This window comes from Nonomuraea sp. CA-141351 (genome assembly GCF_050944675.1).
Classification (GTDB): Bacteria; Actinomycetota; Actinomycetes; order Streptosporangiales; family Streptosporangiaceae; genus Nonomuraea.
This window is the reverse complement of the sequence record NZ_CP191982.1, coordinates 7,112,019-7,167,505: the sequence shown is the minus strand read 5'-3', so window position 1 is coordinate 7,167,505 and position 55,487 is coordinate 7,112,019. Positions and strand designations below refer to the sequence as shown.

Annotated in this window: 54 protein-coding genes and 1 pseudogene (1 of these 55 only partly in view); 31 read left to right on the top strand and 24 right to left on the bottom strand. The window is 71.4% G+C overall.

The window, feature by feature from the left end; all coding sequences use genetic code 11:
• Positions 1–248: 248 nt before the first annotated feature.
• Positions 249–965, top strand: coding sequence for a GNAT family N-acetyltransferase (locus ACQPWU_RS33890; RefSeq protein ID WP_433429061.1), 717 nt, complete (start codon positions 249–251; stop codon positions 963–965).
• Entirely contained in the window at positions 962–1,999 is a 1,038-nt protein-coding gene (locus tag ACQPWU_RS33885; protein ID WP_433429059.1) for a lysophospholipid acyltransferase family protein, read from the top strand. Before ACQPWU_RS33890 ends, ACQPWU_RS33885 begins: the two co-directional genes overlap by 4 nt.
• 536 nt (positions 2,000–2,535) lie before the next feature.
• Here ACQPWU_RS33885 and ACQPWU_RS33880 read toward each other — a convergent pair.
• A complete protein-coding gene (locus tag ACQPWU_RS33880) occupies positions 2,536–3,354 on the bottom strand; it encodes a transglutaminase-like domain-containing protein (protein WP_433429056.1) in 819 nt (272 codons plus the stop codon).
• A 172-nt stretch (positions 3,355–3,526) separates the two neighbouring features.
• Between ACQPWU_RS33880 and ACQPWU_RS33875 the strand changes: the two genes are divergently transcribed.
• Positions 3,527–5,248 (top strand): FAD/NAD(P)-binding protein, encoded by a 1,722-nt coding sequence (locus tag ACQPWU_RS33875; protein WP_433429053.1) that lies wholly within the window; start codon positions 3,527–3,529, stop codon positions 5,246–5,248.
• A 60-nt stretch (positions 5,249–5,308) separates the two neighbouring features.
• On the opposite strand, the gene ACQPWU_RS33870 is transcribed toward ACQPWU_RS33875, so the two are convergent.
• Positions 5,309–6,274, bottom strand: coding sequence for an NADP-dependent oxidoreductase (locus ACQPWU_RS33870; protein ID WP_433429050.1), 966 nt, complete (start codon positions 6,272–6,274; stop codon positions 5,309–5,311).
• A gap of 95 nt (positions 6,275–6,369) precedes the next feature.
• On the opposite strand from ACQPWU_RS33870, the gene ACQPWU_RS33865 reads away from it, so the two are divergent.
• On the top strand, positions 6,370–6,948 hold the full coding sequence (locus ACQPWU_RS33865; RefSeq protein WP_433429047.1) for a TetR/AcrR family transcriptional regulator: 579 nt from the start codon (positions 6,370–6,372) through the stop codon (positions 6,946–6,948).
• A gap of 4 nt (positions 6,949–6,952) precedes the next feature.
• Here ACQPWU_RS33865 and ssuE read toward each other — a convergent pair whose 3' ends face one another.
• The 4 genes from ssuE to ACQPWU_RS33845 all read right to left on the bottom strand — a co-directional run bounded on the left by ssuE (position 6,953) and on the right by ACQPWU_RS33845 (position 11,068).
• Positions 6,953–7,462, bottom strand: coding sequence for an NADPH-dependent FMN reductase (gene ssuE / locus ACQPWU_RS33860; RefSeq protein ID WP_433429044.1), 510 nt, complete (start codon positions 7,460–7,462; stop codon positions 6,953–6,955).
• Between the two features lie 101 nt (positions 7,463–7,563).
• Positions 7,564–8,721 (bottom strand): acyl-CoA dehydrogenase family protein, encoded by a 1,158-nt coding sequence (locus tag ACQPWU_RS33855; RefSeq protein WP_433429042.1) that lies wholly within the window; start codon positions 8,719–8,721, stop codon positions 7,564–7,566.
• The gene (locus ACQPWU_RS33850; protein WP_433429039.1) at positions 8,718–9,872 is read right to left on the bottom strand and encodes an LLM class flavin-dependent oxidoreductase; all 1,155 of its coding nucleotides are present in this window, start codon (positions 9,870–9,872) and stop codon (positions 8,718–8,720) included. The genes ACQPWU_RS33855 and ACQPWU_RS33850 overlap by 4 nt, the downstream gene beginning before the upstream one ends.
• 14 nt (positions 9,873–9,886) lie before the next feature.
• Positions 9,887–11,068, bottom strand: coding sequence for an SfnB family sulfur acquisition oxidoreductase (locus tag ACQPWU_RS33845; RefSeq protein WP_433429036.1), 1,182 nt, complete (start codon positions 11,066–11,068; stop codon positions 9,887–9,889).
• A gap of 87 nt (positions 11,069–11,155) precedes the next feature.
• Here ACQPWU_RS33845 and ACQPWU_RS33840 point away from each other — a divergent pair, with 87 nt between their 5' ends.
• The 7 genes from ACQPWU_RS33840 to ACQPWU_RS33810 are packed head-to-tail and all read left to right on the top strand — an operon-like array spanning position 11,156 to position 20,248.
• Complete coding sequence (locus ACQPWU_RS33840) at positions 11,156–12,793, top strand: ABC transporter substrate-binding protein (protein ID WP_433429034.1); 1,638 nt, start codon at positions 11,156–11,158, stop codon at positions 12,791–12,793.
• Positions 12,790–14,409, top strand: a complete 1,620-nt coding sequence (locus ACQPWU_RS33835; protein WP_433429032.1) for an ABC transporter substrate-binding protein — start codon at positions 12,790–12,792, stop codon at positions 14,407–14,409. Before ACQPWU_RS33840 ends, ACQPWU_RS33835 begins: the two co-directional genes overlap by 4 nt.
• Complete coding sequence (locus tag ACQPWU_RS33830; protein WP_433429029.1) at positions 14,406–15,335, top strand: ABC transporter permease; 930 nt, start codon at positions 14,406–14,408, stop codon at positions 15,333–15,335. The genes ACQPWU_RS33835 and ACQPWU_RS33830 overlap by 4 nt, the downstream gene beginning before the upstream one ends.
• On the top strand, positions 15,332–16,144 hold the full coding sequence (locus ACQPWU_RS33825) for an ABC transporter permease (RefSeq protein ID WP_433429027.1): 813 nt from the start codon (positions 15,332–15,334) through the stop codon (positions 16,142–16,144). The genes ACQPWU_RS33830 and ACQPWU_RS33825 overlap by 4 nt, the downstream gene beginning before the upstream one ends.
• On the top strand, positions 16,138–17,721 hold the full coding sequence (locus tag ACQPWU_RS33820) for a dipeptide ABC transporter ATP-binding protein (protein WP_433429024.1): 1,584 nt from the start codon (positions 16,138–16,140) through the stop codon (positions 17,719–17,721). The genes ACQPWU_RS33825 and ACQPWU_RS33820 overlap by 7 nt, the downstream gene beginning before the upstream one ends.
• On the top strand, positions 17,709–18,884 hold the full coding sequence (locus ACQPWU_RS33815; RefSeq protein WP_433429022.1) for an SfnB family sulfur acquisition oxidoreductase: 1,176 nt from the start codon (positions 17,709–17,711) through the stop codon (positions 18,882–18,884). Before ACQPWU_RS33820 ends, ACQPWU_RS33815 begins: the two co-directional genes overlap by 13 nt.
• A complete protein-coding gene (locus tag ACQPWU_RS33810; protein WP_433429020.1) occupies positions 18,881–20,248 on the top strand; it encodes an LLM class flavin-dependent oxidoreductase in 1,368 nt (455 codons plus the stop codon). Before ACQPWU_RS33815 ends, ACQPWU_RS33810 begins: the two co-directional genes overlap by 4 nt.
• On the opposite strand, the gene ACQPWU_RS33805 is transcribed toward ACQPWU_RS33810, so the two are convergent.
• Both ACQPWU_RS33805 and ACQPWU_RS33800 read right to left on the bottom strand, forming a co-directional pair.
• Positions 20,238–21,527: an FAD-binding oxidoreductase gene (locus ACQPWU_RS33805; protein ID WP_433429018.1), complete on the bottom strand. Its 1,290-nt coding sequence runs from the start codon at positions 21,525–21,527 to the stop codon at positions 20,238–20,240. The two genes, ACQPWU_RS33810 and ACQPWU_RS33805, sit on opposite strands and share 11 nt — an antisense overlap.
• Positions 21,528–21,865: 338 nt before the next feature.
• Positions 21,866–22,498 carry a TetR/AcrR family transcriptional regulator gene (locus tag ACQPWU_RS33800; protein WP_433429015.1) on the bottom strand — a complete coding sequence of 211 codons (633 nt, stop codon included), beginning with the start codon at positions 22,496–22,498 and terminating at the stop codon, positions 21,866–21,868.
• A gap of 49 nt (positions 22,499–22,547) precedes the next feature.
• Here ACQPWU_RS33800 and ACQPWU_RS33795 point away from each other — a divergent pair, with 49 nt between their 5' ends.
• A complete protein-coding gene (locus ACQPWU_RS33795; RefSeq protein WP_433429012.1) occupies positions 22,548–22,901 on the top strand; it encodes a hypothetical protein in 354 nt (117 codons plus the stop codon).
• Positions 22,898–23,908 (top strand): zinc-binding dehydrogenase, encoded by a 1,011-nt coding sequence (locus ACQPWU_RS33790; RefSeq protein WP_433429009.1) that lies wholly within the window; start codon positions 22,898–22,900, stop codon positions 23,906–23,908. Before ACQPWU_RS33795 ends, ACQPWU_RS33790 begins: the two co-directional genes overlap by 4 nt.
• Positions 23,909–23,995: 87 nt before the next feature.
• Here ACQPWU_RS33790 and ACQPWU_RS33785 read toward each other — a convergent pair whose 3' ends face one another.
• Positions 23,996–24,328, bottom strand: coding sequence for a TetR-like C-terminal domain-containing protein (locus tag ACQPWU_RS33785; RefSeq protein ID WP_433429006.1), 333 nt, complete (start codon positions 24,326–24,328; stop codon positions 23,996–23,998).
• Positions 24,329–25,109: 781 nt separating this feature from the next.
• On the opposite strand from ACQPWU_RS33785, the gene ACQPWU_RS33780 reads away from it, so the two are divergent.
• Positions 25,110–26,624, top strand: coding sequence for a DUF7405 family protein (locus tag ACQPWU_RS33780; protein ID WP_433429003.1), 1,515 nt, complete (start codon positions 25,110–25,112; stop codon positions 26,622–26,624).
• 65 nt (positions 26,625–26,689) lie between these two features.
• On the opposite strand, the gene ACQPWU_RS33775 is transcribed toward ACQPWU_RS33780, so the two are convergent.
• The 3 genes and pseudogenes from ACQPWU_RS33775 to ACQPWU_RS33765 all read right to left on the bottom strand — a co-directional run.
• A complete protein-coding gene (locus ACQPWU_RS33775; protein WP_433429001.1) occupies positions 26,690–27,850 on the bottom strand; it encodes a molybdopterin-dependent oxidoreductase in 1,161 nt (386 codons plus the stop codon).
• Between the two features lie 390 nt (positions 27,851–28,240).
• A complete protein-coding gene (locus tag ACQPWU_RS33770; protein WP_433428998.1) occupies positions 28,241–31,489 on the bottom strand; it encodes a BTAD domain-containing putative transcriptional regulator in 3,249 nt (1,082 codons plus the stop codon).
• A 136-nt stretch (positions 31,490–31,625) separates the two neighbouring features.
• Positions 31,626–31,994: pseudogene (locus ACQPWU_RS33765) on the bottom strand (NADPH-dependent FMN reductase); the annotation flags it as partial.
• 177 nt (positions 31,995–32,171) lie between these two features.
• Here ACQPWU_RS33765 and ACQPWU_RS33760 point away from each other — a divergent pair.
• The 3 genes from ACQPWU_RS33760 to ACQPWU_RS33750 all read left to right on the top strand — a co-directional run bounded on the left by ACQPWU_RS33760 (position 32,172) and on the right by ACQPWU_RS33750 (position 34,239).
• Entirely contained in the window at positions 32,172–32,522 is a 351-nt protein-coding gene (locus ACQPWU_RS33760) for a DUF1801 domain-containing protein (RefSeq protein WP_433428996.1), read from the top strand.
• Between the two features lie 225 nt (positions 32,523–32,747).
• A complete protein-coding gene (locus ACQPWU_RS33755) occupies positions 32,748–33,326 on the top strand; it encodes an Lsr2 family DNA-binding protein (RefSeq protein ID WP_433428994.1) in 579 nt (192 codons plus the stop codon).
• A 325-nt stretch (positions 33,327–33,651) separates the two neighbouring features.
• Entirely contained in the window at positions 33,652–34,239 is a 588-nt protein-coding gene (locus ACQPWU_RS33750; RefSeq protein WP_433428991.1) for a hypothetical protein, read from the top strand.
• A 29-nt stretch (positions 34,240–34,268) separates the two neighbouring features.
• On the opposite strand, the gene ACQPWU_RS33745 is transcribed toward ACQPWU_RS33750, so the two are convergent.
• Positions 34,269–35,090, bottom strand: coding sequence for a nucleotidyltransferase domain-containing protein (locus tag ACQPWU_RS33745; protein ID WP_433428989.1), 822 nt, complete (start codon positions 35,088–35,090; stop codon positions 34,269–34,271).
• Positions 35,091–35,453: 363 nt separating this feature from the next.
• Here ACQPWU_RS33745 and ACQPWU_RS33740 point away from each other — a divergent pair, with 363 nt between their 5' ends.
• From ACQPWU_RS33740 to ACQPWU_RS33720, 5 genes are all read left to right on the top strand, one after another.
• A complete protein-coding gene (locus tag ACQPWU_RS33740) occupies positions 35,454–35,798 on the top strand; it encodes a YciI family protein (protein ID WP_433445350.1) in 345 nt (114 codons plus the stop codon).
• Positions 35,799–35,820: 22 nt separating this feature from the next.
• Positions 35,821–37,101: an RNA polymerase sigma factor gene (locus ACQPWU_RS33735; protein ID WP_433428986.1), complete on the top strand. Its 1,281-nt coding sequence runs from the start codon at positions 35,821–35,823 to the stop codon at positions 37,099–37,101.
• Between the two features lie 31 nt (positions 37,102–37,132).
• Positions 37,133–37,720 carry an ArsR/SmtB family transcription factor gene (locus ACQPWU_RS33730; protein WP_433428983.1) on the top strand — a complete coding sequence of 196 codons (588 nt, stop codon included), beginning with the start codon at positions 37,133–37,135 and terminating at the stop codon, positions 37,718–37,720.
• 3 nt (positions 37,721–37,723) lie between these two features.
• Entirely contained in the window at positions 37,724–38,443 is a 720-nt protein-coding gene (locus ACQPWU_RS33725) for an SRPBCC family protein (protein WP_433428980.1), read from the top strand.
• Positions 38,444–38,515: 72 nt separating this feature from the next.
• Positions 38,516–39,001 (top strand): metallophosphoesterase family protein, encoded by a 486-nt coding sequence (locus ACQPWU_RS33720; RefSeq protein ID WP_433428977.1) that lies wholly within the window; start codon positions 38,516–38,518, stop codon positions 38,999–39,001.
• A gap of 8 nt (positions 39,002–39,009) precedes the next feature.
• Here ACQPWU_RS33720 and ACQPWU_RS33715 read toward each other — a convergent pair whose 3' ends face one another.
• From ACQPWU_RS33715 to ACQPWU_RS33695, 5 genes are all read right to left on the bottom strand, one after another.
• Positions 39,010–39,366 (bottom strand): DUF4180 domain-containing protein, encoded by a 357-nt coding sequence (locus ACQPWU_RS33715; protein WP_433428974.1) that lies wholly within the window; start codon positions 39,364–39,366, stop codon positions 39,010–39,012.
• A 28-nt stretch (positions 39,367–39,394) separates the two neighbouring features.
• Positions 39,395–39,796, bottom strand: coding sequence for a helix-turn-helix domain-containing protein (locus ACQPWU_RS33710; protein WP_433428972.1), 402 nt, complete (start codon positions 39,794–39,796; stop codon positions 39,395–39,397).
• 41 nt (positions 39,797–39,837) lie between these two features.
• On the bottom strand, positions 39,838–40,974 hold the full coding sequence (locus tag ACQPWU_RS33705; protein ID WP_433428969.1) for a winged helix DNA-binding domain-containing protein: 1,137 nt from the start codon (positions 40,972–40,974) through the stop codon (positions 39,838–39,840).
• 236 nt (positions 40,975–41,210) lie between these two features.
• Positions 41,211–41,966, bottom strand: coding sequence for an alpha/beta fold hydrolase (locus ACQPWU_RS33700; RefSeq protein ID WP_433428967.1), 756 nt, complete (start codon positions 41,964–41,966; stop codon positions 41,211–41,213).
• A gap of 62 nt (positions 41,967–42,028) precedes the next feature.
• A complete protein-coding gene (locus tag ACQPWU_RS33695) occupies positions 42,029–42,409 on the bottom strand; it encodes a MerR family transcriptional regulator (protein WP_433428964.1) in 381 nt (126 codons plus the stop codon).
• A 54-nt stretch (positions 42,410–42,463) separates the two neighbouring features.
• Between ACQPWU_RS33695 and ACQPWU_RS33690 the strand changes: the two genes are divergently transcribed.
• Together ACQPWU_RS33690 and ACQPWU_RS33685 are read left to right on the top strand one after the other, a co-directional pair.
• Positions 42,464–43,651 carry an MFS transporter gene (locus ACQPWU_RS33690; protein ID WP_433428962.1) on the top strand — a complete coding sequence of 396 codons (1,188 nt, stop codon included), beginning with the start codon at positions 42,464–42,466 and terminating at the stop codon, positions 43,649–43,651.
• 37 nt (positions 43,652–43,688) lie between these two features.
• Positions 43,689–44,186 (top strand): MarR family winged helix-turn-helix transcriptional regulator, encoded by a 498-nt coding sequence (locus ACQPWU_RS33685; protein WP_433428960.1) that lies wholly within the window; start codon positions 43,689–43,691, stop codon positions 44,184–44,186.
• A 28-nt stretch (positions 44,187–44,214) separates the two neighbouring features.
• On the opposite strand, the gene ACQPWU_RS33680 is transcribed toward ACQPWU_RS33685, so the two are convergent.
• Positions 44,215–45,078 carry an alpha/beta fold hydrolase gene (locus tag ACQPWU_RS33680; protein WP_433428957.1) on the bottom strand — a complete coding sequence of 288 codons (864 nt, stop codon included), beginning with the start codon at positions 45,076–45,078 and terminating at the stop codon, positions 44,215–44,217.
• A 272-nt stretch (positions 45,079–45,350) separates the two neighbouring features.
• On the opposite strand from ACQPWU_RS33680, the gene ACQPWU_RS33675 reads away from it, so the two are divergent.
• The 5 genes from ACQPWU_RS33675 (at position 45,351) to ACQPWU_RS33655 (ending at position 49,797) form a co-directional block, all read left to right on the top strand.
• The gene (locus tag ACQPWU_RS33675; protein WP_433428954.1) at positions 45,351–46,322 is read left to right on the top strand and encodes a small ribosomal subunit Rsm22 family protein; all 972 of its coding nucleotides are present in this window, start codon (positions 45,351–45,353) and stop codon (positions 46,320–46,322) included.
• 96 nt (positions 46,323–46,418) lie between these two features.
• Complete coding sequence (gene sigJ / locus ACQPWU_RS33670) at positions 46,419–47,363, top strand: RNA polymerase sigma factor SigJ (protein WP_433428951.1); 945 nt, start codon at positions 46,419–46,421, stop codon at positions 47,361–47,363.
• Positions 47,350–48,126 (top strand): polyprenyl diphosphate synthase, encoded by a 777-nt coding sequence (gene uppS / locus ACQPWU_RS33665; RefSeq protein ID WP_433428948.1) that lies wholly within the window; start codon positions 47,350–47,352, stop codon positions 48,124–48,126. Before sigJ ends, uppS begins: the two co-directional genes overlap by 14 nt.
• A 1-nt stretch (position 48,127) precedes the next feature.
• On the top strand, positions 48,128–48,880 hold the full coding sequence (locus tag ACQPWU_RS33660; protein ID WP_433428945.1) for a GNAT family N-acetyltransferase: 753 nt from the start codon (positions 48,128–48,130) through the stop codon (positions 48,878–48,880).
• Positions 48,881–48,912: 32 nt separating this feature from the next.
• Entirely contained in the window at positions 48,913–49,797 is an 885-nt protein-coding gene (locus ACQPWU_RS33655) for a pentapeptide repeat-containing protein (protein ID WP_433428942.1), read from the top strand.
• Between the two features lie 165 nt (positions 49,798–49,962).
• On the opposite strand, the gene ACQPWU_RS33650 is transcribed toward ACQPWU_RS33655, so the two are convergent.
• Positions 49,963–50,466, bottom strand: coding sequence for a MarR family winged helix-turn-helix transcriptional regulator (locus ACQPWU_RS33650; RefSeq protein WP_433428939.1), 504 nt, complete (start codon positions 50,464–50,466; stop codon positions 49,963–49,965).
• 108 nt (positions 50,467–50,574) lie between these two features.
• Between ACQPWU_RS33650 and ACQPWU_RS33645 the strand changes: the two genes are divergently transcribed.
• Together ACQPWU_RS33645 and ACQPWU_RS33640 are read left to right on the top strand one after the other, a co-directional pair.
• Complete coding sequence (locus tag ACQPWU_RS33645) at positions 50,575–51,444, top strand: EamA family transporter (protein WP_433428937.1); 870 nt, start codon at positions 50,575–50,577, stop codon at positions 51,442–51,444.
• 1 nt (position 51,445) lies between these two features.
• A complete protein-coding gene (locus ACQPWU_RS33640; protein ID WP_433428935.1) occupies positions 51,446–52,084 on the top strand; it encodes an NAD(P)-dependent oxidoreductase in 639 nt (212 codons plus the stop codon).
• A gap of 5 nt (positions 52,085–52,089) precedes the next feature.
• Here the strand turns inward: ACQPWU_RS33640 and clpX are convergent, their stop codons facing one another.
• From clpX to ACQPWU_RS33620, 4 genes are all read right to left on the bottom strand, one after another.
• Positions 52,090–53,328: an ATP-dependent Clp protease ATP-binding subunit ClpX gene (gene clpX / locus ACQPWU_RS33635; RefSeq protein ID WP_433428933.1), complete on the bottom strand. Its 1,239-nt coding sequence runs from the start codon at positions 53,326–53,328 to the stop codon at positions 52,090–52,092.
• 1 nt (position 53,329) lies between these two features.
• A complete protein-coding gene (locus ACQPWU_RS33630; protein WP_433428931.1) occupies positions 53,330–54,493 on the bottom strand; it encodes a cytochrome P450 family protein in 1,164 nt (387 codons plus the stop codon).
• Positions 54,494–54,742: 249 nt separating this feature from the next.
• Positions 54,743–55,249, bottom strand: coding sequence for an FBP domain-containing protein (locus ACQPWU_RS33625; protein ID WP_433428929.1), 507 nt, complete (start codon positions 55,247–55,249; stop codon positions 54,743–54,745).
• Positions 55,233–55,487 carry the end of a TetR-like C-terminal domain-containing protein gene (locus tag ACQPWU_RS33620; protein ID WP_433428927.1) on the bottom strand. 351 nt of this gene lie beyond the right edge of the window, so the window shows 255 of its 606 coding nt (coding positions 352–606); its start codon lies beyond the right edge, outside the window; its stop codon occupies positions 55,233–55,235. Before ACQPWU_RS33620 ends, ACQPWU_RS33625 begins: the two co-directional genes overlap by 17 nt.

Here is a 55,487-nt window from a genome sequence, read left to right as displayed (position 1 = left end):
CACCAGGATCACCTCGTAGCGCGACGGGGGGACGACGGAAGCGGTGCTGTTGCGCACGGCCGTTCTCCTCTCCCTCGTCGATGATCAGTAGCGAGTGTAGGGAAGGGGACGCGGGCGAAGAAAGCGATTTATTTCGGCTGTATGCGAGGTTCACCACGAGGTCGCCTGGCTGCCCCCGATGAGAGACTCAGCCGTCATTTCGGCATGTCGACATAGGCGCGAGAGCCTTTCAGGAAGGACGCGCGCCCATGACGATCACACTGGACACCGGGCGGTACTCGGTCGGCATGGCCACCAGCGCCGCCGACGTGCAAGCCGCGCAGCGACTCCGGCACGAGGTCTTCGCCGAGGAGATGGGAGCGCGGCTCGACAGCCCGGTCTCCGGCCTCGACGTGGACCGGTTCGACGCCTACTGCGACCACCTCCTCGTACGCGACGGCCGCGAAGTCGTCGGCACCTACCGGCTGCTGCCCCCGGGTCGTGCCGACCGGCTCTACTCCGACGCCGAGTTCGACCTGGCCAACCTCGCCCCGCTCAGGAAAGGCCTGGTGGAGGCGGGCCGCACCTGCGTGCACCCCGATCACCGGGGCGGCGCGGTGGTCGCGCTGATGTGGGCGGGCATCGCCCGGTACATGGTCTCCGGCGGCCACCAGTGGCTGGCGGGCTGCTGCTCGGTGCCGCTCGACGACGGGGGCGCGATGGCCGCCGCCGTGATGGAGCGGGTGCCGCTGGGGCCGGAGGAGTACCGGGTCACCCCCAGCACGCCGTGGCGTCCCCAGGACGCGGCCCATTCCGACCGGTTCGTGCCGCCTGCCCTTCTGCGCGGTTACCTGCGGCTGGGGGCATGGGTGTGCGGGGCCCCCGCGCACGACCAGGACTTCGGCACCGCGGACTTCTTCGTCCTGCTGTCGATGGCCAACGTGAACACCCGCTACCTGCGGTACTTCCTCGGAGAGTCGCTGTGAGCGCTGTCGCGCCCGAAGCGCCGATCTCACCCGACGCGCCGGCCTCATCCAAGGCGCCGACCTCATCCGAGGCGCCGACCTCGCCTCAGGCGGCCGACCCGGCCGAGGCGTCGGACCCGTGGCGCCCGTTCGGCCCTTGCACCACAGCCGCGTGCGTGGAGGCAGCGGCCGCCGTCGCCGGGCCCGTCCAGCTCGCGGTCCGGCTGGTCGCGGCGTTCCTGGTGCTGCTCGCCGGGGTGCCACTGTCCCTGGTGGGGCGGATGCGGGCGGCGTGGCGGACGGAGCTCACGATGGCCTGGGCGCGACTGCTCCTGCGCTCACTCGGCGTCCGGCTCGAGATCACGGCGCCGGAAAGCAGCGCGGCCCCGGAAACCCGCGCGGCCCCGGAAGCCGGTGGGGCACCGCAGACGGGTCCGGCGCCGGGCTTCGGGACGGGGCCGGGCATCGGGACGGGGCCGGAGAGGGGCGCCCTGGTCGTGGCGAATCACGTGTCCTGGCTCGACCCGCTCGTCCTGGCGGCCACGCTGCCGTCGCGGCTGCTCGCCAAGCGGGAGATCGGCGAGTGGCCTGTCATCCGCACGCTGGCCGCCGGCTCGGGCGTGCTGTTCATCGACAGGGAGCGGCTGTCCGCGCTGCCGTCGGCCGTCGCCGCGGTCGCCGACGCCCTCCGGGCGGGCGACACCGTGGTCGCCTTCCCCGAGGGCACCACCTGGTGCGGACGCGGGATGGGCCGGTTCCGCCCGGCCGTGTTCCAGGCGGCCGTGGACGCGGGCGCCACCGTCCGACCGGCCACGCTGCGCTACCGCGAGGGCGCGGTCACCTCGACCCGCGCCTGCTACGTCGGGGAAGACTCGCTGCTCGCCTCCATCGTCCGAGTGGCCGCGACCCGAGACCTGGCCGTGGAGGTCACGCTCTTTGCTCCCGTACGGCCCGCCGCTCCCACGAGCACACGGCCGGAGGCCCGAGCGGCACTGGCGAGGATCGCCGAGAGCCGGGTACGCGCCAACATGCTCGAACCGCACGATCACAGGTAGGCGGCAGAACGCGGCACCCGCCCGAGGTCCCGGCACGGAGGTGAGCAGACGATGTGGAGTTCGCCCTGCCAGACGAATCCTGCCGCGGAGACCTGAAGGGGCCCGCTCGTGGCGTCCACGGCGGGCCCCAGTTGATCATGCCATCAGCAGCTCCCGACCCCTCGGCGGCGAGCGCGGTCAGCGAACAGACCTGGATGAGCGGGCAGTAGCCGCCCATGACGGCCGTCGCCGCTGAGGCGGGGTCTCCGTCCTGCGGCACGTTCTGGACGGCCTCGGCGAAGCCGTCGTCCGCGACCATGTCGCGCAGGATGAGTGGGAGCAGAATATGCCGGGTCTGTCTACGATTCCTCGCACGGATCCTGCCTGGCGGACGGGGAAACCGATGTCCTCGACGACCTCCCCGGAGGAGACCTCGCGGCGCTGGCCGGCGAAGCCCGGCTCGGAGTAGGAGCACCAGGGGGCGGGGGTCTGGTTCTGCGTCGCCCGGTCCGTCTCGCTCAACACGTCCACCGGTCCCCTTGCAGCCACGGTGATGTTCAGCGGATCTCGTCCGGAACCCGCAGCTCCGCGCTCTGATAGAGCCGGTCGACGGCGTCAGGGTCGGCCGCCGCGCAGGCTGCCGCGACCTCGTCGATCAGCAGGTCGTAGTCGGGGCCGGTCTCGCCCTGGTAGGAGGCGGCCATCCGGCCCCACTCGTCCCAGGGCAGCATCTCCATCTTGCACAGGGCGGCCAGGTCGCGGATCGCGTTGCCCCGGATCTCGGCCACGCCCCACGCATGCGTCGTCCCCCGGACCCCGAACGTGTCCGGATCCACCGCGCCCTTCCGGTGGAGCGTCCATGACTCGCCGCCGGTCAGGAACTCTCCCGGCGCCAGATCCTCTGGGTGGGCCACCTGGTCCCCGTTGAGGATCTCGCTGTCGACGCGCACCCATCGCCGATCGTCGGCGCGCCAGTATTCGGTGATCCAGTGGTCGAGGTGCTTGCCCGGGACGAAGTAGGTGGCGAACCCGCATCGCGTCCGGGCGGGGATGCCGCGCAGGCGGAGCAGGGCGCAGCTCAGCGTGGAGAAGTGGCGGCAGGTGCCCACCACCCGCAGATGCGCGGGGCGCGGCGTGGTGAGCGGCGCCGGGTCGAGCCGGGTCAGCGCCTCGACGATGGCGCTCACGGGACGCAGATTCTTCTCCGCCATGCGCTCCTCGGGGACGGGCAGCGCGGCGGCGTCGTGCGGCTGGATGACGAGCCCGCTCGCGACCCGGCAGATCTCCACCGGGTCAGACGGCAGGGCGGCGGCCAGGGGTAACTGGCCGGCGGTCAGTGTGGTGAAGAGTCCTGGGCGTGCGTAGTCGATGGCCATGCCAGGGACCTTAGCCAGCGCCACCGACAAGAGGGGGTACGCCGCTCATTCGAGTTGACGATCATTCCCCTAATACCTACTGTTTATATAGGTATTAGCGAGCGCCATCGAGAGGACGATGCTGCGCGTCGTGTGATCAAGGACAGCAGGGTGGCTGGGGGAGGTGGTCGGGGTGGGTGCTGTCGCGGTGATCGGGGCTGGTCCCACGGGGACGTCGCTCGTGGAGCGGATCTGCGCCAACGCCTCCGAGTTGCTCGGGGACCAGGTGCTGGACGTGCACGTGGTGGACCCGTACCCGCACGGCGCGGGCCGCGTCTGGCGGGCCGGCCAGCCCGAGCTGCTGTGGGCCAACTCCATGGCCGGCGACATCACGATCTTCACCGACCGCTCGGTGCGCTGCGAGGGACCGGTCCGGCCGGGGCCGTCGCTGGCCGAGTGGCTCGGCTGCGAGCCCGGGTTCTTCGCGCCCCGCCCGGTCCTGAGCCGCTACCTCTCCTTCGCCTTCGAGCGCGCCCTGCGCACCGCGCCACGCGACGTGCGGGTGCATCTGCACCGGGACACGGCGGTCGGCCTGGCCGACCGGCCCGGGGGCCAGCGGGTGGAGTTGTCCCGCGGGGACATGCTGGAGGTGGACGCGGTGGTGCTCGCGCAGGGCCACCAGGGCGTGCTGCCATCGCCGCAGGAGACCGGGGAGATGGCGTTCGCCGCCCGGCACGGCCTGGCGTACGTGCCCACCGGGTACGCCGCCGACCTCGACCCCGATGTGATCCCGGCGGGGGAGCCGGTGCTCGCGCGGGGCGCCGGGCTGGCGTTCGTCGACCTGATGGTGCTGCTCACGTCGGGCCGCGGCGGCCGGTTCACCCGGCACGAAGGGGAGCTGCACTACGTGCCCAGCGGGGCGGAGCCGCGGCTGTACGTGGGGTCGCGCAGAGGTGTGCCGTACCACGCCAAGGCCGCCTACCGGCTGGCCGCACCGCCGCCCGGCCTGCCCAGGTTCATCACCCCGGGCGCGCCTCCCGGGGATCTGCGGCGGGCGGTGGCCAAGGAGCTGGCGTACGCGTACTACTTCGAGCTGTTCAACACGCACCCGTCGCGTACCCGGATCGGGTGGGAGGAGTTCGAGCCCGCCTTCGCGCGGGCCGAGTGGGGCGGGAAGGAGATGCGCGCCCTGGTCACCAAGGCCGTCCCCAGGTTCGCGGACCGCCTGCACCTCGAGCGGCTGGAGCGGCCCCTGCACGGGATGCGGTTCGGCGACCTGGCGGGGCTGGGGCGGTGGATGTCCGGATACCTGGCGGCCGACCTGGAACGGCGGGCCGACCCGGCGCACAGCGCGGACCTGGCGATGATCCACGGACTGATCGCCCTGCGCGGCGTGCTGCCCGAGGACCCCTGGTTCCAGGGGCTGTACAACTACTTCGCCAGCGGCCCGCCCGCGCCCCGGCTGGCGGAGCTGCGGGCGCTGGCGCGGGCGGGTGTGGTCACGTTCCTGGGCGCGGCGACGCGGGTCGGGCAGGACGATCGGGCGGGGATGTGGCGGGCGGTCAGCGCTACCGTCCCAGGTGCGGTCGAGGCGCGGGCCCTGGTGGAGGCCCGGCTGCCGGATCCGGCCGTGGCCCGCAGCGCCGACCCGCTCCTCGCCGCCCTTTATGTCCGGGGCGAGTGCCGCGAGTCGGGGGGCCTCCTGGACGTACGCCTCCCGGACCGCCGCCTGGTGAACCGGGCCGGAGCCGCCCACCCCCGCCGCTTCGCCCTCGGCCCGTGGACGGTGGGCGGCCGCGGAACGGCGGGTTTCGCGCGGCCCGGCGCCGACGCCCCGCTCTTCCGCCACACGGACGCCCTGGCCAGGACCCTCCTGGGCCAGACGGCCGGCGCCCGCCTCCGCTCCGCGGCCTGACGCCTCCGCCTCCCGGCTGACCGCGCCGCCTGGCTGCCTGACGCCCCCGAACCCCGGCTGCTAGGCCACGACCTGGAGGACGATCTTGCCCTGGATGTGCCCCCGCTCGGCCTGTTCGTGGGCCTTGGCGGCCTCTCGCAGCGGGAAGACGGAGTCGATCCCCACCCGGAGCCGGCCATCCTCCATCAGCCCGGCCAGCTCCGCCAGGTGCGCCCCATCGGAGCGCACCTGGCCCCCGCGCTTGACGATGCCCCGCTCTGCCAACTCCTCGTCACCGAAGTTCACAAGGAAGCAGGGGCTGTACACGCCGCCGTTCCTGATCGTGGGCAGCAACCGGTACGCCTGCTGCCGGCCGACCGTGTCGAGCAGGTAGTCCACGTCCCGCACCACCTCCTCGGGGGCCACCCGCGTGTAGTCGATGAACTCGTCCACCCCCAGCTCCTTCAGGAACCCCTCATGGCGCCCGGAAGCGACGCCGATGACGTGGCAGCCGACGCCCTTGGCGAGCTGCACGGCGAAATGGCCGATGCCGCCGGCCGCGCCGTTCACGAGCACCCGGCTGCCCGGCTCGAGCCCGATGTAGTCGAAGAGGAACTGGTACGCGGTAAGCCCCGCCATCGGCACCCCCGCCGCGTGCACGTGATCGACGGACTCGGGCTTCCTGGCGAGATCGCCGACCGGCGAGGTGGTGTACTCGGCGTACGCCCTCGCTCCCATGCTGGGGAAGCGGAGCAGGCCGAAGACCTCGTCCCCTACCTGCCACTCGGTGACGCCGGGCCCGAGCGCGGCCACGACGCCCGACACGTCGGTGCCCGGCGTGTACGGCAGGGGCACCCGCGGACGCAGGTCCTCGGGAATGTCGGCGAAGCCCCCGCGGGCGTACCAGTCGGGCGGGTTCATCCCGGCGGCGTGGACCCGGATCAGGACCTCGCCGGGTCCCGGCTCGGGACGGGACACCTCCTCGTACGTGAGGACTTCCGGACCGCCGCGCGCGTGGATGCGGACGGCATGCATGACAGCGGGCATGGTTCCCCCAACGGAATCAGCCCCGATATGATTCGGAGCACTGTTCCGCATCGTAACCGGAGCACTGCTCCGATTGTCAAGCGAAAGGATCGCGCATGGCGGGGGAATCGCCGAAAGAGCCGCGGGCGGACGCGCGGCGCAACCGGGAGCGCATACTCGCCGTGGCGCGGACCGTCGTCCAGGAGCAGGGGACCGAGGCCTCGCTGCGAGACATCGCCCGCCGTGCCGAGGTCGGGCTCGGGACGCTCTACCGGCACTTCCCGACGCGGGAGGCGCTGCTGGAGGCGCTGCTGCGGCACGGGTTCGACCGGCTGGCCGGACGGGCGGAGGCGCTGGCGGAGAGCGGCTCGCCGTACGAGGCGCTGGTGGAGTTCCTGCGCGAGCTCATCGGAGGCGCGGGCGCCTTCCGGGGGCTGGCGGGTTCGATGATGGCCTCGATCAGCGACGAGCAGTCCCCGCTCCACGCGTCCTGCATGGCGATGCGCTCGGCGGCCGGGCGCCTGCTGGAACGCGCGCAGGCGGAGGGGAACATCCGCGGGGACATCGACGGGACGGACCTGTTCGCGCTGGCCAACGCCCTGAGCTGGATCACCGACCAGGCCCCGTCCCTCGACTCCCGGCGCGACCACCTCTTCGGTCTCGTCATGGACGGCCTGACCCGCCAACCGGAATGAGGGTTCAGGCGGCCGCCCTCAGGGGGGCGGCGTTCACCTCCTCGGCCAGGGCGCGGAGCCGGGGCCGCAGCTCCTCCGCCAGCGGCGCGATCTCGGTGTCGAGGACGAACAGTCCCCGCGTCACGTGCCGCGCGCCCAGCACGCTGAGCACCGGCCGCAGCGCGTAGTCCACCGCCAGCAGGTGCGCCCGCGTGCCCCCGGTGGCGATGGGCACCACCGTCTTGCCCTCGAACGCCTTCTGCGGCAGCCCGTCGAGGAACGCCTTGACGAGCCCCGTGTAGGCGGCCTTGTAGATGGGCGTGGCCAGGACGATCACGTCGGCGGCGGCCACGGACTTCGCCGCCGCGGCCAGGTCGGGATGGTGCGAGTGGCCGAGGAGCAGCGGCTCGGCCGGCAGGTCGCGCAGGCGGAGGAGGGAGACCTCGCTTGTGACGAGGTCGGCCACGTGGTCGAGGAGCTGGGCGGTGCGGGAGTGCTCGGACGGGCTGCCGGACACCAGGAGCACGCGGCTCATGCGATCAGATCCTTTCAAATGGAGCGCGCCAAGCGGCGATTCCCTGAAAAGGGAGGTGCCTCAACAACGGCCGGTTCCGGGCGGCGCGGACGAGCGGGCGACTAGAACAGGCCGTTCAGCGGTGGTTCGGTGCCGTTCAGGACGTGGGCTCCGACCACGGCGGCCTTCCACGCTCTCGGGTTGTGGTTGGCGACGGTTCTGGCGTTGCGCCAGTGCCGGTCCAAGTTGTGGTGGCGCGCCACCGCCGTTCCGCCGCCCACGTCGAACAGCAGCTCGCCCGCCTTCAACGCCGACTCGGCGGCGAAGAACTGCGCCTGCGCCACCTCCACGGACGCCGCCGTGAGCAGCTCGGGGGCGAGGTCGCCGGCCCACGCCCGGTCGATGGCGGCGGCCGCGCGCAGGACGGCCGCCTCGGCCGCGTACGCGCGCGCCGAGATCTCCCCGACGGCATACCGCACGTACGGGTCGTCGACCGAACGACGGGCGCCGCTGTGCTCGATGGGCCTGGCGTGCTCGCGGGCGAAGACCACCGCGTCGCCGAGCGCGTCGCGGGCGATCCCGGCTTCGACGGCGGCCAGGTAGAGCTGCAGGAACGGTGTGGTGGGGGAGCGCCCGGTCTCGTGCGAGCGCTTGCCGACCTCCGACGGGTGCACGGTGACGCCGTTGAACCGGGTGGTGCCGCTGGCGGTCAGGCGCTGGCCGATGCCGTCGAAATCGTCCAGCAGCTCCAGACCTTCCCGGTCGCGCGGCAGCGTGAAGAACACCCGCTCCCCGTCGTCGTCCACCGCCACCGAGCCGATCCAGTCGGCGAAGAGGGCGCCGGTGCTGTAGTACTTGGTGCCGGTGACCTGGCTCTCGGGGCTGATCCGCGTGCGTACGGCCCCGCTGGGCCCGCCGGTCTCCCAGCCCGCGTTGCCGAACACGTCCCCGGCCAGGTACCGGGGGAACCACCGCTCTCGCTCCTCCTCGGAGGCCGACAGCAGGTGCTCGACCCGGCCGAAGCTGGGGCGTACCGCCTGGGCGATGTTCGAGTCGGCGGCGGCCAGGTCGATCAGGAACGCGAAGACCTCCTGCACCGTGGATCCCGCCCCGCCGTACTCGGCGGAGATCCTGAACGTGAACAGCCCGGCGGTGGCCAGCGCCCGGATCTGGGCGTGCGGCAGCTCGCGCAGCCGCTCCCGCTCGGCCGCTCCCGCCGCCAGCTCCGGCAGCAGCTCGGCGGCCCGCGCTTTCAACTCCGCGACGCTCAGGCCGGTCATCGGGCTCCTGCCGAGGCGAACGGGATCGAGGTGGGTTCCGCGATGGCGGGCTCCGCGGGGTGCCGCCACAGCCCGCGCTCGTGCAGGATCGGCAGCACGCCCTCCCCGAACCAGTACGCCTCCTCGACATGCGGATGCCCCGACAGGATGAACTCGGTGATGCCCAGCCGGTGGTACTCCTCGATGCGGTCGGCCACCTCGGCGTGGCTCCCGACCAGGGCGGTCCCCGCCCCGCCGCGCACCAGCCCGACGCCGGCCCACAGGTTCGGGTAGATCTCCAGGTCGTCGCGGCGCCCGCCGTGCAGGGCGAGCATGCGCTTCTGTCCCTCGGACTCGCTGCGCGCCAGCCCCGCCTGTACCTGCTCCACCGTCTGCTGATCGATCCCGTCCAGCAGCCTGCGGGCCTGCGCCCACGCCTGCTCGGCGGTGTCCCTGGAGATGACGTGCAGCCGGATGCCCTGCCTGAGCGTCCGGCCCTCGGCGGCGGCCAGGTCGTTCACCCACGCGATCTTCTCGGCGACCGCTGCGGGCGGCTCTCCCCAGGTGAGGTACGCGTCCACGTGCCGCGCGGCGACCCGTCCCGCGGCGGGCGACGAGCCGCCGAAGTAGATGTCCGGCACGGGATCCGGCACCCGGTTCAGCAGCGCGCCCTCCACCCGCAGGTGCTCCCCGGTGAAGTCCACGCTGTCCCCGCGCCACAGGGCCCTGATGATGTGCAGGAACTCGTCCGTCCGCGCGTAACGCGCCTCCTTGTCTAGGAAGTCCCCGTACGCGCGCTGCTCGTGGCTCTCGCCGCCGGTCACCACGTTCAGCAGCAGCCGCCCGCGCGAATGCCGCTGGAACGTGGCCGCCATCTGCGCCGCCAGCGTGGGCGAGACCAGCCCGGGACGGAACGCCACCAGGAACTTCAGCCGCTCCGTCGTGTCCGCCAGCATCGCTGTCGTCAGCCACGCGTCCTCGCACCACGCCCCGGTGGGGGTGAGCGCGCCGACGAAGCCGAGGTGCTCGGCGGCGTGCACGATCTGCCGCAGATACGCCAGCGTGGCCGGGCGTGCGCCTCCCGCCGAGCCCGCGGGCAGCCCGTGGCCGCCCCCCACGACGTCACGGCTGTCGCCGTACGTCGGAAGGAACCAGTGAAACGTCAAGGACATCGGAAGGTCTCCCCCTAGAGCAGGCCGTGGCGCGGAGGCAACTGGCCGTTGAGTACGTAGCGGCCGATGTGCTGGATCTTCCAGCGGGCCGGGTCGTGCAGGGTGTGGGTGCGGGCGTTGCGCCAGTGCCGGTTGAGGTTGAGCTCCTCCAGGCTGGAACGGGTGCCGCCCAGCTCGAAGATCGCGCTGCCCAGCTCCACGGCCACCGGGTCCGCGAACGCCTTCGCGGTGGCCACGGCTATCGAGGCGGCGCCGGCCGAGTCGTCGGTCAGGTCCGCGCGGGCGGCGTCCACGGCCGCGCCGGCCGCGTCCAGCAGCGCCTCGGCAGCCCGCACCTTGATCGCCAGCTCGCCCACCCGCTGGATCACCAGCGGGTCGTCGGCTGCCCGGTCCTGGCCGCTCTCGAACCACGGCCTGGCCTTCGTCCTGACGAACTCGACGGCCTCGTCCAGCGCGCCCGCCGCGATGCCGACATCGATGGCCGCGTGCAGGAGCTGTGCGAACGCGCCGTGCAGCTGCGGCCCCGTGAACGTCAGGTGGTGCGGCACCACCCGGTACTCGGGGACGAGTACGTTCTCCAGCAGTACCGTGCCGCTGGCCGTGGTGCGCTGCCCCATACCCGCCCAGTCGTCCACGACGGTCAGCCCGGGGGCGTCGCGCGGCAGGTACGCCACGTGCAGCGTCCCGTCCTCGCGCCGGGCCAGCACCGGGATCCAGTCGGCGAACAGCGCGCCAGTGCTGTAGTGCTTGGTGCCGTTCAGTGTGAATCCCCCCTCGGGGGCGGCCGTCAGCGTGGTCCGGTAGTCCTGCACGTGTTTCGTGCCCGCCTCGGACTGCGCATTGCCGAAGCGCCGCCCTTCCAGGACCTCGCCGAAGAAGAACTTGCGCTGGTCGGCCGAGCCCTGCCGGCGCAGCACGTTCACGTACACGAAGTGGCTCTGCGGGATCTGCGCGAGGTTCGGGTCGGCGGCGGCCAGCACCTTGAAGACCTGGGCGACCGTGCGGGCGCTGACGTCCGCGCCGCCGTGCTCACGGGGCACGGAGATCGCGAGGAGCCCGCTGGCCGAGAGGCGGTCGAGCTCCGGTCCCGGCAGGCGGCGCTCGGTGTCGCGGGCGGCCGCCTCCACCGCGAACTCGCCGGCCAGGTCACGGGCCACCGCCAGTGCCTCGGCGTCGTCCGCGATCACATGTGTCATGTGTTTCGTCCGTTCTGCGTGTTACGTTATGGTTCACCGTAATCCCTTCAATGTAGGTAGGCAATACCTGTTTCCGTGAGGAACCTCATGCTCTCCAGATGGAAACCGCTGCTGGCCACGGCTCTGCTCGCGTCGCTGCTGACCGCGTGCGGCTCGGGCGCCTCCGGCGGCGGCAGCGCCCCCGCGACGGACTCCGCTCCCAAGGCGGGTGGCCGGCTCGTGCTCGGCGAGAACGGTGACGAGCCGGCCTGCCTCGACCCGCACCAGCTCTCCACCACCAACACCACGGTGGTCGACCGGCCGATCTTCGACTCGCTGCTGTGGCAGGACAAGGACGGCACGCTCAAGCCCTGGCTGGCGTCGGCGTGGAAGGTCTCGGACGACGGCCTGACCTACACCTTCACGCTGCGCGACGGCGTGAAGTTCCATGACGGCGCGCCGTGGAACGCCGAGGCGCTCAAGCTCAACCTGGAGCACATGCGGGACCCGGCGACCAAGTCGCCGCTGGCCGCCGGATACATAGCGCCCTACAAGGAGAGCGAGGTGAAGGACGAGCACACGCTTGAGGTACGTCTGTCCTCGCCGTACTCGGCCTTCCTCAACGTGCTGGCCCAGTCGTACCTGGCGATGATCTCGCCGAAGCAGCTCAAGGAGGACCCGGGGAGCACGTGCGAGCACCCCGTCGGCTCGGGGCCGTTCGTGTTCGAGAAGTGGACGAAGGGTCAGAGCATCACGTACCGGAAGAATCCGGATTACGCCTGGGGGCCGCCTGGACAGCACATGGGGGCCGCGTACCTGGACGGGCTGGAGATCCGGTTCCTGGCCGAGGACGCCACCCGCTACAACGCCCTGCTCTCCGGCGAGGTGGACGTCATCGACAACACCCCGCCCTCCAACGTCCAGGACGTCAAGGCGAACCAGGACCTGAACTTCACCACGATCGACCGCCCCGGGCACCCGTTCTCCGTCTGGCTGAACACCGGCCGCGCCCCCTTCGGCGACCAGCGGGTACGCCAGGCGCTCACACTGGCCGTGGACCGCAAGGCGATCATCGACAGTGTCTCGTTCGGCCAGTGGAAGCTCGCGACCGGCTTCGTCACCCCCTCGACCCCCGACCACGCCGAAAGCGGCCAGATCGGCTACGACCCGGCCAAGGCCGCCGAGCTGCTCGATGAGGCGGGCTGGACCGGCAAGGACAAGGACGGCATCCGCACCAAGGACGGCAAGCGGCTGACCGCGGTCGCCCTGGACAGCGGCGTCAACCCGCAGAACACCCAGATCCTCGTCCAGACCCAGGCCGCCGCCGCCAAGGCCGGCATCGAGATCAAGATCGAGAACGTCACCGCGCCGATCGCCTCCGACCGCGCCGCCCGCGGCGACTTCGACGTGTCGGTCGGCATCTGGACCACGAACACGGCCGACGTGCTGTGGATCCAGTACTCCTCCAAGAACATCACCACAGACAAGCGGCGCGGCCAGAACACCACCAGGCTCGCCGACCCCCAGATCGACAAGCTCCTCGATCAGGCCCGCGCGGCCACCGACGGCGCCAGGCGCGCCGAGCTCTACGGTCAGGCGCAGGCCCGGCTGATCGACCTGGCGCCCGCCGTCCCGCTCTACAACCGGCCCAGCCTGGTCTCCTCGCAGAAGAGGGTGCACGGCCTGGCCTGGGACAACGCGTACGGCGCCATCACCTTCCACGACACCTGGGTGAGCGCACCATGAAGAAGACCCTGCCCCTCCTCCTGGCAGTCCTGTTCTCCGGCCTGCTCTCCGGGTGCGGCACGGGCGCCGCCTCCGGAGCCGAGGGCGACGGCGGGCCCAGGCGCGGCGGCACGCTGGTGCTCGGCGAGAACGGGCAGGAGCCGCCCTGCCTCGACCCGCACGGCAACTCCAGCTCCGACGGCCCCGTCTCGACGGTGCCGGTGGCCGACTCGCTGGTGTGGTTCGACGCCGGCGGGAAGATCCAGCCGTGGCTGGCCGACAGCTGGGAGATCTCGCCTGACGGCCTGACGTACACCTTCAAGCTCCGCCATGGGGTGAAATTTCATGATGGAGCCGTCTGGAACGCCGAGGCGCTCAAGGCCAACTTCGAGCACATGAAGGACCCGGCGACCAAGTCGCCGCTGGCCGCCTCGTACATCGCGCCCTACAAGGACGCCGAAGTCGTCGACGACTACACGCTCGAGGTCCACCTGTCGTCGCCGTACAAGCCGTTCCTGGACATCCTCGCCCAGGGTTACCTCGGCATGATCTCCCCGAAGCAGATCAAGGAGTCCCCGCAGAGCATCTGCGAGCACCCGATCGGGTCGGGCCCGTTCATCTTCGAGAAGTGGACCAAGGGCCAGAGCATCACCTACCGCCGCAACCCGGACTACAACTGGGGCCCGAAGAGCGCCAAGCACTCCGGCCCCGCGTATCTGGACCGGCTGGAGATCCGCTTCCTCACCGAGGACGCCACCCGCTACAACGCGCTGGCCTCCGGCGAGGTGGATGCCATCGACTTCACCCCGCCGCAGAACGTGGACGAGGTCAAGGCCAACCCCGACCTGGGCTTCCTGAGCGCCGTCCGGCCCGGGCACCCGATGGCGTTCTGGCTGAACACCTCGCGCCCGCCGTTCGACGACGTCAAGGTGCGCCAGGCACTGCTGGCCGCCGTGGACCGCCAGTCGATCATCAAGGGCATCTCGTTCGGCCAGTACCAGGTCGCCAAGGGCTTCCTCACCTCCTCCACACCGGGGTACGCGGCCGGGGTCCCGATCGCCTACGACCCGGCGAAGGCCGCCAAGCTGCTGGACGAGGCGGGCTGGACCGGCAAGGACAAGGACGGCATCCGCACCAAGGACGGCAAGCGGCTGACCGCGTACTTCCCGATCGCCGCGAACTTCCCGGCCCAGCGCATGCAGATCGCCGTCCAGACCCAGGCCGCGGCCAAGAAGGCCGGCATCGACATCCAGATGCAGACGCCGCCCGAGCAGGAGATCACCGACCGCCTGCTGAAGGGCGACTACGACCTGACCTCGGGCCTGTGGGCGACCAACACGGCCGACGTGCTGTGGATCCAGTACTCCTCCAAGAACATCACCACCGACAAGCGGCGCGGACAGAACGTCGCCCGCCTGCGCGACGACAAGATCGACGAACTGCTGGAGAAGGCCCGATCGGATCGGAACCCGGCCACGCTGTACGACCAGGCGCAGGCCAGGCTGGTCGAGCTCGCCCCGGCGATCCCGTACTACGACGACCCGCGGCCGGTGTCGTACCAGAAGAAGGTGCACGACCTGACCTTCACCCCGGCCTACCCGTCGCCGTACTTCTACGACACCTGGCTGGACCGATGATCAGGTTCATCGCGTGGCGGCTCCTGGCCGGGGCCGGCGTGCTGTGGGGCGCGGCGACGCTGAGCTTCCTAGTGGTGCACTTCACCCCCGGCGACCCCGCGGAGTCCATCGTCGGCGGTGAGGGCGCCGCCCCGACGCCCGAGGTGCTCGCCCAGGTCACCGCCGAGTACGGGCTCGACCGCCCCTGGTATGAGCAGTACGCCGCCCACCTGTGGCGCATCGTGCGCGGCGACTTCGGCACCTCCTACCGCCTGCACACGCCGGTCACCCAGGCCATCGGCGAACAGGCCTGGGCCACCGTCGAGCTGGCGCTGGCCGCCGCCGTCACCGGACTCGTGCTGGCCGTCGTGGTCGCGCTGGCCACCGCCAGGCGGCGGCGCTGGATCCGGGGCCTCGCCTCGGTGTCGGAGCTGCTCGTGGCCTCGACGCCGGTGTTCTGGCTGGGGATCGTGCTGCTGACCGTGTTCTCGTTCGGGCTGCGGCTGTTTCCCGCGACCGGCAGCCACGGGTTCGCCTCGCTCGTGCTGCCGGCGCTCGCGCTGGCGCTGCCGATCGCGGGCGTGCTCGGCCACGTTCTGCGCGAGGCACTCGAAGAGGTGCTGGACGAGCCATTCATCGTCTCGGCCCGCAGCCGCGGCCTGGCCGACACGGCCGTACGGGTGCGGCACGCGCTCAGGCACGCCCTGCTGCCGCTCGTCACGATGACCGGCTACACGGTGGGCGCGCTGCTCGGCGGCGCGGTCATCACCGAGACGCTGTTCACCCGGCAGGGCATCGGCCGCCTGCTGATCTCCGCGGTCAACGCCAAGGACCTGCCGGTCGTGCTCGGCGTCGTGCTGCTGTCAGCCCTGGTGTACGTGCTGGTCAACCTCGTGGTCGACCTGCTCTACGCGGTCGTCGACCCCCGGCTGAAGGGAAACCGGTGAAGCGCTTCCGACCCGGCGTCTGGCTCGCCGCCGCCGTGCTCGTGCTGCTGGTGCTGGCCGCCGTCGCGCCCAGCCTGTTCTCCGGCCAGGACCCCCTGTCCGTGGACAGCGCGCAGACGTTGCGCCCGCCCAGCGCGGCCCACCTGCTCGGCACCGATGAGAACGGCCGGGACGTGCTGGCCCGTATCGTGCACGGCACCCGCACGTCGCTACTGCTCGGCTTCGGCGCCATCGCCATCGCGCTCGTCTTCGGAGGCCTGCTCGGCCTGGCCGCCGGGCTGGGCAACCGGATCATCGAGAACGTCATCATGCGCCTGTCCGACATCGGCCTGGCCTTCCCCGAACTGCTGCTGGCCCTGGTCGTCATCACCGTGGCCGGTGGCGGGACGGCCAACGCGATGCTCGCCATCGGCGTGGCCAACATCCCGTCCTACGCCCGGCTCGTCCGCGCCCAGACACTGGCCATCCGCTCGTCGAGCTACGTGGAGGCGGCGCACGCCCTCGGCCTGTCCGGGCTGCGCGTGGTGCTCCGGCACGTCCTGCCGAACGCCGTCAAACCCGTGCTCATCCTGGCCACCATCGGCGTCGGCACCGCGCTCGTGGCCGGCTCCGCGCTGAGCTTCCTCGGGCTCGGCACCCCGCCGCCCGAGCCCGAGTGGGGCTCGATGTTGTCCACCGCTCGCAACTTCATCTCGCGCGCCTGGTGGTACGGCGTGTTCCCGGGCGCGGCGATCACGCTCACGGTCATCAGCGTGACGGTCGTCGGCCGCGCGCTCAGATTGCGATCGGAGGGGAGGACCTCGTGGTGAAGGTGGAGAACCTGCGGGTGGCGTTCGGCCAGGCCGAGGTCGTGCGCGGGGTCTCGTTCGAGATCGGGCGCGGTGAATGCCTGGCCCTGGTCGGCGAGTCCGGCTCGGGCAAGAGTGTCACAGCCCGCACGCTCGTCGGGCTCACCGGAGACGGCGCCCGCGTCAGCGCCGGAGAGCTGGCCTTCGACGGGCAGGACCTTACCAAGCTGCGCGAGCGCGGCTGGCGGCGCGTGCGCGGAGGCAGGATCGGCTTCGTGCTCCAGGACGCCCTGGTATCCCTCGACCCGCTGCGGCCGGTCGGCAAGGAGATAGCGGAGGTCCTGGCCGCGCACACCGACCTGGCCGGTGCCGCCCGCCGCGCCCGCGTGACCGAGCTGCTCGCCTCGGTCGGCGTGCCCGAGCCGGAGCTGCGCGCGGCTCAGCTCCCGCACGAGCTGTCCGGTGGGCTCAGGCAGCGCGCCCTGATCGCCACCGCCATCGCGGCCGAGCCCGAGTTGGTCATCGCCGACGAGCCCACCACCGCGCTGGATGTCACGATCCAGGCGCAGGTGCTCGACCTGCTGGCGGGGCTCAAGAGCCAGGACAGGTCGCTGCTGGTGATCAGTCACGACCTGGCGGTGGTGGCCCGGCTGGCCGATCGGGTGGCGGTGATGAAGGACGGGGTCATCGTCGAGCAGGGGCCCACGCGGCGGGTGCTCGGCGCGCCGGAGCACGAGTACACGAAGCGGCTGCTGCGCGCCATCCCCGCCGAGCACACCAAGGGCACCCGCCTGTCCGGCACGTCGCCCGCTCCGCCCCGCCGTTCTCCCGGCGAGGTCGTGGTACGCGCCGACGGCGTCGGCAAGTCGTTCGGCGGGCGGGCCGCCGTGCGGGAGGTGTCGTTCACGCTGCGGGCGGCCGAGACGGTCGGGGTCGTGGGGGAGTCCGGGTCGGGTAAGACCACCACGGCAAGGATCGCGCTCGGGCTGACCGAGCCGGACACCGGCACCGTCGAGGTGCACGGCCAGAAGTGGGCCGGCCTCGATCGGGCCGCCCGGCGCCGCCTGCGCCGGGATATCCAGACGGTCTACCAGGACACCCTGGCCGCCTTCGACCCCCGCTACACGGTCGCCAAGGTGCTGGCCGAGGCGCTGGCCGTGGCGGGCGTGCCGCGCGAGCGCCGCCGCGACCGCTCCGTCGAGCTGCTCGAGCTCGTCGGCCTCGGCCCTGAGCACCTCGCCCGCCGCCCGCTCCAGCTCTCCGGTGGCCAGCGGCAGCGCGTGGCCATCGCACGAGCGCTGGCCCCTGAGCCCGCCGTGATCGTGTGCGACGAGCCCGTGTCCGCGCTCGACGTGTCCGTCCAGGCGCAGGTGCTGGACCTGCTGGAGGACGTGCAGCGGGAGACCGGGGTGGCGTACCTGTTCATTTCGCACGACCTGGGCGTGGTCCACCACCTGTGCGACCGGGTCCTGGTGATGAAGGACGGCCAGGTGGTCGAGGAGGGGCCCGTCGAGGACGTCTTCCACACGCCCGAGCACCCGTACACCAAGGAACTGGTGGCGGCCATTCCAAGGATTTCAGTGACATGGCACGTGTGATCAAGACCGACGAGGAGGCGATCGAGATCGCCCGCGAGCTCGCCGGCGACTTCGCGAAGGGCGCCGCGCGGCGGGACTCCGAGCGCATCCTGCCGGTGGCCGAGATCGAGGCGCTGTCGCAGAGCGGTCTGCTCGCCATCACCGTGCCCGACGAGCACGGCGGCGCGGGCGTGCGCACCAGGACGCTCGGCGCCGTCGTCAGGGAACTGTCCGCCGCGGACGGCAGCATCGGGCAGATCCCGCAGAACCACTTCTGGTACGTCGACTCCATCAGGGAGCACGGCACCCCGGAGCAGCAGGCGTTCTTCTACCGCGAGGTGCTGCGGGGCCGCCGCCTGGGCAACGCCGCCGTGGACGCCCGCGGCAGCGACGGAACCCGCGAGCGCGCCAGGCTGCGACCGGCCGACGGCGGCTACCTGATCTCCGGCCGCAAGATCTACTCCACCGGTGCGCTGTTCGCCCACTGGATCCCCGTGATCGCGCTGGACGACGACGACCTGCACCACACCGCGTTCGTCACGCGCGACACCCCGGGCGTGGCGATCGTGGACGACTGGGACGGCATCGGACAGCGCACCACCGCCAGCGGCACGGTCCTGCTGGAGGACGTGTACGTGCCCGCCGACCGGGTGATGCCCGGCCGCAGGGACGGCGTCAGCACGTTCCGCAGCTTCGGCCTGCTCATCCACGCCGCCATCGACACCGGCATCGCCGAGGGCGCGCTCGCCGACGCCGCCGCCTTTCTGCGCGGCTACACCAAGGGCGGCTGGCCGGGCAACGAGACTGCCAAGGTGGTCGAGGACCCGGTGGTCGTCCAGCGTTTCGGCGAACTCGCCGTCCTGACCCGCGCCGCGCGGGCGCTGCTGGAGAGCGCGGGCGACGCCATCGACCGGGCCCGCGCGAACCCGCACGAGACCGCCCTGGCGGACGAGGCCGCCGTAGCGATGGCCGCGGCCCGCGCTCAGGCCGACCGGGCCGCGCTGCGGGTGACCAGCGAGTGGTTCGAGCTGGCCGGAGCCGGCGCCGCCCTGCGCCGGCTCAATCTCGACCGGCACTGGCGCAACGCCCGCACGCACACCGTCCACGACCCGCGCCGGCTGAAGGTGCACGACGTCGGCGACTTCCACCTCAACGGCATCGCCCCGAGGAGCTTCCCCCGATGAGCCGGATCATCCATTTCAACCTGTTCGAGATGAACTGCGTCGGCCACATCCAGCACGGCCTCTGGACGCACCCCGCCAACAACCGCCATCGCTACACCGACCTGGACTACTGGACGGACCTTGCGAAGCTCCTCGAACGCGGCCTGTTCGACGCGGTCTTCCTCGCGGACGTGGTCGGCGCGTACGACCGCTACCAGGGCGGCCCCGAGACCGCCATCCGCGAGGCCGTGCAGATCCCGGCCAACGACCCGCTGCTCGTCGTGCCCGCGATGGCGGCGGTGACGAAGCACCTGGGGTTCGCGGTGACGTTCTCCACCACCTACGAGCCGCCGTTCGCGCACGCCCGCCGCATGTCCACCCTCGACCACCTCACCAAGGGACGGGTGGCGTGGAACGTCGTCACCTCCTACCTCCGCAGCGCCGCCCGCAACTTCGGGCTCGACGACGAGATCGAGCACGACCTTCGGTACGAGATCGCCGAGGAGTACCTGGAGGTGCTCTACAAGCTGTGGGAGGGCAGCTGGGAGGACGGAGCCGTGGTGCGCGACCGGGAGCGCCACGTCTACACCGACCCGGCCAAGGTGCACGCCATCGACCACGTGGGCAAGCACTTCAGGGTCGCGGGCCCGCACCTGTCGGAGCCATCGCCGCAGCGTACGCCGGTCATCTACCAGGCGGGCAACTCCGAGCGCGGCAAGGACTTCGCGGCCCGGCACGCCGAAGCCGTCTTCACCGGCGCGCTCTCCCTGGAGGCGCTGCGCGAGGAGATCGCCGACCTGCGGCGCCGGGCCGTCGCGCACGGGCGCGACCCCGACCTCGTGAAGGTCTTCCCGGGAGCGTCGGTCATCGTGGGCAGGACCCAGGAGGAGGCGGATGCCAAGGTCGCGGATCTGCAGGGGCACATCAGGGCGGAGGGTTTCCTGGCCCAGCGGGGGAGCGGCATCGACCTGGCGGCGTACGACCCGGAGGAGCTGATCGACGACATCGTGGCCCGCCCCGGCGATTTCACCGAGCGCGCCATCCGGCCCCTGGTGGGGCGAGGGCTTCGGGTGCGCGATGTGCTGGAGTCGGTCGGCCGGATCGGGCAGGGGCCGTTCTTCGTGGCGGGCCCGCCGGAGCGGGTGGCCGACGAGATCGAGCGCTGGGCGGACGAGACGGGCGCTGCGGGCTTCAACCTGATGCAGTACCTGTCGCCGGGGACGGCGGAGGACTTCATCGAGCTGGTGGTCCCCGAGCTGCAGCGCAGGGGCCGCTACCGCATGGAGTACACCGACTCGACCCTCCGCGAGCGGCTGCTCGGCCCCGGCATCCACCGCCTCCCGCCCACCCATCCGGGAGCGGCGTACCGCTCGCTCAGCGGGTGACGTGACCGACACGGAAGAAGCCGTCGGGGTCGAAGGCCCGCTTGGCGTCGCGCAGCCGCCGATAGTCGGGCGCCGTGTACGCGGCCGCCGTCCTCGACGTGTCGGCCAGGAAGTTCAGGAACGTGCCCCCATTGGCGTACGGGCGCAGCGCCTCGGGCAGCCCCGGCACCGGCGTGTCCACGATGACCGACAGCTTGGTGGCGCGGTGGCTGACGGGCCCGGCGTCCGGACCCGGGCGGCCCATCGCGCCGCCCCAGTGGCGGATCTCCACGGTCTGCGCGTGGTCCGCGGCCCGCACCAGAGTGCCGATCACCTCGTCGGGCACACTCTCGAACATGTCCATGTGCCGGTTGGGTGTGCCGCCCATGGACGTGGCCGCGTACGTGCTGGGGCGCGTCTCGTCCAGCAGCGCCGGGCCCGCCGCCTTCCACAGCGGCGTCAGCAGTTGCCTGGCCTCCGCCGCGTCGCCCGCGTGCACCACCTTGACCATGACGACGTGCCTGCCCCGAACCGGCTCGGGCGCGTCGCCGGGCATCCGCTTGAGCACGACCGCCGTGCTGATCTCGTCGGGAGCGTGCTCGATCCAGCTCCGGTACGCGTTCAGCGTCTCGCCGGCCGCCTCGATGGGGAAGTACGCGAACCCCGAGTACACCTTCTCCACGGGGTAGAGGCGGAACTCCAGCGAGGTGACGACGCCGAACCCGCCGCCGCCCCCGCGCAACGCCCAGAACAGCTCAGGGTGGCTGCCGGCGCTCGCCACGACGTGCCGGCCGTCCGCCAGGAGCACCTCGGCCCGCACCACGCTGTCGGACGCGAACCCGTGCTTGCGCGCCAGCCACCCGAGCCCGCCGCCGAGCGTGTATCCGGTGACGCCGACGGACGGCGACGACCCGGACAGCGGCGCCAGCCCGAACGGCGCGGCGGCGGCGATCACCTCGCCCCACAGCGCGCCGGGCCCGACGCGGGCGATCCGCCGGTCCGGGTCCACTAACACCGACGCCATGGCGGACGTCCTGACGAGGACGCCGCCGTCGCACGCGGCGTGCGTGCCGTGCCCGGTCGCCTGCACCGCGAACGGCACCCCGTGCCGCCTGGCCGCCAGCAGGGCGGTCCGCAGATCCCGCACGCTGTGCGCCTCGGCCACCACGGCCGGGCGCGAGTCCACTCGCGGGTTGAGCGAGCGGCGAAGCTCGTCGTATCGGGCCTCGCCCGGCAGGTGCACGGCCCCGGCGAACCCGGGAAGCGTGATCTCGTCCTGGACGATGTACGGCTGGCTCATCTTCTCGGCCCTTCTCTCCGGTGATCTGCGACCACTGTGCTGGAGGGCGCTTACGGCTTCGTTCCCGTCGCCTTACCGCCGCCCTTAAGTCCTCAGGATCCTGGCAGCGGGGTCTGACAAAATCCGCCCGCCGTCGCCTTCTCCGCTACGCCACCGGTCGTACGAACTCATGGGGAGTAGTCGCCACGTCGTACGTGCCGCGCGTCGTCACCTCCGCACCGCGCCGGTGCGGTGAGACGTCGCACGACGGGACGTGGCGCGACGTCGCCCGGAACTCCCGAAGCCACGGTGTAGAGATCGTCGCGGTCAGCTACCGGGGGAGACCGTGCTGGAGCGGGTCATGAGTGTGCCGCGAAGCCATCCAGCAGCAGGTCGGCTACCTGGGGCCCGATGGTGGCGGGGTCGGTGCGCAGGGTACGGGCGAATCTGGTGACGACGTGCAGGGTGCCGGTGATGGCTTGCGGGAGCAGCTCGGGTGGGAGGTCGTGGCGGAGCAGCCCTTCCTGCTGGCCGCGCTTGACCAGGGCGAAGACGGCTTGGTGCATGCGCCGGGAGGCCGGGGGCGGTGACGGGCGGTGGGAGTCGGTGGGCAAGGGCTGCCATTCGGAGCTGACGGCGAGCACCGGGTAGCGCTGGATGATCGCGGCCATCTCGATGATGAGCGCGCGCAGGGCGGCAACCGGGTCGAGGTCGCTTTCCAGGGCGTTGGTGATGACCTGCTGGGCTTCAGCGGCGGCGGTCTCGAAGATGGCCAGGCGCAGGGACTGACGGTTGCGGAAGCGGCGGTAGACGGTCATGCGCACCAGCCCCGCCTCGTCGGCGATGCGCTGCATGGTGGCGTTCGGATCCTCGGCCAGCACCCGGGCGGCGGTGGACAGGATCAGTGCGTCGTTGGCGCGGGCGTCGCTGCGCGTTCCCCGGCGCCGTGGTGGGGACGGAGTCGGGGCCGGTGGGCGAGTCGCGGAGCTCACCCGTTAAGTGTTACACATCTGCCTCAGGTAGTGGCCTAGCTTCTGCGGCATGTCCAATCGACCGACAACGCGGCAGGGGCGCATCGACCCGGACCTGTTCAAGCTGGGCCTGGTTCTCGTGCTGGGTGTGGGCCTGTTCACGGCCGGATCGGGCCTGTGCGCAGCGGCCTGGGACGCGGGCAGTCTGATCACCTTCCGGGTGGTGCAGGGCGCGGCCGGGGCGCTGCTGATGCCGGTCGCGCAGACCATCCTGGCCAGGGCCGCCGGATCCGAGCGCATGGGACGGGTGATGACCCTGGCCGGCTTGCCTGCCCTGCTCATCACGGACGCGGGCACCCTGGGCGCTCTCCTGCCACCCCGTGGCGGCACCGTCCCGGCTCGTACCCAACCGAAGGAGCAATGATGATCAGCAGAGAGATCCACCTTGTCCGCCACCCCGAAGGCAAGCCCCGCCTTTCGGACTTCCGCCTGGTGGAGACCTCTCTCTCAGCCCTGGGCGACGATCAGGTGCTGGTACGTAACCGGTACTTCGCGCTCGCCGCCGTCATGCGCACGCTGATGTCCGGCGCCGACATCGGCATGCCGCTGGGCACCTACCGACCTGGCCACGCCCTGTTCGGCTCCGCGCTCGGGGAGGTGGTCGACGCCGGGCGGGCCGCCAAGTGCAACCTTCGCGCCGGCGATCTGGTCCTGCACCACTACGGCTGGCGCGACTACGTCGTCGAGTCCGCTGCGCGCTTTCGCCGGGTGCCTCCCGACGCGCTGCCCGATCCGATCCTCCATCTCAACCAGGGGCTGACCGCGTACGCCGGGCTGATCCGGGTGGCCAGGATGCGCCCAGGTGACATCGTGTTCGTCTCCGGCGCCGCCGGCGCGGTGGGCACCATGGCCGGCCAGATCGCGCGGCTGAAGGAAGCAGGCCGGGTCATCGGCAGCGCCGGCTCCCCGGCCAAGCTCGAACTGCTGACGGGCAGGCTCGGCTACGACGCCGCGTTCGACCACCACGATTCCCCCGTCGTCGACAGGTTGCGCGAGGCCGCCCCCGACGGCATCGACGTGTACTTCGACAACGTCGGCGGCGAGCAACTCGCCGCGGCGCTCGAGCTAGCTCGGCCCGGAGCCCGATTCGCCTTGTGCGGGGCGCTGAAGGATCAGCTCGGCGACACGAGCGCCGCAGTTCCGGTGGACCCCGCCGAGATGATCGGCAAGAGGCTCACGATGGCCGGCTTCCATGTGGCCGATCATCGCGACCTGCACGCAGCATGGTCGGAGGACTTCGGCGGCTGGCTGCGCGCCGGGCGCATCGAGGTGCCGCAGGTGGTCGTGCCCGGACTGGAGGCCGCGCCGGGCGCGCTGCTGTCCCTGCTGCGCGGCGAGTACGCCGGGATGGTCGTGGTGTCCGTCGTCTGAGCAGTACCAGGTAACCAGCCGAGCAGATGCACACAGGCCGATGGCAGGACCACCCACCAGGCCCAGTCGTCTTCACGGTCACACTGCTCAAGCTGTACCTGGCCCGCGCCGGCTTGCGTTCGTGTCCATCGGGCCGAAGACAAGCTGGATGAGCGAGCGGGCAATCGCTTCCGGATCGCCCTGGGCATTTTCGGGCAGAGAGCCGCTGAGCCACAAGCCGGCGAAACGGTGGGCGAGCGACCATGCGGCGATCGTGGTCAGCCGGTCCTGCGCCGGACTCGGCGACAGTCTGCGGGCGCTGGTGACTAGCACATGGGCGACACGTTCACGTGCGGATCGCATGCCGCGATCATCCGCGCGATACAGCACCGGACGGAACATCACTTCAAAGTAGGGCCTGTGGTCGATGGCGAAGCGCACGTACGCCACCCCACCGCCACGTCCCCGGCCGCGCGTTCCACACTGCCGGCGAACAGCTCGAACCCCTCGGCGGCCACGGCCGTCAACAGCCCCGCCTTGTCGCCGAAGTGGTGGGCGGGCGCGGCGTGCGAGACGCCCGCATGCCGCGTTTGTCAGCGCGTACGAGGCTGCCGACATCGACAGGCTGGCGGCCCTGCTGACCGACGACGTCTTCATGTCCATGCCGCCGCTGCCCCTCGAACACCAACGCCGAGACGTTGTGGCTCGTTTCTGCGCCGACCTGTTCGGCTTCGGGCCGCAGGTTCGACCTCGTGCCGACGCGAGCCAACGGTCAGCCGGCGTTCGGCGCCTACCTGCGTGCCCCTCCCGGCGTCCGGCACGGGAGCGGCCTGTACGTCCTCGCCACCCGAGGCGCCCGGATCCGCGCCATGACACGCTTCGAAAACAGTGTGTTCCGTCGTTCGGGCTACCGCGATCACCGCCCCTTGCCTCCGGAAGCCGGGACAACTCTGCACGAATCTCCGACGTGATCCAGGGCCGCCTTAGTTTGTGCAGGGAATCACCATTGTCAGTGGAGGCTGATCCGCGGCCGGCCATTAGGCGCACGCCTGCAAACAAATGCATCGGATCTCATTACGCTTAATCTTCGCGAATACTGATATTTCGGGCGTTCGCCTCAAGCTGCGACGGAACGAAAACGTTTGATTGGCCGATGAGGTGGTACAACGCCGACATGGCAGGAAGTGACGGAAGTGACTCGTCTGGGGCGCAGAATTATGGGATGCCGAGCAGACGGCACTTGCTTGCCGGGGGAACACTCGCCGCGGCCCTGGCTTCTGCGGGAATCTACGAGCTCGTCGACGCGCTGATCAGGGCGCCCGAACGGCCGGCGGCGCCGACCCGCCTGCCCTTGCCGCCGGAACAATATGCCATCCCGCAGCCGCGCGTCATCATGGACGACGGCTCCGGAATCGCCAGCAGTAAGGGCACGATGCAAGTCGCGATCCCGCCCTTCCACGCTCATGTCATCACGGCGAAGCTCAACGTGCCGGGAAAGGCGAAGCCTTTGCAGGAGGCGCAGCGGCACCTGGAAGGAGTGCTGCAACGCCTGGAACAGCAGTTCCCGCCCGCCCCGGGCGGAGTGACCATCACGGTGGCCTGGGGACTTCCTTATTTCGAGCATTACATCCCCAGGCTCGAGAAGGGGTCGGGCTATTTCGACGCCGGCACGTCGTACCCGGCATATTTGCCGGTGGACTTGATCACCTCGAAGGAGCGCGGTCGGACCGTCTATGCGCTGCAGGAGTCCAGGACATTTCCGAGTGATGAGCCGCCTCCCGGCTTCGGGCCGGTTCGCCTGGAGCAGAATGACGTGGCGGTACTCCTGCGCAGCGACTCACTCGCCCATATCATGGCCGCCACGAACGCCCTGTTCGGAACGGGAGGCAATCAAGCGGGCAACCTGTTCAGGGTGACCAGCATTCGCCGAGGCTTCACCGGCGGCGCGCACACCGGGCGGCAAGGACTGGCGAGCAAGCTGGCGATCAAGGGCGGCATTCCCGGCGCGAAGTTGATTCCTCGGCAGGCGCCGATCTTCCTCGGATTCACCACCACACTCAGGGACGCGGAGAGCTCCATCCCGGTTTCCAACCTCGAGACGTTTCCTGGCTGGACCGACCAATGGCCCGATGGATACTTCAAGCACGGGACCATCATGCCCCTGTCGCACCTGTTCGAAGACCTCGTCGCCTGGTACTCAAAAACGTTTCCGAAATTCGATGACCGGACCCACGCGATGTTCCGCCCAGGAGTTTCGTTCCCGCCGGGGACGGTCACGGCGGATCCACCCGAGCAAAATGAGGCCGACGTCCTTCGCGACGTGCAGAAATATCACTCCTACGGGCACAACGGAAGTATGCAGCCCGTGAATCGTCTGCAGAGGGAAATGACCAGCAACTACGGTCATGTCTATCCCGTGAACACGGCCATCACCAACCGCGGGGACTTCTCCACGGTCGACAATCCGTTCCACTACACTTCGGATCCCGTCGGAGACCACTACAGCAGACAGGAGGCTGCCGGACTGCATTTCTTGCTCTTCGCTCCGACCACCGAGACCTTCAATCGCGTGCGCCTCGCCATGGACGGCGAGTTTCCCGGCGGCAAGCGTGCCCCTTTCTCTCCGCGCTCCCCGGGAGCCGGCTTGAACTCTGTCGTGCACACGACGCATCGGCAGAACTTCCTGATCCCGCCCCGCTCCCACCGGTCCTTTCCACTTGCCGAGTTCCTGGCCTGACCAGACCTAGGGGATGGAAAACTGCGATTCGCGGACTGATCTGGGCGTATGCGAGCTTGGGCCAGTCATGGCATGTCACTGTCCGGAACGACGATCACATCCAGCGGGTAGTGGCCGTTGTAGCCGAGCCCGTGCTGGTTCCACACGACATCCTCCGGGCGGGGCTGGACACGACCGGCCTTGTCCTTCGCGCGCGACATCACGCGGTACTGCCCCGGTTTGACCCCGGGCCAGGGCGCCTCGAACCGCACCCACATGTAGGGCTCGGCCGCGCTCAGCAGCTTCGCCTGACGCCAGGGCATCTCGGTGGCCCAGCGCCCGGGAGCGACCAGCTTCTCCACGGAGACATCGACGCGCTCGATGGCGCCTGCCCCCGACCACGCCCGCCCGCGCAGGGTGATGTTGCCGGGATGGAGTGTGATCTCCGGGTCGTGCTCGATGGCGCTGCGGACCGGGCCGACGCTCAAGGGGACCGGCTGGGGATAGGCAGGGCCGACGAGCACATGCCTGGTCTGCAGCCCGGTCGGCGTAATGCGGTGCTTCGACACCTCGATCTCACCCAGCCATTTGATGTAGGTGACGGCGGCCCATCCAGAAAGGATTAGGCGCAGGGGGTAGCCGTGGTCGACCGGCAGCTCGGACCCGTTCATGCGGTATGCCAGCAGAGTGTCGTCCTTGAGCACCTTGTCGGCGGCGGCGACCTGGGAGTAACGGGTCGTGCCGCCGGGGAAGCTGTGATTGACGATGACGTCCAGTCCGGTGAACTTCACGTCCATCGGCGATTCTGCTCCGGCGGCGGCCAGCACGTCCTTGGCCCGCACTCCCGTCCATTCGGCCGCGCCCACCGCGCCGAAGTGCCACTGGGTGTAGCCGACGGGAAGCCAGCGGTTGTCGGTGCCGCCGGGCGGCAGTTTGGGGAAGAAGGCGGCGCAGTTGGCGCCGCAGTCGATCGTGCGCTTCAGGGTCACGGCCGGCATCGCCAGCAGCTCGTCGTAGGTGAACGAGCGGGGGCGCCTGAGCGCGTCGCCGGTGAGCCTGAGCCGCCATGTCCGGCGGTCGAGCTGCGGCGGGCGGGCCCTGTTGTGGATGTACATCCGATCGTTGGGAACGAATTCCCCGAACTCGACGGGTTCGCCCGACAGGGGAGCCTGCCCGGCCGGGCCCCATTTCATCTCCTCCGAGCCGTTCTCGCGGTGGACGAAGTTCCACGACGGCGTCGCCTGCACGACGAAATTCGTCCTCGCGGGCGCCTCCACAGCCGCGTGGGCTGTTGCGGGCTCCGCGAGGAACGGCACTGCGGCGCCCGCTGCCGAGTATGCCAGGAAGCTCCGTCGTGAGCACTCCTCTGACGGCGTCCCCTCAGAGCGGTGAGCATCGGCTTCGTCATGGTCTTCTCGGCGCGCCCTCATGAGTCCCCTTCCACACTCGAATGCAGCATTCGGAAATTTAGGGTCCTCTCGCCACATTTCCCCGCAATATTCCCCGCTCCAGGACGCCCCGACATCGATTTTTCTTGACGTGCCGGCACCGCTGACCACGGTCAGCAGGGCCACCCCTTCGCCGGCTCGTCCTGGCCATCGCAGATGACCTTCAGCCGACGCCGGGACTGGCGAGCCCTATCGAGCCGTCACGAATCGTCCGGGTCGATCGAGGAGGGCGCGGGCCTCGTCGGGACCGAGCATGCTGCCGTGGGCGAACGCCGCGGCATACGCCTCCTCCCCGAGCGTGGAACGGGTCGAGAGGGCGATCCTGTCCAGGTCGCCCTGTTCGGCAGGCGTGACCGCCTTCGGGATCGACTCGCGGGCCGCCGCGGCTGCCCCGAGCAGTTGGGCGGCCTCATGGGAGTGGCCGTCGAGCGCGCAGGCGCCGGCGAGACCGGACAGGGCCTGCGCGAGGTCCGCACCCGCGCTCAGGTCCCGCGCGATGGCGAAGGCCTCCATGTGCCGGGCCATGGCTCCCGCGGGGTTGCCGCGCAGTTCCTCGACATAGCCGAGTTCGACAAGGACGCTCGGTGCGTACAGAGGGCGTCCCGGTCCGGTGTGGTGCCGGGCGGCGTCCATGAGGTTCAGCAGGTGGGCCTCGGCCGCGGCCAGGTCGCCCTCCCGGCGAGCCGCGAAGGCGAGCCCCATCTCCGCGAACACGGCGCCGAGGGGAGAGCCCTGCTCTGTGGCGAGCCGAAGCCCCCGCTCGCAGTGCTCACGCGCCGACGGGTAGTCGCCGCATTCCATGGCGATCCAGCCCAGCCAGGACAGGCGCCCGGAGAACTCGGGCCAGAGCCCGAGCTCTCCGGCCATGCGCAGCCCGTCGCGGTGCAGGTGGGTCGCCTGCTCGTAGTCGCCGATCAGAACGGCGTGGGCGCCGAGCCACTCGGTGGCCTGCAGCAGGCCCCACCTGTCACCGAGCCGGCGGAACAGCGCCGCGCTCTGCGCGCCGTCACGCTCGAGCGCGCCTGAGTCGCTCTGGACGTGTGCGTGTTTGGCCCGCAGGCTGAGCGCGGCCGCCACCCCCCACTGATCGTCCACTGCGCGGAACGTGGTCAGAGCCCGGTCGATCAACTCCCCGGTGGCGGCCACATCGCCGAGGTCGATCTCGGCGAACGCGAGGAACCACTCGGCCCTGGCCCGCCCCACCTCGTCCGCCACCCCTTGGTACGCGTTCAGTACCGCCTCGTGACGGGCCGGCCAGCCGGCGGTGTCGCCCAGCAGGAACGAGATGCCGGTGTGCCAGGCCATGGCCCTGGCACGGGCGGCCGGGGGCGCCTCACCCCGGGCGTCCAGCGCCGTCCGGAGCGAGCGGCGCGCGTCGGTCAGCCGGCCGCGCAGGAACCAGTGCCAGGTGAGCGCGTTGGCCAGGCGCAGCGCGAGATCGGCCTCGCCCTGCCGGGCCGCGTCGTCGAGCGCGTCGTGCAGGTTTGCCGCCTCGGCGTCCAGCCGCTGCAGCCAGCACCGCTGATCGGGGCCGTAGAGGTGAGGTTCGGCCCGCTCTGCCAGCTGGGTGTAGTGGGTGCGGTGGCGCCGCCTGATCTGCTGGAGCTCCCCGGCCTCGTGCATGCGTTCGGTGCAGTAGACGGCCACCGACTCCAGCAGCCGGTAGCGGGGATCGTCGTCGCGGCGGTCGGACATGACCACGAGCGACCGGTCCACGAGGCGCGCCAGGATGTCGAGCACCTCGTCGGGCCCGACGCTGCCGGCGGCGCAGACCGCCTGGGCGGCCTCCAGGGTGCACCCGTCGGCGTGGACGGCCAGGCGGCGCAGCACTGCGCGCTCGGGTGCGGTGAGCAGCTGCCAGCTCCAGTCGATCATCGCCATGAGCGTCTGCTGTCGTGGCGGAGCACCTCGGTGTCCTGTCGTCAGCAGCCGGAACCGGTCGTCGAGCCTGGCGAGCAGGCCGTGCATCCCCAGCGTGCGCACGCGGGTGGCGGCCAGCTCCAATGCCAGGGGGATGCCATCCAGCCTGCGGCACAGCACCGCGACGGCCTCCGCGTTGTCGGGCGTGAGGGCGAACCCGTGCGCTGCGGCGGCCGTACGCGTCACGAAGAGCCGTACCGCGCTGAACCGCGCCAACGTCGCCGGATCGGTGCCGTCGCCGGGGCCGGGCACCTCCAGCGCCGGCACGGGCCACACCACCTCACCTGCCAGGCCGAGCGGCTCCCGGCTGGTCGCCAGGACACGCAGTCCGGGCACGGCGCGCAGCAGGAGGCCGGTGAGCTCCGCGACCGGCTCGATCACGTGCTCGCAGTTGTCCAGCACCAGCAGCAGCCGCCTGGCGCGCAGGGCCCGGGCGAGCCGGTCGGCGGGAGCCTCCTGCGGTCCGGCGCCGCCGTCGTGGATGTCGAGGGCCGCCATCACCAGGTCGGTGAGTGATCCCATCGCATCGGGCAGACCGGGCCGCAACGCGCCCAGCTCGACGAGCCATGCGCCGTCGGCCAACGTCTCGGCCATCGGAACGGCGACGTCGATCGAGAGCCGGGTCTTGCCCACCCCGCCCGAGCCGGTGAGCGTCACCAGCCGGTGTTGTCGCAGGAGCGCGCGCACCTCGGCGAGCGCGTCGTCGCGGCCGATCAGGCCGGTGATGGCGTTGGGCAGGTTGGTCGCCGGCGCGGGACCGAGCGGCGCGTGAAGCCCTGGGTCATGAGCCAGGATCGACCGGTGCAGCCCGGCCAGGGCGGGACCTGGGTCCACGCCGAGCTCCTCGGCCAGGTGGGCGCGGGACTCCTCGTAGCTGCTCAATGCCTCGCCCTGTCGCCCGGCCCGGTAGAGGGCGAGCATGTGCAGGGCGCGTGGCCGCTCCCTCAGCGGGTGGCGGGCCAGCAACTCGCCGAGCTCACCGGCGACCGCGGCGTGCATGCCGAGCGCGAGCCGGGCCTCGGCCAGGTCCTCCATGGCGGTGAGGCGCTGCTCCTCCAGGCGCGCGATCGTGGTGCGGGCGAACGCCTCGTCGGCGAAGTCGATGTAGGCCGGGCCCCGCCAAAGGGCCAGCGCCCCGGACAGCAGCTCGGCCTTGGCCCGTGGGTCGTCCGTCTCACGCGCCTTGGCGGTGAGGCTCTCGAACCGGTGGGCGTCCACCGTGCCGGCGTCGACGCGGAGCAGGTAGCCCGGCGGCGGGGACACGACGAGCGCCCGCCCGCCCGGTTCGGCGTCCTCCAGCGCCCGGCGTAGGTAGGAGGCCTTCGCCGACAACGCGCCCGGCGCGTTGCCCGGCGGATCGTCGCCCCACAAGTGATCGATGAGCAGGTCGGCGGGCACCGGCCGCCCGTGGTGCACCAGCAGGGCCGCCAGCAGGGCCCGGACCTTCAGCCCGGGCACCGCGACGGTGCCGCCGTCGTCCCGCCACACCGCGAGCGGCCCCAGGACCCCGAAGCGCATGACCGCCACCATAACGGGAGCCGGCGACAATTTCGCCGGCTCGCGGACCCTGCGGCCCTGAGCGAGGGCTGTGGGCCCGCACGCCGGTCAGCGCGGGCCGAGGGCCTTGGCGACGAGCGCGCCGATGTGGTGGAACGCGCAGGCCGCCCGATTCCCTCCCGTAGGAGACGAAGGCGACGGGCTTGGCCTGCCACTCCTCGTAGAACCAGTCGATGGCGGTCTTGAGCGGAGCGGGAAAGCTCCGGTTGTACTCCGGTGTGACCACCACGAACGCGTCGGCGGCGGCCAGCCTCGGAGCCAGCGCCCGTACCGGCTCAGGGACGGGCTCGTCCTGGTCGGTGAGGACGTCGGGCAGACGGGCGGTGGCCAGGTCGACGAGATCGATGTCCAGCTCCCGGCGCTTGCGGGCCTGGGCGATGAACCAGGATGCCGCGGTGGGGCCGAACCGCCTGCGGCGGGTGCTGCCGATGATGGTCACCAGCCGCAGCGGTGTGCTGTCCGGCATCTCGGGCCTCCCTCGGGTTCGTGTCGTGCTCAACCCTGCGCGAAGGCGCCTTCGGTTTGTTTACGCCTTCTCGCCCGCCAGTGGACTGGGATGCCGGGGTGGGCGTAAGCGAACCGTAAAGACCACCTCGCATCATGGGCGGCGTCTTGAAGCGCCCGTAGCCGAGGAGGTCGTCCCATGTCCAGCGCCCACGTAGATGAGTTCGTCCGGACCAAGCTGCCGCCACAGCACCAGGACATCGTCCGTATCCTGCGAGAGCTCATGGCCGAGGGCGCGTCCGACGCATCCGAGGTGATCAGCCGCGGATCCCCGGCGTGGAAGGGTCGCGCCATCCTTGCGATCATCAGTCACAGCAAGACGCACATCACGTTCGCGTTCGCTCGAGGCGCGGAGTTCGACGACGACCACGGCCTGCTGGAAGGCGTGGGGAAGACCACCAGGCACGTCAAGCTCAAGAGCCCGGACGCCCTCGACCATGACGCATTGCGTGACTACATCCGGCAGGCTGTCGCGCTCGATCAGGAGTAGCTCTTCGCTCAGGTGGAGGCTGTCCGGAGGATCGGCCGCTGCAGCGGAGAAGGTGCCGGCCGGAACCTTCGGGCCGTACGTCGCCAACAGCCTGTTCGGCGGCGGCAGTACGGCCTCTACATCGCCGGCCCGATCATCGGCACGGTGCCCGGGCGAGGTGCCGTGTGATGCTCACGGCCTGGATCCGCAGACGGGACGTCGGACCTGTCGGTAGCTTTTCTGGTTATGTCCGACGGCGACTTCACCCCCCTCCGTGTCACCTACCTGGCGCACGGGATTGACGCCTTCCCCATCCGGGAGTGGGCGAAGGCGAACGGCTGCCCGGTCAGTGACCGTGGCCGGGTTGCCAGGGAAATCATCGAGGCCTTCTTCGTCGCCCATCCCGAGGCCTACGAGCAGGCGGAGAAGGTCGAGCTGGTCCACGCCACCGCGAGGACCCCCGGCGCGTCGCCGGAGGATTACGAGTGGGAGAAGAGCAGCGGACTCGGCGAGATCTACACGGTCGTTTTCGTCCGCGATCTCGACGAGCACGAGGTGCTCCGCCGGCTCGGCGCCACGGACGAGGACATCCGGCCGATCAGAGATGAGGACTACTCCGAGCCGGGAGGACCTCAGATCATCACCGTGAGGCGAATCGGGGACTGGACCGTCGCGATCGAGGACCGCGGCTGGCGCGGCGCGCACCGCGAGACTCTGTGCGCCCTGTCCCGCGACGGCGGAGAGGCCGTGGCAGTGGAGCGGCATGACTACGCCGCCCAGCATCACCTCACCTATGCCGTCGACAGCCAGACGTTCGCTGAATAGCGACCCTTCATCACGGGGGATGGCGATCGCCGATGCTGCCTGTGTCGCATCACGACGGCGGTTCGTCACCGGACCCCGTTTCGATGGCGCCGGCCCTCCACGCCGGCGCGACCGCTGGTCGTACTACCTGGCCGTCGCTCGTCTGCCGGCGGGCGGGGCGCCCCACTCGCAGCCAGGCAGAGGCCGGGGCCATTGCGCTCCGGCGAGCCCGGAAGGGGAGCTACGGGTAATCCTACGCACCCGATTAGCCATATACCCACGAGGGGTATGTGAGTTACCGTCGTCTCGACGCCGGCACGAGGGTGCCGGCGACGGGGAAGCGGGGATGACGATGACGACACAGACCGCCTCGGCGCTCGGTCCGGTGCTGCGCCACTGGCCGATTCTGGTCGGGCTCGGTGCCGCCGCGCTCGTGGCCCTGGACATGGCCGCCGGCGTCGAACTGGCGAAGGTGCTGGCCGCCTCGGCGGTGGTGTACCTGGGGGCGGCCGCGTTCGGGAAACCCGCCGCGACCTGGCCCGTATTCTTCCTGACCTGCGCCGTCATCGTCGCCGCGAACGTCATCGACGACGACTTCGAGGCAACCTGGGCGGTGCTGGGCTTGGGCGTCCTGCTGGGCGGCTACGGCCTCCTGCGCGGCTACGGCCCCCTGCGGGGGGAACGGCCTGAGGCCGCCGGGCTGCCGTTACAGACGGTCGCCCTGCTCGGTTTCGGTGCCGCGGCCACGGTCGCGCTGTTCATCGCCCCGGCGGCCGGCAGCTACCTGGTGGCGCTGGGCCTGCTCGGCCACGCCGCATGGGACGTCTACCACTACAGGGCGAAGAAAGTTGTGAGCAGTTCACTCGCCGAGTTCTGTCTTGTACTCGACACCGCGCTCGCCGTGGCGATCATCGTCCTGACGGCGACGACCTGACGCTCACCCGACTGGTCTGTTCGCGGCTCTCAGGCGCCGCAGGCGGCACGTACGTCCGCCACCAGGCGCGCGGCCTCGTCGAGGGTGCGCCCGATCTCCTCCGGGGTGCGCCCGACCGCGGCGAGCAGCGCCTGGGCGCGTTCGGCGAAGCCGGCGGGCGCGGACGGAAGCCTGGCGGCCGAGGCGACCATGCCCTTCTCGTTGATCAGCCAGGCGCCGTCGGCGGCGTGCAGGGCGTGGCAGGCGACGCCGATCGCGCGGAACAGCGCCCCGGCCGCGTACACCGGGTCCTGGCCGGTGGCGCCGTAGCGGGCGACGTTCAGGGCGAAGCCGGCCTCCCACAACCTCTGGACGAGGGCCTCCCGCAGCGGCTGCGGGTACTCCTTCGCCAGCTCGTCCCGCAGGGCGGCCAGCTCGCCGGTGGGGTCGGTGAGGATCTTGCACAGGGCGACCTCGCCGGCGTAGGCATGGGAGTAGAAGCCGAGCGGGTGGCCGACCTGGAAGCCGATCTCGTAGCGGCCCTCCCGGCAGTCGCGCCAGATCCGGCGGACACGGTCGAGGTCACGGTAGATCCAGTCCACCCGCCATTCCCGAACAGTGAGCCAACCGCCGCCGTCCACCCACGGGCCCCAGCCGCCCGGCTCGGTCACCTCGGTCGGCTCGCCCGTCACCTCGCCCGCCAGCGCCCGCAACTCGGCCACGGCCAGCGGGCCTCGGTAGTAGAGGCCGAGGTCGATGTCGGAGTCCGGACGGTGCGTGCCGCGCGCCCGGCTGCCGCCCAGGACGACGGCCACCACGCCGGGCACCTCAGCCAGGCGGGCGGCTATGGCGTGAATATCCGGATCCTCCATGCGGCGAGCCTAGAGCGTTCCCGTCCGGTGGCCCACCGGTTTAACCGCGCCCGCCTGCCGTGGCGCCCCCTCGCCGCCGCCTCTCCGCCGAGCGCGCGCCCGGGACGGCGGGCATCACCACGCGAGCGGGCTCACGACCCGAGCGGGCGCACCACGCGAGCGAACCGGAAATGGGCGGGAAGCGGGCGGGGCGCGGGAGCGGGCCGGAACCCGAAGCGAGCCGGAAGCGGGCCGGGCGCGGGAGGAGGCCGGCCGCGCCGCTGAGGCTCGCAGGCAGGCAACCCGAGCCGATCGCCCGTGAGCTGGGATTTCGCCCCAAGATCGGATGCCTTGCCGAGGTCTAGGATGTGGCCCGTGAAATACATGCTGATGATCTACACCAACCCCGCGTCCCAGGAGACGATCGCGGGCAGCGCCGACGAGGTGATGGCGGAGGTCGACGCGCTGATGAAGGAGCTGAGCGAGAGCGGTGAGCTGGCCGGCGGCCAGGCGCTGGACGGCCCCGCCGCCGCCAGGACGGTGAAGGTGCGCGACGGCGTGCCCGCGGTCACCGACGGCCCCTTCATCGAGGCCAAGGAGTACCTGGCCGGATATCTGATCGTCGATTGCGCGACCCCCGAGCGGGCCGTCGAGATCGCCGCGCGCTGGCCGGACGCCCGGCTGTGCGCGATGGAGGTACGGCCGATCGTCGACGAGGTCGAGGGTTGAGCGGGGTCCGGGGCCGGCGAGGATGAGCGGCGTGCGACGCGAGCCGGGCGGCGACGGCGCGCGCCCGGAGGCGCGGGCGTTCGAGGAGCTGCTGCGGGAGCTGGCGCCGCAGGTGCTGGGCGCGATCGTACGGCGTTATGAGCAGTTCGACCTGGCCGAGGACGCCGTGCAGGAGGCGCTGCTCGACGCGGCCGTGCAGTGGCCCGAGCAGGGGCTGCCGGACAACCCGCGGGCCTGGCTGATCACGGTCGCCTCGCGCCGGATCATCGACCAGGTGCGCAGCGAGCACGCGCGGCGGCGCAGGGAGGAGAGCGTCGCGGTCAGTGCACCGGCCGACGAGTTCACGGCCCCAGCACCCGGCGACGAGCGGCCCGGCGGGCAGGACGACACGCTGACGCTGCTCTTCCTCTGCTGCCACCCGTCGTTGTCGCAGGCCTCGCAGCTCGCGCTCACGCTGCGGGCCGTGGGCGGGCTGACGACGGCGCAGATCGCCGGCGCGTTCCTGGTGCCGGAGGCGACGATGGCGCAGCGCATCAGCCGGGCCAAGCAGCGCATCAAGTCCACCGGCGTGCCCTTCCGGCTGCCGCCGGAAGGCGAGCGGGAGGAACGCCTGCGCGTCGTGCTGCACGTGCTCTATCTGATCTTCAACGAGGGCTACACCGCCACCTCGGGCCCGGAGCTGCACAGAGCCGAGCTGACAGGCGAGGCGATCAGGCTCACCAGGGCCGTACGCCGGCTGCTGCCCGGCGACGGCGAGGTCGCCGGGCTGCTGGCGCTCATGCTGCTCACCGAGGCGCGCAGGCCCGCGCGCACCGGCGCGGACGGCGAGCTGATACCGCTCGCCGAGCAGGACAGGAACCTGTGGGACCACAGGCTCATCGAGGAGGGCGTGAAGCTGGTCAGCACCGCCCTGTCCACCACCGCCGTCGGCCCCTACCAGCTCCAGGCGGCCATCGCGGCCGTGCACGACGAGGCGTCCACCGCCGAGGAGACCGACTGGCCGCAGGTCCTCGCGCTGTACGGCGTGCTGTCCCGCATCGAGGACAACCCGGTGGTCGAGCTCAACCACGCGGTCGCCGTCGCCATGGTCCGCGGCCCGCGGGCCGGGCTCGACCTGCTCGAACGCCTGGCCGCCGACGAGCGCATGTCGGGTCACCACCGCCTGGCCGCGGTACGCGCGCACCTGCTGGAGATGGAGGGCGACGTGCCGGGCGCGGTGGCCGGATATCGTGAGGCGGCCCGGCGTACCACCAGCCTTCCCGAACAGCGATATCTCGAGAGCCGAGCAGCCCGCTTGTCTTGACAATGATTTTTGTCGGTGACATCGTTTCACCATGCACGAAGTCGCGGTGATCGAAGATGCGGCGGCGGCCGAGGCATCGCTCGACCCCATGCGGTCGAAGCTGCTGGCCGCACTGGTCGAGCCGGGCTCAGCCACGTCGCTGGCGGCCAAGGTCGGGCTGGCCAGGCAGAAGGTCAACTACCACCTGCGGACGCTGGAGCGGCACGGGCTGGTCGAGCTGGTCGAGGAGCGCAGGAAGGGCAACGTCACCGAGCGGGTGATGCAGGCCACCGCCGCGTCCTTCGTCATCTCGCCGACCGCGCTGGCCGCCGTCCAGCCCGACCCCGGCAGATCCCCCGACCGGCTGTCGGCGCGCTGGCTGCTGGCGCTGGCCGCGCAGCTCGTACGCGATGTCGGCACGCTGATCACCGGGGCCGCCAAGGCGCAGAAGCGGGTGGCGACGTTCGCCATCGACGGCGAGGTGCGCTTCGCGTCGGCGGCCGACCGGGCGGCCTTCGCGGAGGAGCTGGCGCAGTGCGTGACAGAGCTGGTCAGTAAATATCACGATGAATCCGCCCAGGGCGGGCGCGATCACCGGCTGATCGTCGCCGTGCATCCCGCCGTGAAGAAGGAGCGCTGAGCGTTGGGGCACTCGTTCGAACTCCCCCATGACGCCGTGGTCGAGGCGACGCCCGAGGAGGTATGGGAGGCCATCTCGACGGGCCCGGGCATCGACTCGTGGTTCATGGGCCGCAACGACGTGGCGAACGGCGTCGTGCGCACCGCTTTCGGCGGCGGGGAGATGCCCCCGTCCGCGGTGACCGCCGCCGAGCCGCTCCAGCGCTTCGCCCACAGCAGCGACAAGGCCGACGACGGGCGGTTCGTCGCCTACGAGTTCCTCGTCGAGGGCCGGGACCGGGGCACCACGCTCGTGCGCATGGTGACCAGCGGGTTCCTGCCGGGGGACGACTGGCAGGACGAGTTCGAGGCCATGTCGCTCGGGCTGGAGATGTTCTTCGCGACGCTGGCCGAATACCTCTCCCACTTCGCCGGACGGGCGGCGAGGCCGGTCACGGCGTTCGGACCGATGGTCCACGACTGGCCCAGCGCCTGGGAGACCCTGTACGCGGCGCTGGGCGGGCCGCCGTCCCCAGGTGACCGGGTGCGTCTCGGCCCGGCAGAGGGGGTCGTGTACTTCCGCAACTCCCAGACGCTCGGCATCCGCGCCGAGAACGCCGTCTACCGCTTCCTCCAGGGATTCAACGGGCCCATGATCGCCGCCCACGTGCTGTTCGACGGGGAGGACGAAGGGCCGCTGTGGCAGGCCTGGCTGGAGGACCTGTACGCCGGCAAGGGTGCCTGACCTCTGGGCCGAGGCACGCCACCCGGGCGGAAGGCGCGTTGGGTGCCGGTGAGGATTGGGCAGGGGGACGGTGTGAGGATCGTCGCGTTGTCGGACACGCATGCGCCCAGGCGGTGGCGTTCGTGTCCGCCCCGGGTCGCCGAGCACCTACGGGGCGCGGACGTCATCCTGCACGCGGGCGACGTCTGCGTCGCGTCCGTGCTCGACGAGCTGGCCGCGTACGCGCCCGTTCACGTCGTGAAGGGGAACAACGACGGGCCGGACGTGGTGGCGCCGGAGACCCTGGAGCTGACCCTGGAGGGTCTGCGGATCGCCATGATCCACGACAGCGGCCCGGCAAAGGGGCGCCTGGCCCGCATGCGGCGCCGTTTCCCGCAGGCCGGCCTGGTCGTCTTCGGCCACTCGCACATCCCGCTCGACGAGTCGGCCGACGACGGCCTGCGCATCTTCAACCCAGGCTCACCCACCGACCGCCGCCGTCAGCCGCACGGCACGCTGGGCCTGCTCACCGTCGAAGACGGCGTCCTGACCCGCGCCGAGATCGTGCCCGTCACTTGACGAGGTCGTCACGGATGTTCGCGAGCTGACCGCCGCGCCGCCAGCTCCGCCAGGTCGCCGACGAACCAGATGTGGTCGCCCCGGTTCGACTCGAGCACCCAGTCGCGCAGCGCGGAGCTGGCCGCGGTGAAGCGGGAGATGTCACCCACGATGGCCAGGCCGATGCGGTAGTTGACGAACTTCTGCGCGATCTCGCCCGCAACGCCGGTGCGCAGCGTGAAGAAGTCGTCGTGGAGCCGCTCGGCCGGGACGGCCACCCAGCTCGCGCCCCTGCCGAAGGCCTCGCCGAGGAGGTCGAGCGCGTCGCGGGCCTCGCGCAGTGGCTCGCCATGCGCCTCGCAGACGAACACACGGTCGTCAAGCATCCAGGAACTCCATGATCTCTCAGAGTCTTCAGTCACGTACCAACGCGTCCACGATCCGCAGGACCTGGGCGCTCTCCTCCAGCCCGCCCAGCACGATGACCTTCAGGTGGGCACGCTGCTCGTCGTAGACGAACTCCACGCGCAGTCCGTGCGGACGGCCGGCCAGGGATGCCATGACCATCGTGCTGACCCGGTCCATCTCGCCCCTGGTGATGCCGTCGATCTGGACGATGCTGGACACTTCGGCGTGGCGCCGCGCGGCGGGGGCGTCGATCGGCAGCCCGGCGAAGGCCGCGAGGTCCTCCTTGGCGATCCGGTACTGCTTGCCGACGCGCACGGCGGCCAGCCGCCCGTCCCGTACGTAGTTGCGGACGGTCTTGACGTGCAGCCCCAGCAGGGACGCCGCCTGATCGACGGTGTATTGCTCCATATCGCTCCCTATAATCGCACACATTAGGGAGTGATAGGGAGTCAGGCGTGAGGGCCGACCGTGACCGGGCCGATGGTCAGGCGCGGGCGGCCCTCCATCACCTCGCCCATACGCTCCACCTGCTCGTCGAGCTCGCGCAGCTGGGCGGCGGTGAGGTCGCGGAGCGGCTCCACCGTGACGTCGATCTTGTTTCCGGAGCGCCGCTGGTGCCAGACCCCGCCCACGTCCCCGTCCACGAGCAGCACGGGGAAGTTCCCCGCCTGTCCGCCGGTCAGCGCCCGCGACGCCGCCGCGCCCGGGTAGAGGAACTCGCGCGGCCGCCCCGCCACCACGTAGGCGTCGAAGTACGGCAGCAGCCGCACGCCCCGCGGCGGATCGTCCGGCACCGCGGTGTCGCCCGCGAGCACCCAGGCCCGCTCGCCCTCGAACAGCACCTCCTCCAGCTCCACGCCGTCGAACGCCTCGCCCGCCCACCGCACGGGCCCTCCGGCCCACCGCGCGAACTGCTCGGGCGTGGCAGGCCCGTACGCCGTCAGATAAGCCCTGACCAGCCCGGCGAGCCCGTCGGCCACGGGAGGCGCGGGAGGCGCGGGAGGCGCGGTGGTGTAGGTGACCTTGCGCCCTCTGGCCGGCCCGAACACGAACGCGCCCCGGTGCGCGGCCAGGGCCATCGCCTGCCGCCACCGCGGCCACATGGTCTGGAACGCGGGCATGACCAGGTCGCCCGCCCACGGCCCGGTGGCGGTGACCACTGCCTCGCTCAGCTCGTCGATGGTCATCTCGGTCCCGGCGAGCACCTCGCGGATGGCCGCCACCACCTGATCGGTCTGCTCGGCGGTCATCCTCATGTACGCCGGCGCCGCGTTGTGCGCGGGCGGCAGCGAAGACATCGCGCTCACCCACATGGGCAGGTCGCGGGCGGGCAGCAGGTGCACGGTGCCGCGCGGGCCATGCGTCTTGACGAGGCTGCGCTCCTCCCACAGGGCCGCGCGGACGTGGGCCCGGTTGACACCGGCCAGCCGCAGTCCGATCGACGCCTCGGCGGCCGACATGACCTGGGCATGCGCCCCGCACATGGCCGCCACGACCGCGTCGGGGCTCGTCCGCTCCATGCCCGCGGCCAGCCCGGCACGCTGCAGCCGCCTGGCGCTGACCTGCGGCCACGACAATTCGATCACTACGTCCTCCTCTGCTCACGGCTCACGGTAGAGGGGAATGCGGAAAGATTCGTTCCGCATTAACAACCCGCTGGAGACGTTCCTCGAGGTGAACGCCGAAGGCGAGCTGCTGTGCACCATCAACACCAAGAGCTGGGCGTGGCCGATCCGCGCACACTGCTCCACGTGGCCAGGGCCGGCCGACCGAAGTCCGCCGCCGCGCCGTCGTCCAGGACGCGGACCTGACCCGCGCCTTCTCAGAGGAAGAACTCGGTCAGGACGGGAGCCAGCACCTTCGGTTCGACGTCGTGGAAACCGCCGGGCAGGCTGCGGTGCCGGGCCCCCGGCACCGCCCGCGCGATCTCCTCGGTCGAGGTGCGCAGAGTCTCCGGGCTGTTCTCGCTGCCGACGAGGAGCGTGGGCACGGCTACGGAGGCGTACCGGCCGGGCCGGGCCGAGCTCGTGAGCGTGGTGTCGTACACGAGGGTGGGCGCGATGGCCTCGAGCATGGCGCGGAACGGCGAGTCGCGCATCCCGGAGACCATCTCCGGCGGCAGGCCGATCCCGAGCTGGAACGCCTCGACTGCCTCGCCCCGCTTGCCGGCCCGTACCAGCTCGTCGAGCCGCTCGGCCATGGAGGCGTCGTCCCCGGCCGGGGGCGGCTCGAACAGCGCCAGCCTGGCGATCCCGATCCCGCGCAGGCTCGCCTCCAGGGCGAGCACCGCGCCCGAGGAGTGCCCGAACACGTACGCGCCGCCGCCCGCGTGCTCGATGAGCGCGGCGAGATCGTCGATCTCGCGCTCGACCGCGAACGTGTCGCTGTCGCCGCTCTCGCCCCGGCCGCGCCTGTCGTAGGTGTAGACGGTGAAGTCGCCGGCCAGCTCCGCCGCGAGCGCGGTGCATGGTCCCGCGCCCCGGTAGCACATGGCGCCGTCCACCAGGACGACCGCCGGGCCCTCGCCCGCGCGGTCGAAGGCGATGCGGGTGCCGTCGCGGGATGTCACGGTGTTCATCGTTTTCCCTTTCGTACGGTGATGACGCCCAACCGACGAACGGAACCGCTCCAGACAGACACCTAGTTTCGGTAAAGGCCGGCGGCTCGTACCGCCGCCAGGTACGCGTGGATGGCGTCGCGGTTGCGGGAAAGGCAGTCGATGCGTTGCTGGATGCGGCTCGCCTCCGCCTCCAGGAGGCCGGCCAGCTCCGGCGTGAGGCACTGCGGGTGCAGGTGGATCTCGTCGGGCCTGTTCAGGAACGGGAGGATCCGGCGGATGATCTCCGTGGTGAGGCCGGAGTCGAGCAGGCCGCGGATCTGCTGGACCCGGTACACGGCCGACTCGGGATACTGGCGGTAGCCGTTGCCGGCGCGGTCCGGGTGCAGGAGGTCCTGCTCCTCGTAGTAGCGGAGCATGCGGGTGGGCACGCCCGTGAGCCGCGACAGTTCCCCGATCTTCATGGCGTGCCCCCCGGCTTGCCCTCACATTGATGTGAAGGTTTCAGCATATTCGGCATGTCTGGTGCGACGATCACCGACGCGGTCCGCGTCGGGCGGATGCCGTGGTCGGGGCTGCTGGCGCTGTTCTCGGCGGCGTTCGCGGCGGTGATGACGGAACTGCTTCCCGCGGGGTTGCTGCCGCGGATGGCGCAGGCCCTGGAGGTGACCGAGGGGCGGGCCGGGTTCCTGGTGACAGCGTACGCGGTGGCGTCGACCCTGTCGGCCATCCCGGTGACGGCGCTGTTGCGCGGGCTTCCGCGGCGGCCCGTGCTGGTTTCGGCGTTGACGGGGTTCGCCCTGTTCAACGCGGTGACCGGGGTCTCGCCGTCTTATGCGGTGACGTTCGGGGCGCGGGTGCTGGCCGGGGTCATGGGCGGGATCCTGTGGGCGATGCTGGTCGGCTACGCGGCGCGGATGGTGCCGGTCGAGCGGCGGGGGCGGGCGATCGCGATCGTCTCGGCGGGGATCACGGTGGCGCTGTGCGCGGGGATTCCGGCCGGCGCGGCGCTGGCGTCGGCCTTCGGGTGGCGTGCCGCCTTCCTGGGCCTGGCCGTTGTGGCGGTCGCGCTGGTGGGGTGGGTGCTGTGGAAGGTGCCGGGTTTCCCCGGTGAGGCGGCCGCCACACGGGTGCCGTTGCGGCGGGTGGCGGTGCTTCCCGGTGTCCGCACGATCCTGGGGGTGACGGTGCTGGTGCTGGTGGGGCACCAGGCGATGTACACGTACCTGGCGCCGTTCGTGGCCTTCGCCGGCTTCGGGGGGACGAGTCTCGTGCTGCTCGTGTTCGGGGCCGGGACGGTGGCGGGAATCTGGATCACCGGGGCCGTGATCGACCGGCACTCGAGGGTGACGCTCGTGGCCGCACTGGGTGTGGTGGCGGGGGCCATGGCGGCGCTGGCCCTGTTCGGAGGGCTGGGCTGGGCGTTGCTCGGGGCGGTCGCGTTGTGGGGGGCGGCGTTCGGGGGCGTGCCCACGCTGCTGCAGACGGCTCTGGTGAACGCTTCGGGTGCGGGGAACGCGGATGTGGCCACGTCCATGCAGACCACGGTGTACAACGCCGGCATCGCGGCCGGGTCGCTGGCCGGCGGGCTGGTGCTGGAGGGCGCGGGGGCGGGTGCGCTGCCGTGGACCTCGCTTCCGCTGGTGGCGGCGGCCCTGGCGATCGTGGTCGCGGCGCGCCGCCACGCGTTCCCCGCCCCGGATTAGTTCGTACTGTGAACCATTGCCGGGTAAACTCTGTGCCGTGGTCACGACGAAGGAGCCGGTCCTGCGGTTCACCGAAGCGCTCGTCCGTCTGGCGCACCTGGTGCAGCAGGTGTTCGGGGAGGTCAGCAAGGAGCACGACCTGACGCCGCAGCAGGCGCAGCTGCTGTGCCTGCTCATCGACGGGCCCGTGGGGATGAGCGAGCTGACGCGCGCGCTGCACCTGGAGAAGTCGAGCCTGACCGGGCTCGTCGACCGGGCCGAGAAGCGAGGACTGGTGGTCCGCACGCGCGACCCCCGGGACCGGCGGGCCTGCCACATCGAGCTGACCGCCGACGGGTCGCGGATCGCGGTAGTGACACACGAAGGGGTCACGCATCGGCTGGACGTGTTGGCGGGGGAGCTGCCGGAGGGGCACAGAGAGCTGCTGACGTCGGCCATCGGCGGCATCCTGACCGAGCACACGTCCCGGACGGGCCGCGTCTGGTCGGCCGCCGACCGAGGGGCGGGTAATCGCCGGTCCGGCCCGGCGGAGTAGGGGGAGAGGGCGGTGACGGGCGTGCTCGTCAGGGTTTGAAGACGTTCGACAGGAACGTCGTCAGGGCTGCCGTCACCTCCTCCGGGCGTTCGAGCGGCGGCAGATGCCCCGTTTCGGGAAGGTCGAGGCGCTCGGCGGCCGGGATGCCCTTCGCCAGCAGGGCGGACATCTCCTGAATGCCGGGCACGTCCGACAGACCGTTGATCACCAGGGTGGGGGCGGTGATCTCGTGCAGGCGGGTGGCGGCGGGCGGAGCGAGGTGGCGCTCCGTGGATCGGGGGCCGGTCCAGGACCGTTCGAACACCAGGCGGCACATCTCCACCGCGGCCTCCCACACCTCCTCGGACAGGTCGTCGCGGCCACGGTCGGGCCCCGCCGTCTGCCACAACGTGTGGGCCTCCGCCATCGCGCGCACATCGGCGGGATCCACGTGGCCGGCCGTCCCGGCGCGGTAGCGGGCCAGGCGGTCGGCGGGAACCGAGGTGTGGACGCGCTCCCGGGCCTGGTCCAGCATCTCCTGCGGCCACTGGTGCCCGGCCAGGCCGGAGCTGATGAGCGCGAGCGCGACGACTCGGGAGGGGGCGGCCAGCGCGGCCTCGGTCGCGTACGCGCCGCCCATCGAGGAGCCGACCAGCGCCGCCCGCTCGACCCCCAGCGCGTCCATGACGGCGAGCAGGTCCTCGTGGTGGCACACCTCGCCCTCGGCGTCGCCGGAGCGGCCGTAGCCCCGCCCGTCGTAGCGGATGACGCGGTAGTGCTCCGAGAGGGCCTGGAACTGGTGCTCCCACAAGCGCATGTCGGCCGCCGAGCCATGCACCAGCACCACGGTGCCCGCGGGCGCCGCGGGACCGGCCTCCTCGTACGCGATCTTGACGTTGTCGATGATCACCATGGCCCTGACACTACTGCCAGGTCGGACCGGGTGACACGGCTGTTCGCCGCGGGCGCAGCCTTCTCTGGGACGAGGCTGAAGGGTGGTGCCTGGGCCGGGACGGCATGGCTGATAATGGCCGAGGTTGATGTCGCGTGAACGATGGGGGGTCGTATGCGCCTCGGCAAGGCTCTCCCGATGGTCGTCGCGGCCGCACTGGCCGGCCGCTCTGACGACGGCGACCGGCGCCTGGCGTTCCCTCGCCCTCGCACATCGGATTCACTGAGGTAGACATGCTGCTCCCCGATGAACTCAGAGTCGCCCTGGACACGGCCGTGTCCGGCTACTCGCCCCAAGAACTGTCCGACTCCGTCGCCCGTCTCACCGAGAGCTACCGTACGGGCACGACGGGAGGCGCCCACATCAGGTCCCGGGCCGACGTCGCCGCCTACGCCGCCTACCGGATGCCCGCCACCTACGCCGCCGCCGCCACGGCCATGCGCCAGGCCGCCATCATGACCCCGGGCCTGCGGCCCAGGACCCACCTCGACGTCGGCGGCGGCACCGGCGCGGCGATCTGGGCGGCGGACCAGACCTGGGGCTCCATCGAGCAGGTCACCGTCATCGAACACGACCCGCACATCATCGACCTGGGCAAACGCCTCGCCCGCACGTCCGGCTCCCTTCGCGGGGTCACCTGGCGGCAGGCGTCGGTCCGCCCCGGCCTCGACCGGCCCCCGGCCGACCTGGTGACCATGTCGTACGCGCTGGGCGAGCTGCCCCAGGCCCAGCGCCGCGAGATCGTCGGCTGGCTGGCCGCGGACGCCTCCATGGTGATCATCGTCGAGCCCGGCACCCCTGCGGGCTACGCCACCATCGCCGAGGCCCGGGAGGTCCTGGCCGCCCGCGGCCTGACCATCGTCGCTCCCTGCCCTCACGACGGCCGCTGCCCGATCGTGCCGGGACGCGACTGGTGCCACTTCTCCGTCAGGCTCCCCAGGAGCTCCCTGCACCGGCGCATCAAGGCGGGCACGCTCAGCTTCGAGGACGAGAAGTTCTCGTACGTGGCCGCCACGACGGTCCCGGCGGAGCGGGCCGCCGCCCGGATCCTGCGCCACCCGGTCAAGCGCAAGGGCGTGGTGTCCCTGCGCCTGTGCGCCGGCGAGGACGGGGTCAGGGACGTGATCGTGTCCAAGCGGCAGGGCGACCTCTACCGCGCCGCACGGGACGCCGACTGGGGCGACCCCTGGCCACGTACGGAATGAGACGCCCGTCACATTCGCGTCAGAGTCGTCACACCTGTGGGGGTGCGGCGGCTCTCACCAGGTGACAGCCGCGTCCGCCCCGGGAGGAACACCGCGATGCCAGAGGCCACTCAGGTCTTCGTCGACCACCGCGAGCTGCTGTTCTCCATCGTCTACAACATGCTGGGCAGCGTCGCCGACACCGAGGACGTGCTGCAGGAGACGTGGCTGGCCTGGGCGCCGCGCAGCGAGTCGGGCGAGGAGATCGCCAACCCGCGCGCCTACCTCGTGCGCATCGCGATCAACCGGGCGCTGGCCCGACAGGAGAGCATCAGCCGCCGCCGCGAGCAGTACGTCGGATCCTGGCTGCCCGAGCCCGTCGCCACCGACGACCAGGAGGACGCCTCCGACAAGGCGATGCGCGCAGAGTCGGTGTCCATGGCGCTGCTCGTGGTGCTCCAGTCGCTCAACCCGATGGAACGCGTGGTGTTCCTGCTGCACGAGGTCTTCGGCTACGCGCACACCGAGATCGCCGAGATCCTCGACCGCAACCCGGCGTCCGTGCGCCAGCTGGCCCACCGCGCCCGCGAACACGTCCACGCCCGCCGCCCCCGCTATGAGGTGGACCCGAGGCTGCGGCGCAGGGCGACCGAGAAGTTCCTGGCGGCCGTGTTCGGCGGCGACCTGGAGGGCCTGCTGCGGCTGCTGGCCCCCGACGTGACCCTCTGGTCGGACGGCGGCGGCAAGGCGCCTCAGCCGGGCCTGCGCCCCATCCACGGCCGCGACAAGGTGGCCAGGCTGCTCACCTCGGGCTTCGACCGCGTGCCGGCCGGGCTCGACATCCACTACCGCGAGGTGAACGGCGACCCGTCGGCCGTGCTGTTCGACGGCGACGCGCCGTTCGGCATGATGGTGCTGGACCTCACCCCGGACGGCGAGCAGGTGAGCGGCATCTACACCGTCACCAACCCCGACAAGCTCACCAACCTCGGCCCGGCGCAGCGGAAAGGGGCGGCTTCCGGTCCCTCGGGTGCGCCATCCTTGGAGGATGTGGACGACTGACCTCCTTCATTCCCTCTACGCCAGGCGCCTGCGCCGCCAGGTCACGGCCGGGCCGCTGCCCCGGCACGTCGGCCTGATCATGGACGGCAACCGGCGCTGGGCCAGGCAACAGCGCCTGCCCAGCCCCAGCATCGGCCACAAGTACGGCGCCGAGCACATCGAGCACGTGCTGGCGTGGTGCGAGGGCCTGGGCATCCAGCACGTGACCGTGTTCCTGTGCTCGACGGAGAACCTCGAGCGCCGCGGCGACGAGGAGGTCGCCTACCTGCTGCGGGTGATCGAGCAGATGGTCACCGACCGGTTCGACCGGCCCGACGCCCGCTGGCGCGTCCACGTCGCGGGCATGCTCGACATGCTGCCCGACACGACCGCCCGCGTGCTCAAGAGCGCCGTCGAGGCGACCCGCACGTGCGCCACCGGGTTCCACCTCACGCTGGCCATCGGGTACGGCGGCCGCCAGGAGGTCATCGACGCCCTGCGCGAGCTGCTGTACGAGCGGGCCGAGGCCGGGCAGTCCATGGTGGAGCTGGCCTCGACCCTGAGCGTGGACGACATCGCGCCCCACCTGTACACGGCCGGGCAGCCCGACCCCGACCTGGTCATCCGCACCAGCGGCGAGCAGCGTCTGTCCAACTTCCTGCTCTGGCAGTCCGCCTACTCCGAGCTGTACTTCTGCGAGGCGTACTGGCCGGCCTTCCGTGAGATCGACTTCCTGCGCGCGCTGCGCAGCTTCGCCGCCCGCCAGCGACGGTTCGGAGGCTGAGGTGCTGGAGCTTTTCGACCGGCAGATGCGGCGGGAGGCCCGCCCCGACGGGCCGGACGCCAGGATCGAGCGGGCCGGGCACGTGGTGCGGCAGGTGGGGCCCGAGCACGGCTGGAACGGCGTGCTCTGGTCCGACCTCGACGAGCTGAGCGCGGACGCGGCCATCTCCGAGCAGGTGCGGCACTTCGGGGGCCTGGGGCGGGCGTTCGAGTGGAAGCTGTACGGCCACGACCGGCCCGCCGACCTGGACCGGCGTCTCCTGGCAGCCGGTTTCACCCCCGAGCCCACCGAGACGCTGATGGTGGCCGAGGCCGCGCGCCTGCCGGTGGCGGGGGAGCCGCCCGAGGGCGTGCGGCTGGTCCCGGTGACCGATCCGGACGGCGTGGAGCTGGTGGCCGAGGTGCACGAGCACGCCTTCGGCACGACCCGCGACCACATCAGGGAACGCCTGCTCGACCAGCTCGACGCCGGCAACGTCATCGCCGTTCTCGCCATGGCCGGCGACGTGCCCGTCAGCGCGGCCCGCATGGACCTGCACCCGGGCACCCGGTTCGCGAGCCTGTGGGGCGGCGGCACCGTACCGGAGTGGCGGGGGAGGGGCGTCTACCGCGCGCTGGTCGCCCACCGGGCCCGCGAGGCGGTCGCGCGCGGCTACGACTACCTCCAGGTGGACGCCTCCAGCCAGAGCCGTCCCATACTGCTGCGGCTGGGGTTCGAGGCGCTCACCACGACGACGCCGTACGTCCACGAGTGAGTACCCTTGATGGGCACCTCATCCCGTCACGAATGGAGTCCAGCACGTTGCCCGGAACCCACCCCCGCGAGCTCGGCCTGCTGGCCGACTGCGAGAGCTGCTTCGGGCTGTGCTGCGTCGCGCTGCCGTTCTCGGCCTCGGCCGACTTCGCCACCGACAAGGACGCCGGGCAGCCCTGCCGCAACCTGCGCGAGGACTTCCGCTGCTCCATCCACTCCCAGCTCAGGGAGCGCGGCTTCCCCGGCTGCACCGTCTACGACTGCTTCGGGGCGGGGCAGAAGGTCTCCCAGGTCACCTTCGAGGGCACGAGCTGGCGGGAGGCTCCGGGCACGGCCCGGCAGATGTACGCGGTGTTCCCCGTCATGCGGCAGCTGCACGAGCTGCTGTGGTATCTGGCCGAGGCGCTGACCCTGGAGCCCGCCCGGGCCGTCCACGCCGAGCTGGGGCGGGCCCTCGCCGATGTCGAGCGGCTCACCCGGGAGAGCGCCGGCGTGCTGGAGCAGCTGGACGTCGCGGCGATCCGGGCCGACGTCAACGTCCTGCTGCTGCATGCGAGCGAGCTGGTCAGGGGCGGGCGCAAGGGGAAGGACCGCAGGGGAGCCGACCTGATCGGGGCCCGGCTGGCGGGCGCCGACCTGAGGGCGGCCAACCTGCGGGGCGCCTATGTGATCGGCGCCGACCTCCGGGGCGCCGATCTACGCGAGTCCGACCTGATCGGGGCCGATCTGCGGGGTGCCGACCTGTCGGGGGCCGACCTCACCGGCAGCATCTTCCTCACCCAGGCCCAGCTCAACGCCGCCAAGGGCGACGCCGCCACCCGCCTCCCGGCCACACTCACCCGCCCGGCGCACTGGGCCGCCACCCGGCATGAGGGGGCGCCTCGAGGGGCTGGCTCCGGCCGGCGCCGACGCCGCTGACACCTCCCACGCCCACGGAACCCCCCGAAGGGACATCAGCCCTGGCGGACGGGATCCCCGCCGTCGTGCGCCGGGGTCCTTCGGGGGCGGAAAGAGGGACGCGGGCGCGTGGTGACGGCGGCACGTCGGGCGACTCAGGTGCGAGGTGTCGACGGCCGCGCCTGGTCAGGAGGGTGCGGTGGTGTCGCCCAGCGACTCCAGCAGCTCGCGTAGCGTATGCGCGAGCGCGTCCCGCCGCTCCTTGGGCAGGGCCGAGAGCACGCGCTCCTCGGTCGCCACGTGGTCGGGCAGTGCCCGGTCGATCAGGGCGTGCCCCTCGTCGGTGAGCGTCACGTAGACGCCGCGCCCGTCCACGTCGCTGGGCGTGCGGTTCACCAGTCCCCGGGACTCCAGGCGGTCGAGCCGCTGCGTGATCGCCCCCGAGGTGACCATGGACGCGCGCATCAGCTCGGCAGGGGTCAGCCGGTGCGGGGGTTCGCTGCGGCGCAAGGTGGCCAGCACGTCGAAGGAGGCCGGATCCAGCCCGTGCGCGGCGAACGTACGGCGCACCTCGGCGTCGATCAGCCGCGTCACCCGCGACAGCCGACCGATCACCGCCATGGGTGAGACATCCAGGTCGGGACGCTGGGCAGCCCATTGCTCGAGGACGAGGTCGACATGATCAGCCACCACCCCAGACTACAGATGTCTTAGCGGTGAGGTAAATCACCCTGGCAAGTTAGCTTAGCGCTGAGCTACTTTGTCTTAGTGCTAAGAAACCAAACGGGAACCGTCCTGTTGACCGCGCTGACCCCCGCCATCTGGGGGACCACGTACCTCGTCACCACCGAGCTGTTGCCACCCGGCCGCCCTCTGCTGGCGGCCGTGATCCGCGCTCTGCCCGCCGGGCTCCTCCTCGTCGCCGTCACCCGCCGCCTGCCCACGGGCGTCTGGTGGTGGCGCGCCCTGGTCCTCGGGGCGCTGAACATCGGGGTGTTCTTCGCGCTGCTGTTCGTGGGGGCCTACCGGTTGCCCGGCGGGGTGGCCGCGACCGTGGGCGCCATCCAGCCCCTGCTGGTCGCCCTGCTGTCCGCCGGGCTCCTGGGCGAACGCCTGTCCCCGCGCACCGTGGTGGCCGCCGTGGCGGGCGTGGCCGGGGTGAGCCTGCTCGTGCTGCGGGCCGACGCCCGGCTGGACGCGGTCGGAGTGGCCGCCGCGCTCGGCGGCGCCGCGGTGATGGCGTTGGGAGTCGTGCTGAGCAAGCGGTGGCAGTCGCCCGCGCCGCTGCTGGCCACCACCGGCTGGCAGCTCGTGGCCGGAGGCCTGCTGCTGCTCCCCGTCGCGCTCCTCGTCGAAGGCGCGCCACCGGCCACCCTGACCACCGCGAACCTCGCCGGGTACGCCTACCTCACCGTGATCGGAGCCGCGCTCGCCTACGCGCTGTGGTTCCGCGGGCTGCGGCTGCTGTCGGCCACCAAGGTCACGTTCCTGGGTCTGCTCAGCCCCGTGGTCGCAACCGCGCTCGGCTGGCTCGTCCTCGGCCAGGAGCTCGCCCCGGTCCAGGTGCTCGGCGCGGTCGTCGTCCTGGCCGCCCTCGTCGTGGCCCAGCTCCAGCCCGCCCGCACGTTGACCGCGAAGCCCCGCGTCCTGGCCGGAAAGGAGTCCTGACATGCGCATCACCGTCTTCGGAGCCGCGGGGGCCGTGGGCGGCAGGGTGGTGGCCGAGGCGCTGTCGCGCGGCCACGAGGTCACCGCCGTCGTCCGCGACGCCGCCCGCTTCCCCCTGCTGCACCCCGCCGCACGCGCCCGCACGGGTGACGCCTCGAACGCCGTGGACGTGGCCGCACTGAGCGCCGGCCAGGACCTCGTCATCAGCGCCACCCGGCCGGCGCCCGGCCACGAGGGCGACCTGGTCACGACCGCCAAGGCGCTGCTGGCCGGGCCGGCGGCGACCGGCGTGCGGCTGCTGCTCGTCGGCGGCGCGGCCGGGCTCACCGTTCCGGGCACCGGCGGCCTCACCGTCGTGGAGACCCCGGACTTCCCGCCCGCGTGGCGGCCCATCGCGCTGGCCTGCGACCGGCAGCTCGACGCCTGCCGGGCCGAGCCGGTCGCCGACTGGACCTACCTGAGCCCTCCCGCGCTGCTCGAGCCGGGGGAGCGGACCGGCCGCTACCGGCTCGGGAGCGACGAGCTGCTGGTCGACGCCCAGGGCAGGTCGGTGATCTCCATGGAGGACTTCGCCGTCGCGCTGCTCGACGAGGCCGAACGCCCCCGGCACCGCCGGGTCAGGTTCACCGTCGGCTACTGACGCGCTCAGGCGGACTTTTCGCGGCGCTCCCCGTCGTGGTGGTCGCGGGGGACCAGGGTCGGGTTGACATGGTCGAGCACCGTGTCGCGGGTGACCACGACGCGGTCCACGTCGTCCCGGCCCGGAACCTCGTACATCACGTTGAGCAGCACCTCTTCGAGGATCGCGCGGACCGCCCTGGCTCCCGTGCGGCGCAGCAGCGCCTGCTCGGCGACGGCGGCCACGGCCTCCTCGTCGAACTCCAGCTCCACCCCGTCGAGCTCGAACAGCCGCCGGTACTGTTTGATCAGCGCGTTGCGCGGCTCGGTGAGCACCCGCATCAGCGCCGCGCGATCCAGCGGCCGCAGGGCCGTCACCACCGGCAGCCTCCCGGCGAGCTCGGGGATCAGCCCGTACGTCACCAGGTCCCGCGGCGTCACCTGGGACAGCACGTCCTCCTCCGCCGAACGCTGCCCGGCGCCGAACCCGGCGCGCTTGCGCATGAGCCGCCGCCCGATGATCTCCTCGAGGCCTTCGAACGCGCCACCGGCGATGAACAGCACGTTCGTCGTGTCGATCTGCAGGAAGTCCTGGTGCGGATGTTTCCTGCCGCCCTGCGGAGGCACGCTCGCGACCGTGCCCTCCAGGATCTTCAGCAGCGCCTGCTGCACGCCCTCGCCGGAGACGTCGCGGGTGATCGACGGGTTCTCGCCCTTGCGGGCGACCTTGTCGATCTCGTCGATGTAGACGATCCCGGTCTCGGCCCTGGAGACGTCGAAGCCGGCCGCCTGGATGAGCTTGAGCAGCAGGTTCTCGACGTCGTCGCCGACGTACCCGGCCTCGGTGAGCGCGGTCGCGTCGGCGATGGCGAACGGCACGTCCAGCATCCGCGCGAGCGTCTGCACCAGGTGCGTCTTGCCGCTGCCGGTGGGGCCGACCAGCAGGATGTTCGACTTGCCGAGCTCGACCTCATCCGACGGCGCACGGAGGCGCTTGTAGTGGTTGTAGACCGCGACCGCGAGCGCTCGCTTCGCCTCCTCCTGGCCCACCACGTACTGGTCGAGGAACGCGTGGATCTCCCGCGGCCTGGGCGACTCCGGGCGGTACTCTGCGAACTCGTCCTCGGCGACCATTTCGGTGCAGAGCACCACGCATTCGTCGCAGATGTAGACCGAAGGCGGGCCGGCGATGAGCTTGCGCACTTCCTGCTGGCTCTTCCCGCAGAACGAGCAGCGCAGCTCGCCGCCCTTGCCGATGCGCGCCACCTCAGAGGGTCACGGGCAGCGACGTCAGGCGCCAGGTGCCCGGGTCGGGTGTGTGCTGGATCTCGCCGGCGAGCGCCAGATCGGGGAAGCGGCGCAGCAGGGCGCCGAGTGCTATCCCGGTCTGCACGCGGGCCAGCGAGGCGCCGACGCAGAAGTGCGGCCCGTGTGCGAACCCGAGATGCGGCGACGGCTCCCGCCGGATGTCGAGCCGGTCCGGCTCGTCGAAGGCGCGCGGATCGCGGTTGGCGGAGGCGATCGAGGCGGTGACCGGCACGCCCTTGGGGATGGGCACGCCGCCGATCTGGACGTCCTCCATGGTGAAGCGGGGGATGGTCAGAAGCTGCGGCCCGCACCAGCGCATCAGCTCTTCCACCGCGCGCGGCATCAGGGCGGGATCGGCACGCAGCCCGGCGAGCTGGGCGGGGTGGGAGAGCAGGGCGGCGACGGCGTTGGCGATGAGGTTCGTGGGCGTCTGGCCGGCCAGGACGAGCGTCCAGACCATGGTGACCAGCTCGGTGTCGGAGAGACGGTCGCCGTCCTCTTCCATGACGCGGGCGAGGCCGGAGATCAGGTCCTCGCCGGGCTCCTCCCGGCCCTTGGCGACCGCGGCCTTGGCGCCGTCCAGGATGCGCGGGATGGCGTCCTTGAAGCTCGCGCCGTGCCCGGCCGCGACCGCGGCGCCGTACTCGCGCCACTTGGGGCGGTCGGCGGCGGGGATGCCCACCATCTCGCAGATCACCTCGATCGGCAGCGGGCGCGCGAAGTCCGCCAGCAGGTCCGGTCGCGCGGGCAGATCGTCGAGCAGGCGCTCGACGATCACCTCGATCCGCGGCCCGAAGTCCACGGCCTTGCGCGGCGTGAACGCGGGCGCGACCAGCCTGCGCAGCCGCGCGTGCTCGGCGCCGTTCATCTCGGTCATGGTCCGCATGTACGGCAGGCAGTGCTCCGGCACGTCGGGCCGCTGGTAGCTGTGCTCGTTGGTGGCCAGGCGCGGATCGCTCAGCATCGCCCTGGCCTCCTCGTGCCGCGTCACCGCCCAGAACGGTCCGAACCCGGGCGCGAGCAGCCGCGCCACCGGTGACTGCTCTCTGGCGCTCGTGTACGCGGTGAAGGGGTCACGCAGCACGGCGGGATCGGTCAGGTCGATCTCGGGCACGTCGGTCATCGCTACTCCTGAGAATTCGGATGATGACATCATCTGAATGCCCAAGGTATCCCGATTTTCGGGCGCACGGCAACGCGCAGGCGAGGTAGTTCGGGCCGGGGCGGAACCGGCGGGCGGGCAAGCGCTGTCCAAGTCATGGGCGACGTTCGCGCCGGTGCCGCACTGAGCGCCCGGCTGACGCCGCAGACGGCCCTTCCCGTCCGCGGCCGCGCTGAGCGTCGCCCCCGCCAAGCGCCTTTTCGGGCTCCGTCACCTCACGGCGCCGTCGAGCACCCGCTCCAGGAAGCCGTGCAGGTTCGCGGTCGCCCGCACGATCCGCTCCTCGACCGAGAGCGACTCGAACCGCGTGCCCAGCTCCGTCTGCTTCTTGTCACGTACATAGAGTGAGCAGGCCAGGTCGGCGCACATGTAGGCGCCGACCGTGTTGCCCTGGCGGCCGGCGGCGCCGACCCTGGGCGCGGCGAACAGCGTGACCCCGGTGCCCGCGTGCGGCGTCACGCAGACCGAGCACAGCGTGGACTTGGTGAAGCTCCTTCGCGTCTCCTGTGACAGGCGCAGCGCCACGCCGACCAGCTCGCCGCCGCGCTCGGTCACCAGGTACGCCCGCTCCGGCGCTCCCGGGTCGCGCCAGCCCAGGAAGTCGAGGTCGGGCCAGGGCGACTCGGCCAGGTCGCGCGGGAGATCGAGCCTGCGGGCCTCGCCCTTGGAGCAGTTGACGAAGGACGTGCGGATGTCGTGCTCAGCGATCGGATTCATGATTGTTTCCTGGGGATTGCTCGGAAACCTGCCAATGTCGCAGCGCGTTGTCGAGCGCGTCGAGGATCTTCGTCCAGGACGCCTGGAGGTCGCGCGTGTGCTGGAACCCGCCGCTCGCCTCCAGCCCGAAGAAGCCCTGGTACGTGCTGCGCAGCAGGCGGATGGCGTCGGTCAGGTCGGGCTCGGGCAGCCCGTACGCGCTCAGGTGCGCGTATGTGAGGGTCATGATGCGCAGATG

Coding starts and splice junctions, on each gene's coding strand:
- ACQPWU_RS33890 (WP_433429061.1), top strand. CDS start 249: ATGACGATCACACTGGACACCGGGCGGTACTCGGTCGGCATGGCCACC.
- ACQPWU_RS33880 (WP_433429056.1), bottom strand. CDS start 3,354: ATGGCCATCGACTACGCACGCCCAGGACTCTTCACCACACTGACCGCC.
- ACQPWU_RS33870 (WP_433429050.1), bottom strand. CDS start 6,274: ATGCCCGCTGTCATGCATGCCGTCCGCATCCACGCGCGCGGCGGTCCG.
- ACQPWU_RS33865 (WP_433429047.1), top strand. CDS start 6,370: ATGGCGGGGGAATCGCCGAAAGAGCCGCGGGCGGACGCGCGGCGCAAC.
- ssuE (WP_433429044.1), bottom strand. CDS start 7,462: ATGAGCCGCGTGCTCCTGGTGTCCGGCAGCCCGTCCGAGCACTCCCGC.
- ACQPWU_RS33855 (WP_433429042.1), bottom strand. CDS start 8,721: ATGACCGGCCTGAGCGTCGCGGAGTTGAAAGCGCGGGCCGCCGAGCTG.
- ACQPWU_RS33850 (WP_433429039.1), bottom strand. CDS start 9,872: ATGTCCTTGACGTTTCACTGGTTCCTTCCGACGTACGGCGACAGCCGT.
- ACQPWU_RS33845 (WP_433429036.1), bottom strand. CDS start 11,068: ATGACACATGTGATCGCGGACGACGCCGAGGCACTGGCGGTGGCCCGT.
- ACQPWU_RS33840 (WP_433429034.1), top strand. CDS start 11,156: ATGCTCTCCAGATGGAAACCGCTGCTGGCCACGGCTCTGCTCGCGTCG.
- ACQPWU_RS33835 (WP_433429032.1), top strand. CDS start 12,790: ATGAAGAAGACCCTGCCCCTCCTCCTGGCAGTCCTGTTCTCCGGCCTG.
- ACQPWU_RS33830 (WP_433429029.1), top strand. CDS start 14,406: ATGATCAGGTTCATCGCGTGGCGGCTCCTGGCCGGGGCCGGCGTGCTG.
- ACQPWU_RS33815 (WP_433429022.1), top strand. CDS start 17,709: ATGGCACGTGTGATCAAGACCGACGAGGAGGCGATCGAGATCGCCCGC.
- ACQPWU_RS33810 (WP_433429020.1), top strand. CDS start 18,881: ATGAGCCGGATCATCCATTTCAACCTGTTCGAGATGAACTGCGTCGGC.
- ACQPWU_RS33805 (WP_433429018.1), bottom strand. CDS start 21,527: ATGAGCCAGCCGTACATCGTCCAGGACGAGATCACGCTTCCCGGGTTC.
- ACQPWU_RS33795 (WP_433429012.1), top strand. CDS start 22,548: ATGTCCAATCGACCGACAACGCGGCAGGGGCGCATCGACCCGGACCTG.
- ACQPWU_RS33790 (WP_433429009.1), top strand. CDS start 22,898: ATGATGATCAGCAGAGAGATCCACCTTGTCCGCCACCCCGAAGGCAAG.
- ACQPWU_RS33780 (WP_433429003.1), top strand. CDS start 25,110: ATGCCGAGCAGACGGCACTTGCTTGCCGGGGGAACACTCGCCGCGGCC.
- ACQPWU_RS33770 (WP_433428998.1), bottom strand. CDS start 31,489: ATGCGCTTCGGGGTCCTGGGGCCGCTCGCGGTGTGGCGGGACGACGGC.
- ACQPWU_RS33760 (WP_433428996.1), top strand. CDS start 32,172: ATGTCCAGCGCCCACGTAGATGAGTTCGTCCGGACCAAGCTGCCGCCA.
- ACQPWU_RS33755 (WP_433428994.1), top strand. CDS start 32,748: ATGTCCGACGGCGACTTCACCCCCCTCCGTGTCACCTACCTGGCGCAC.
- ACQPWU_RS33750 (WP_433428991.1), top strand. CDS start 33,652: ATGACGATGACGACACAGACCGCCTCGGCGCTCGGTCCGGTGCTGCGC.
- ACQPWU_RS33745 (WP_433428989.1), bottom strand. CDS start 35,090: ATGGAGGATCCGGATATTCACGCCATAGCCGCCCGCCTGGCTGAGGTG.
- ACQPWU_RS33740 (WP_433445350.1), top strand. CDS start 35,454: ATGCTGATGATCTACACCAACCCCGCGTCCCAGGAGACGATCGCGGGC.
- ACQPWU_RS33735 (WP_433428986.1), top strand. CDS start 35,821: ATGAGCGGCGTGCGACGCGAGCCGGGCGGCGACGGCGCGCGCCCGGAG.
- ACQPWU_RS33730 (WP_433428983.1), top strand. CDS start 37,133: ATGCACGAAGTCGCGGTGATCGAAGATGCGGCGGCGGCCGAGGCATCG.
- ACQPWU_RS33715 (WP_433428974.1), bottom strand. CDS start 39,366: ATGCTTGACGACCGTGTGTTCGTCTGCGAGGCGCATGGCGAGCCACTG.
- ACQPWU_RS33710 (WP_433428972.1), bottom strand. CDS start 39,796: ATGGAGCAATACACCGTCGATCAGGCGGCGTCCCTGCTGGGGCTGCAC.
- ACQPWU_RS33700 (WP_433428967.1), bottom strand. CDS start 41,966: ATGAACACCGTGACATCCCGCGACGGCACCCGCATCGCCTTCGACCGC.
- ACQPWU_RS33695 (WP_433428964.1), bottom strand. CDS start 42,409: ATGAAGATCGGGGAACTGTCGCGGCTCACGGGCGTGCCCACCCGCATG.
- ACQPWU_RS33690 (WP_433428962.1), top strand. CDS start 42,464: ATGTCTGGTGCGACGATCACCGACGCGGTCCGCGTCGGGCGGATGCCG.
- ACQPWU_RS33680 (WP_433428957.1), bottom strand. CDS start 45,078: ATGGTGATCATCGACAACGTCAAGATCGCGTACGAGGAGGCCGGTCCC.
- ACQPWU_RS33675 (WP_433428954.1), top strand. CDS start 45,351: ATGCTGCTCCCCGATGAACTCAGAGTCGCCCTGGACACGGCCGTGTCC.
- sigJ (WP_433428951.1), top strand. CDS start 46,419: ATGCCAGAGGCCACTCAGGTCTTCGTCGACCACCGCGAGCTGCTGTTC.
- uppS (WP_433428948.1), top strand. CDS start 47,350: ATGTGGACGACTGACCTCCTTCATTCCCTCTACGCCAGGCGCCTGCGC.
- ACQPWU_RS33655 (WP_433428942.1), top strand. CDS start 48,913: ATGGAGTCCAGCACGTTGCCCGGAACCCACCCCCGCGAGCTCGGCCTG.
- ACQPWU_RS33640 (WP_433428935.1), top strand. CDS start 51,446: ATGCGCATCACCGTCTTCGGAGCCGCGGGGGCCGTGGGCGGCAGGGTG.
- ACQPWU_RS33630 (WP_433428931.1), bottom strand. CDS start 54,493: ATGACCGACGTGCCCGAGATCGACCTGACCGATCCCGCCGTGCTGCGT.
- ACQPWU_RS33625 (WP_433428929.1), bottom strand. CDS start 55,249: ATGAATCCGATCGCTGAGCACGACATCCGCACGTCCTTCGTCAACTGC.